Origin of the sequence: Paraburkholderia hiiakae (assembly GCF_904848665.1) — a bacterium.
GTDB classification, from domain to species: Bacteria; Pseudomonadota; Gammaproteobacteria; order Burkholderiales; family Burkholderiaceae; genus Paraburkholderia; species Paraburkholderia hiiakae.
This window is the reverse complement of sequence record NZ_CAJHCQ010000009.1, coordinates 56,410-113,148: the sequence shown is the minus strand read 5'-3', so window position 1 is coordinate 113,148 and position 56,739 is coordinate 56,410. Positions and strand designations below refer to the sequence as shown.

Annotated in this window: 51 protein-coding genes (2 of these 51 cut by a window edge); 21 read left to right on the top strand and 30 right to left on the bottom strand. The window is 65.2% G+C overall.

Annotation, left to right across the window (positions count from 1 at the left end; genetic code table 11):
- A protein-coding gene (locus JMY28_RS18625; protein WP_201697381.1) for an EamA family transporter crosses the window boundary here: on the top strand, nucleotides 1-127 show its 3' end. It extends 710 nt beyond the left edge of the window; only the last 127 of its 837 coding nucleotides appear in the window; the start codon falls outside the window, past its left edge; its stop codon occupies nucleotides 125-127.
- Between the two features lie 228 nt (nucleotides 128-355).
- Here the strand turns inward: JMY28_RS18625 and JMY28_RS18620 are convergent, their stop codons facing one another.
- Nucleotides 356-2,746 carry a YadA family autotransporter adhesin gene (locus JMY28_RS18620; protein WP_201697380.1) on the bottom strand — a complete coding sequence of 797 codons (2,391 nt, stop codon included), beginning with the start codon at nucleotides 2,744-2,746 and terminating at the stop codon, nucleotides 356-358.
- Between the two features lie 788 nt (nucleotides 2,747-3,534).
- Entirely contained in the window at nucleotides 3,535-5,178 is a 1,644-nt protein-coding gene (gene pdxR, locus JMY28_RS18615; RefSeq protein WP_201697379.1) for a MocR-like pyridoxine biosynthesis transcription factor PdxR, read from the bottom strand.
- 127 nt (nucleotides 5,179-5,305) lie between these two features.
- On the opposite strand from pdxR, the gene gabT reads away from it, so the two are divergent.
- Nucleotides 5,306-6,598, top strand: a complete 1,293-nt coding sequence (gabT, locus tag JMY28_RS18610; protein WP_201697378.1) for a 4-aminobutyrate--2-oxoglutarate transaminase — start codon at nucleotides 5,306-5,308, stop codon at nucleotides 6,596-6,598.
- A gap of 115 nt (nucleotides 6,599-6,713) precedes the next feature.
- Nucleotides 6,714-8,165, top strand: coding sequence for an NADP-dependent succinate-semialdehyde dehydrogenase (gene gabD, locus JMY28_RS18605; RefSeq protein ID WP_201697377.1), 1,452 nt, complete (start codon nucleotides 6,714-6,716; stop codon nucleotides 8,163-8,165).
- Between the two features lie 89 nt (nucleotides 8,166-8,254).
- Here gabD and JMY28_RS18600 read toward each other — a convergent pair whose 3' ends face one another.
- The 6 genes from JMY28_RS18600 to cyoA form a co-directional block, all read right to left on the bottom strand.
- Nucleotides 8,255-8,872, bottom strand: coding sequence for a hypothetical protein (locus tag JMY28_RS18600; RefSeq protein WP_236596921.1), 618 nt, complete (start codon nucleotides 8,870-8,872; stop codon nucleotides 8,255-8,257).
- 334 nt (nucleotides 8,873-9,206) lie between these two features.
- Nucleotides 9,207-10,409, bottom strand: a complete 1,203-nt coding sequence (pcaF, locus tag JMY28_RS18595) for a 3-oxoadipyl-CoA thiolase (RefSeq protein WP_201697376.1) — start codon at nucleotides 10,407-10,409, stop codon at nucleotides 9,207-9,209.
- A gap of 293 nt (nucleotides 10,410-10,702) precedes the next feature.
- Nucleotides 10,703-11,023 (bottom strand): cytochrome o ubiquinol oxidase subunit IV, encoded by a 321-nt coding sequence (gene cyoD, locus JMY28_RS18590; protein ID WP_201697375.1) that lies wholly within the window; start codon nucleotides 11,021-11,023, stop codon nucleotides 10,703-10,705.
- On the bottom strand, nucleotides 11,024-11,635 hold the full coding sequence (gene cyoC / locus JMY28_RS18585) for a cytochrome o ubiquinol oxidase subunit III (protein WP_201697374.1): 612 nt from the start codon (nucleotides 11,633-11,635) through the stop codon (nucleotides 11,024-11,026).
- Nucleotides 11,635-13,644, bottom strand: coding sequence for a cytochrome o ubiquinol oxidase subunit I (gene cyoB, locus JMY28_RS18580; RefSeq protein ID WP_201697373.1), 2,010 nt, complete (start codon nucleotides 13,642-13,644; stop codon nucleotides 11,635-11,637). Before cyoB ends, cyoC begins: the two co-directional genes overlap by 1 nt.
- A gap of 5 nt (nucleotides 13,645-13,649) precedes the next feature.
- Entirely contained in the window at nucleotides 13,650-14,543 is an 894-nt protein-coding gene (cyoA, locus tag JMY28_RS18575) for a ubiquinol oxidase subunit II (RefSeq protein WP_201697372.1), read from the bottom strand.
- Nucleotides 14,544-15,187: 644 nt separating this feature from the next.
- On the opposite strand from cyoA, the gene JMY28_RS18570 reads away from it, so the two are divergent.
- Nucleotides 15,188-16,012, top strand: a complete 825-nt coding sequence (locus JMY28_RS18570) for an IclR family transcriptional regulator (RefSeq protein ID WP_201697371.1) — start codon at nucleotides 15,188-15,190, stop codon at nucleotides 16,010-16,012.
- A 57-nt stretch (nucleotides 16,013-16,069) separates the two neighbouring features.
- Here JMY28_RS18570 and JMY28_RS18565 read toward each other — a convergent pair whose 3' ends face one another.
- The 4 genes from JMY28_RS18565 to phnF form a co-directional block, all read right to left on the bottom strand.
- Nucleotides 16,070-16,990 (bottom strand): LysR family transcriptional regulator, encoded by a 921-nt coding sequence (locus JMY28_RS18565; RefSeq protein ID WP_201697370.1) that lies wholly within the window; start codon nucleotides 16,988-16,990, stop codon nucleotides 16,070-16,072.
- Between the two features lie 112 nt (nucleotides 16,991-17,102).
- Nucleotides 17,103-17,654 (bottom strand): phosphonate metabolism protein/1,5-bisphosphokinase (PRPP-forming) PhnN, encoded by a 552-nt coding sequence (phnN, locus tag JMY28_RS18560; RefSeq protein WP_201697369.1) that lies wholly within the window; start codon nucleotides 17,652-17,654, stop codon nucleotides 17,103-17,105.
- Nucleotides 17,651-18,379, bottom strand: a complete 729-nt coding sequence (locus tag JMY28_RS18555) for a DUF1045 domain-containing protein (protein WP_201697368.1) — start codon at nucleotides 18,377-18,379, stop codon at nucleotides 17,651-17,653. Before JMY28_RS18555 ends, phnN begins: the two co-directional genes overlap by 4 nt.
- Nucleotides 18,376-19,131 (bottom strand): phosphonate metabolism transcriptional regulator PhnF, encoded by a 756-nt coding sequence (gene phnF / locus JMY28_RS18550; protein ID WP_201697367.1) that lies wholly within the window; start codon nucleotides 19,129-19,131, stop codon nucleotides 18,376-18,378. The genes JMY28_RS18555 and phnF overlap by 4 nt, the downstream gene beginning before the upstream one ends.
- Before the next feature lie 220 nt (nucleotides 19,132-19,351).
- Between phnF and phnG the strand changes: the two genes are divergently transcribed.
- The 10 genes from phnG (at nucleotide 19,352) to JMY28_RS18500 (ending at nucleotide 29,621) form a co-directional block, all read left to right on the top strand.
- Nucleotides 19,352-19,870 carry a phosphonate C-P lyase system protein PhnG gene (gene phnG, locus JMY28_RS18545; RefSeq protein ID WP_201697366.1) on the top strand — a complete coding sequence of 173 codons (519 nt, stop codon included), beginning with the start codon at nucleotides 19,352-19,354 and terminating at the stop codon, nucleotides 19,868-19,870.
- Nucleotides 19,867-20,508, top strand: coding sequence for a phosphonate C-P lyase system protein PhnH (gene phnH, locus JMY28_RS18540; protein ID WP_236596920.1), 642 nt, complete (start codon nucleotides 19,867-19,869; stop codon nucleotides 20,506-20,508). Before phnG ends, phnH begins: the two co-directional genes overlap by 4 nt.
- On the top strand, nucleotides 20,508-21,638 hold the full coding sequence (locus JMY28_RS18535) for a carbon-phosphorus lyase complex subunit PhnI (protein ID WP_201697365.1): 1,131 nt from the start codon (nucleotides 20,508-20,510) through the stop codon (nucleotides 21,636-21,638). The genes phnH and JMY28_RS18535 overlap by 1 nt, the downstream gene beginning before the upstream one ends.
- The gene (locus JMY28_RS18530) at nucleotides 21,635-22,564 is read left to right on the top strand and encodes an alpha-D-ribose 1-methylphosphonate 5-phosphate C-P-lyase PhnJ (RefSeq protein WP_201697364.1); all 930 of its coding nucleotides are present in this window, start codon (nucleotides 21,635-21,637) and stop codon (nucleotides 22,562-22,564) included. The genes JMY28_RS18535 and JMY28_RS18530 overlap by 4 nt, the downstream gene beginning before the upstream one ends.
- Nucleotides 22,561-23,331, top strand: a complete 771-nt coding sequence (gene phnK, locus JMY28_RS18525) for a phosphonate C-P lyase system protein PhnK (protein WP_201697363.1) — start codon at nucleotides 22,561-22,563, stop codon at nucleotides 23,329-23,331. Before JMY28_RS18530 ends, phnK begins: the two co-directional genes overlap by 4 nt.
- Nucleotides 23,332-23,341: 10 nt before the next feature.
- Nucleotides 23,342-24,151, top strand: a complete 810-nt coding sequence (gene phnL / locus JMY28_RS18520; RefSeq protein WP_201697362.1) for a phosphonate C-P lyase system protein PhnL — start codon at nucleotides 23,342-23,344, stop codon at nucleotides 24,149-24,151.
- A 46-nt stretch (nucleotides 24,152-24,197) separates the two neighbouring features.
- Entirely contained in the window at nucleotides 24,198-25,331 is a 1,134-nt protein-coding gene (locus JMY28_RS18515; protein ID WP_201697361.1) for an alpha-D-ribose 1-methylphosphonate 5-triphosphate diphosphatase, read from the top strand.
- A 477-nt stretch (nucleotides 25,332-25,808) separates the two neighbouring features.
- The gene (locus JMY28_RS18510) at nucleotides 25,809-26,576 is read left to right on the top strand and encodes an ABC transporter substrate-binding protein (RefSeq protein ID WP_201697360.1); all 768 of its coding nucleotides are present in this window, start codon (nucleotides 25,809-25,811) and stop codon (nucleotides 26,574-26,576) included.
- A gap of 243 nt (nucleotides 26,577-26,819) precedes the next feature.
- Nucleotides 26,820-27,938: a succinylglutamate desuccinylase/aspartoacylase family protein gene (locus tag JMY28_RS18505; protein WP_201697359.1), complete on the top strand. Its 1,119-nt coding sequence runs from the start codon at nucleotides 26,820-26,822 to the stop codon at nucleotides 27,936-27,938.
- A gap of 501 nt (nucleotides 27,939-28,439) precedes the next feature.
- The gene (locus tag JMY28_RS18500) at nucleotides 28,440-29,621 is read left to right on the top strand and encodes a porin (RefSeq protein WP_201697358.1); all 1,182 of its coding nucleotides are present in this window, start codon (nucleotides 28,440-28,442) and stop codon (nucleotides 29,619-29,621) included.
- 222 nt (nucleotides 29,622-29,843) lie between these two features.
- Here the strand turns inward: JMY28_RS18500 and JMY28_RS18495 are convergent, their stop codons facing one another.
- Nucleotides 29,844-30,185, bottom strand: coding sequence for a zinc ribbon domain-containing protein YjdM (locus tag JMY28_RS18495; RefSeq protein WP_201697357.1), 342 nt, complete (start codon nucleotides 30,183-30,185; stop codon nucleotides 29,844-29,846).
- Nucleotides 30,186-30,352: 167 nt separating this feature from the next.
- Between JMY28_RS18495 and JMY28_RS18490 the strand changes: the two genes are divergently transcribed.
- A complete protein-coding gene (locus tag JMY28_RS18490; RefSeq protein ID WP_201697356.1) occupies nucleotides 30,353-30,769 on the top strand; it encodes a DUF6232 family protein in 417 nt (138 codons plus the stop codon).
- Nucleotides 30,770-30,812: 43 nt separating this feature from the next.
- Here the strand turns inward: JMY28_RS18490 and JMY28_RS18485 are convergent, their stop codons facing one another.
- On the bottom strand, nucleotides 30,813-33,266 hold the full coding sequence (locus JMY28_RS18485) for a glycogen/starch/alpha-glucan phosphorylase (RefSeq protein ID WP_201697355.1): 2,454 nt from the start codon (nucleotides 33,264-33,266) through the stop codon (nucleotides 30,813-30,815).
- Between the two features lie 604 nt (nucleotides 33,267-33,870).
- Here JMY28_RS18485 and JMY28_RS18480 point away from each other — a divergent pair.
- Nucleotides 33,871-35,223: an MFS transporter gene (locus JMY28_RS18480; protein ID WP_201697536.1), complete on the top strand. Its 1,353-nt coding sequence runs from the start codon at nucleotides 33,871-33,873 to the stop codon at nucleotides 35,221-35,223.
- A gap of 84 nt (nucleotides 35,224-35,307) precedes the next feature.
- On the opposite strand, the gene ltaE is transcribed toward JMY28_RS18480, so the two are convergent.
- On the bottom strand, nucleotides 35,308-36,312 hold the full coding sequence (ltaE, locus tag JMY28_RS18475) for a low-specificity L-threonine aldolase (protein WP_201697354.1): 1,005 nt from the start codon (nucleotides 36,310-36,312) through the stop codon (nucleotides 35,308-35,310).
- A gap of 153 nt (nucleotides 36,313-36,465) precedes the next feature.
- Complete coding sequence (locus JMY28_RS18470; protein ID WP_201697353.1) at nucleotides 36,466-37,194, bottom strand: peptidoglycan DD-metalloendopeptidase family protein; 729 nt, start codon at nucleotides 37,192-37,194, stop codon at nucleotides 36,466-36,468.
- A gap of 289 nt (nucleotides 37,195-37,483) precedes the next feature.
- On the opposite strand from JMY28_RS18470, the gene JMY28_RS18465 reads away from it, so the two are divergent.
- Nucleotides 37,484-37,804 (top strand): hypothetical protein, encoded by a 321-nt coding sequence (locus tag JMY28_RS18465; protein WP_028202694.1) that lies wholly within the window; start codon nucleotides 37,484-37,486, stop codon nucleotides 37,802-37,804.
- 129 nt (nucleotides 37,805-37,933) lie between these two features.
- Nucleotides 37,934-38,755, top strand: coding sequence for a DUF2968 domain-containing protein (locus JMY28_RS18460; RefSeq protein ID WP_201697352.1), 822 nt, complete (start codon nucleotides 37,934-37,936; stop codon nucleotides 38,753-38,755).
- Here the strand turns inward: JMY28_RS18460 and JMY28_RS18455 are convergent, their stop codons facing one another.
- The 12 genes from JMY28_RS18455 to JMY28_RS18400 all read right to left on the bottom strand — a co-directional run bounded on the left by JMY28_RS18455 (nucleotide 38,756) and on the right by JMY28_RS18400 (nucleotide 50,886).
- Nucleotides 38,756-39,679, bottom strand: coding sequence for a dihydrodipicolinate synthase family protein (locus JMY28_RS18455; protein WP_236596919.1), 924 nt, complete (start codon nucleotides 39,677-39,679; stop codon nucleotides 38,756-38,758).
- Nucleotides 39,680-39,696: 17 nt separating this feature from the next.
- Nucleotides 39,697-41,424 (bottom strand): IlvD/Edd family dehydratase, encoded by a 1,728-nt coding sequence (locus JMY28_RS18450; protein WP_201697351.1) that lies wholly within the window; start codon nucleotides 41,422-41,424, stop codon nucleotides 39,697-39,699.
- A 480-nt stretch (nucleotides 41,425-41,904) separates the two neighbouring features.
- Complete coding sequence (locus JMY28_RS18445; protein WP_201697350.1) at nucleotides 41,905-42,231, bottom strand: DUF4148 domain-containing protein; 327 nt, start codon at nucleotides 42,229-42,231, stop codon at nucleotides 41,905-41,907.
- A gap of 209 nt (nucleotides 42,232-42,440) precedes the next feature.
- Nucleotides 42,441-43,850: an NADP-dependent phosphogluconate dehydrogenase gene (gndA, locus tag JMY28_RS18440; RefSeq protein WP_201697349.1), complete on the bottom strand. Its 1,410-nt coding sequence runs from the start codon at nucleotides 43,848-43,850 to the stop codon at nucleotides 42,441-42,443.
- A gap of 119 nt (nucleotides 43,851-43,969) precedes the next feature.
- Nucleotides 43,970-44,584, bottom strand: a complete 615-nt coding sequence (locus JMY28_RS18435; protein WP_201697348.1) for a DUF938 domain-containing protein — start codon at nucleotides 44,582-44,584, stop codon at nucleotides 43,970-43,972.
- 37 nt (nucleotides 44,585-44,621) lie between these two features.
- A complete protein-coding gene (locus JMY28_RS18430) occupies nucleotides 44,622-45,239 on the bottom strand; it encodes a pyridoxamine 5'-phosphate oxidase family protein (protein ID WP_201697347.1) in 618 nt (205 codons plus the stop codon).
- Between the two features lie 28 nt (nucleotides 45,240-45,267).
- On the bottom strand, nucleotides 45,268-46,134 hold the full coding sequence (locus tag JMY28_RS18425) for an NAD-dependent protein deacetylase (protein WP_201697346.1): 867 nt from the start codon (nucleotides 46,132-46,134) through the stop codon (nucleotides 45,268-45,270).
- 21 nt (nucleotides 46,135-46,155) lie between these two features.
- Nucleotides 46,156-46,413, bottom strand: coding sequence for an oxidoreductase-like domain-containing protein (locus JMY28_RS18420; RefSeq protein WP_201697345.1), 258 nt, complete (start codon nucleotides 46,411-46,413; stop codon nucleotides 46,156-46,158).
- Between the two features lie 89 nt (nucleotides 46,414-46,502).
- A complete protein-coding gene (locus JMY28_RS18415) occupies nucleotides 46,503-47,267 on the bottom strand; it encodes an SDR family oxidoreductase (protein WP_201697344.1) in 765 nt (254 codons plus the stop codon).
- 27 nt (nucleotides 47,268-47,294) lie between these two features.
- A complete protein-coding gene (locus JMY28_RS18410) occupies nucleotides 47,295-48,236 on the bottom strand; it encodes a transporter substrate-binding domain-containing protein (protein WP_201697534.1) in 942 nt (313 codons plus the stop codon).
- 235 nt (nucleotides 48,237-48,471) lie between these two features.
- Nucleotides 48,472-49,365 (bottom strand): LysR family transcriptional regulator, encoded by an 894-nt coding sequence (locus JMY28_RS18405; protein WP_201697343.1) that lies wholly within the window; start codon nucleotides 49,363-49,365, stop codon nucleotides 48,472-48,474.
- 111 nt (nucleotides 49,366-49,476) lie between these two features.
- Nucleotides 49,477-50,886, bottom strand: coding sequence for a DUF2252 domain-containing protein (locus JMY28_RS18400; RefSeq protein ID WP_201697342.1), 1,410 nt, complete (start codon nucleotides 50,884-50,886; stop codon nucleotides 49,477-49,479).
- 292 nt (nucleotides 50,887-51,178) lie between these two features.
- On the opposite strand from JMY28_RS18400, the gene gltS reads away from it, so the two are divergent.
- The 3 genes from gltS to JMY28_RS18385 all read left to right on the top strand — a co-directional run bounded on the left by gltS (nucleotide 51,179) and on the right by JMY28_RS18385 (nucleotide 54,280).
- Nucleotides 51,179-52,393: a sodium/glutamate symporter gene (gltS, locus tag JMY28_RS18395; protein ID WP_201697341.1), complete on the top strand. Its 1,215-nt coding sequence runs from the start codon at nucleotides 51,179-51,181 to the stop codon at nucleotides 52,391-52,393.
- An 83-nt stretch (nucleotides 52,394-52,476) separates the two neighbouring features.
- A complete protein-coding gene (locus JMY28_RS18390) occupies nucleotides 52,477-53,097 on the top strand; it encodes a LysE family translocator (protein ID WP_201697340.1) in 621 nt (206 codons plus the stop codon).
- A 205-nt stretch (nucleotides 53,098-53,302) separates the two neighbouring features.
- Complete coding sequence (locus JMY28_RS18385) at nucleotides 53,303-54,280, top strand: 2-dehydropantoate 2-reductase (protein WP_201697339.1); 978 nt, start codon at nucleotides 53,303-53,305, stop codon at nucleotides 54,278-54,280.
- Between the two features lie 110 nt (nucleotides 54,281-54,390).
- Here JMY28_RS18385 and JMY28_RS18380 read toward each other — a convergent pair whose 3' ends face one another.
- A complete protein-coding gene (locus JMY28_RS18380) occupies nucleotides 54,391-55,512 on the bottom strand; it encodes a LysR family transcriptional regulator (RefSeq protein WP_201697533.1) in 1,122 nt (373 codons plus the stop codon).
- Nucleotides 55,513-55,534: 22 nt separating this feature from the next.
- A protein-coding gene (oxlT, locus tag JMY28_RS18375; protein ID WP_201697338.1) for an oxalate/formate MFS antiporter crosses the window boundary here: on the bottom strand, nucleotides 55,535-56,739 show its 3' portion. Its footprint extends 151 nt past the window's final position; the window shows 1,205 of its 1,356 coding nt (coding positions 152-1,356); its start codon lies beyond the right edge, outside the window; the stop codon is at nucleotides 55,535-55,537.

Here is a 56,739-nt window from a genome sequence, read left to right as displayed (position 1 = left end):
GCTGCGGGAACTCTCGTCGATCTTCGCCGTGCTGATCGGCTGGCTCTTCATGAACGAGAAGCTCACGGCGCGCCGCATGGTGGCGTGCGCACTGGTGACGTGTGGGGCGGTGCTGATCCGGCTGTGAGCCGTCCGCGAACGGCGCGCAACGCAGCTCACGCAAAGGCGGCCAAGGTCGCGTCGATGGCTTCGGCGATCGTCCGCGGCTCGAGGTCTGAGCGCACGCCGCGCCAGCACTTGGCTGGACTACTGGAATATGACGACCCCCGCATAGGCGCCGTTCTGGCGCAGAAACAAAAAAGCCTGGCAGTCTTTCGACTGCCAGGCTTTCTGCGCGTAGCACTACTTCATTGAGTTACCACTGATAGCCAGCGGCGGCTGTCACGCCCGTGCTGCCCTGGCTGCTCGAGCTCACCGCCACCTTGCCGATCCAGTGGTTGTTCCGCGTGGCGTACGAGACACCGAGTGCCATGCCCGTCTGACCACCCATGCGTGACGTACCCGCGGCCACCATCGTCTTGCCCGGCTGGTTCGGCTGCGGCAGACCCGCGACAGCCATCGCAGCCGCTGCGGCTCCGAAGGCGTCACGACGCACGTCGGAAATCTGGTTCTTCACGCCAGCAATCTGCTGGTTGGTGTAGCTCTGCGATTGCCCCGCCGCAGCATTCAGCTGGTTGACGTTCACGGCATCCGTGCCTTCGGTGCCAGCAGCGACGTTGGTGATCTGGCGTTCGCTGCCCGCCGAGCCCACCGACACCGTGTCGTCACGATCGGCCACCGAGCCTGCGCCCAGCGCAACCGCGTTCGACGCCGATGCGATCGAGTTCGCACCAACCGCCGTCGAATGAGCCCCACTCGCAGTCGAGCTGGCGCCCATCGCCGTCGCCTGCGTGCCGCTCGCCACCGCAAGCGCGCCAGCGGCGGTGGAATGCGTGCCGCTCGAAATCGCCACCTCGGTATTACGGTCGCCGGCAGCCGAGAACATCGGGTCGGTTGCGTTTTCCGCCATGTTCTGCACGTTGTTGATGGCCTGGCTCAGTGCATAGACTTGCGAGCCGTTCACCGCGTCCGTGCTAGTGGCCGAGATGTCACCAGCCGCCACGTTATGCAGTGCCACCGCCGTCGTCGCATCGGTGCCGCCCAGCGTGATCGAGTCGTGAGCCGACGAGTCGTACGAAACCGAATTCGCCACCTGACCACTGACCGTGGGGACATTGTTCCGCAGGTTCGCGATGTCGGCGCTGTTCTGTGCGATAGCGCTCGTGTTCTGAGCCACCTGCTGGTTCGTCGCATAAAGCTGCGAGCCGTTCACCGCGTCGTAGCTCGATGCGTTCAACGCACCGGCCGCCACGTTGTGCAACGCCACCGGCACCGTCGCGCCCACTCCGCCCAGCGTCACCGAATTGTGCGCCGGCGAGTCATACGCCACCGCATCGCCCATCGTGCCGACCATGTTGGTGATGTCGTTCTGCAGATTCGAGATATCTGTCGAGTTCTGCGTCACGCGGCCGTCCAGGTTCGTCACCGCACCCGCAATGCTGGTGTACGTGTTGCCACCAATGGTGTACGTCGGGTTCGTGATCGAGCCATCGCTGTTCACCGTCGAACCGCCGCCCAGCGCGCTGGCCGTCGAGCTCGCCACGTTGTACAGCTGCGAGCCATTCACCGCGTCGTAGCTCGATGCGTTCACCGCGCCGGCTGCCACGTTGTGCAACGCTACCGGCGTGGTCGAGCCCACACCGCCGAGTGTCACCGAATTGTGCGCCGACGAGTCATACACAACCGCATCGGCCAACTGGCCAGCCATGTTCGTGACTTGACTGTTGAGGTTGGTGACACTGCTCTGCAGCGTGGAGATGCCGTTCGTATTAGCCGTCACCTGCGTGTTGGTCGCATTCAATTGCGAACCGTTCACCGCGTCCGTGCTCGCGGCCGTCACGCGGCCAGCCGCCACGTTAGTGATGGTGCGCTCCGCGCCCGCCGAACCCACGCTCAAAGTGCCCACCGGCGAAGTGCCCGCGTACGTATAGGTCGTGCCGCCAACCACGCCGCTCGACGTGCCCACCGCGGAGCCCGCCTGGGCGTTGTTACCCAACGCCACGGAATTGGCCGCGGTCACCGTCGCCATCGCTCCGATGGCCACGCCGCCAACTGCAGCGCTTGTGGAAAGAGCACTGTTACCGAGGGCGACGCTCGAGGTAGCGCCAGCAGACGCGTGTCGGCCCACAGCGGTCGAATAATCTCCAGACGCATTGGCTGAGGTCGCTGCTGCGAAGGACGACAGCCCGCTGGCCGTTGCAGCGTATCCTAGTCCCGTGGCATAGTTCGCGGACGCCAGCGAGGTCTCACCGAGCGCAACGGATGCTTGACCGGTTGCCGACGCAAATGCGCCGACGCCAACGGATCCTATGGAAGCTGCCATCGCATTGAAGCCGATCGCGACGGTGCCCTGACCCGCGGCGCTCGCACTGTAGCCAAATGCAGTCGCGCCGTAGTCCCAATTGTAATATTGGCTATCATTCCGGTTCGCATAAGCCCCGTCGCCCACGGCGGTATCCCAGACAGTCCCTGTGTAAGCGTTCGTCCCCGCCTCGTAGGCAAACGCTTGCGAGGCAGCGCAGAGTGCCGCGAGAGCGACGATAATCGCCTTGCTATTTTTGCCCTTGGATCTAGCCTTCGCGGTCTCAGCCACTGCAACCCACGTTCCACTCAGGCTATTCCAAATCGATCGATAAACCTTGTTCATTTCGTAATCCTTAGTAAATATAATTGGAGCCAGGAAGTTTTCGGTCATTCCACGTGGAGCTACCTCGGGCTTTGCCTGATCGCCTGGAACTTCGTCTCGCGGTCTTGCCTCTGGATGTCGATGGTTGCTTGACTTGCAAGAAGCATCTCAATTCCACTTCCAGAAGTATTGCGGACGCGAATCAGCCGAACCATAGAAGTTATTCGAATCCGTACCGAACGCAGGTTTTCCGAGATTAAGGTCCATATCGATCCGACATGCGCCACAGGACCTTGCGCGTCAAGTGCTCAAGCGCCCGGTGCGATTGACCGCGTTGCGTCGGGATAACGAAATGAATAAATGGGTTGCGATAAAGGACGAGCCGTCCTCGGAACTGGACTGCGCGATGACGCCCTGCTGGGCACCGTTCCGGCCTTGAAGCTCGAACGAACGACGCTCCGTCGTATTGCGACCGTCGCGGTGAGCGGTCCGCGACCAGAAGGGCCGAATTGTGGTTTCGCGAAACCAGCGCTACAGCGATTGGGGAGGCGCCCCCGCACGGATCTCGCACATCGCGCGCGAGAGCGAGAGCGCCTCCGGTGCCACGCAAACGCCGAGGACGGCGATCATCCCCAACACCTACTGCAGCGGCTCGTGCGCGATGATGCGATGGACGCCCGCGCGTACAGAAAACGCGCCGCCCTCAATACTGCGCCTTGGGGCGCATGGCACATAACAGATCGGCGGCGTCACGTGCCTGTCGCGCAAACATTCGTTCGCATGACTACAGGTTTCGGGCGGCACGCCGCTCAGGCAAGCAGCGGCAGCGTCGTGTCGATTGCCTCACCTAGCGTTTCGAACGCCGGCGCGATCTCCTCATCGGGCACACAGGCATAGCCGATCAACAAGCCCGGGTTCGCGCGCTCGCGCGACGAGTAGTACCCAGAAAGCGGCCGCACCACGATATTGCGCGCGAGCGCGGCTTCGGCCACGGCGCGGTCGTCGCTGCCCTCGGGTAGTTGCATCACGACATGCAGGCCCGCGTCGCCGCCCATGGCGGGCAGCGCGTCGCCGTAGCGGCGCGAAACGGCGTCGAGCAGCACCTGGCGGCGCTGGCCGTAGAGCGCGCGCATCTTGCGGATATGCGAGGTGAAATGCCCTTCGGCGATGAATTCCGCGAGCACGGCCTGCTGCAGCAATTGCCCCTCGCGGTAGAGTTCCGCACTCGCGGTCGCGAAGCTTTCCGCGAGCGCTTGCGGCGCGACGAGATAGCCCACGCGCAAGCCCGGAAACAGCGTCTTGCCGAAGCTCCCCACGTAAATCACCTGGCCCGCCGTATCGAGCCCCTGCAAAGAGGCGAGCGGGCGGCTGCCGTAGCGGAACTCGCTGTCGTAGTCGTCCTCGATGATCCAGCACTGGTGCTGGCGCGCGTACTCGAGCAACATGCGGCGGCGCGCGAGGCTCATCACCATGCCTAGCGGATACTGGTGCGAAGGCGTGACGAGCATGAGCCGGGGCGGCGGCGCGGCGAAGTCGGCAGGCGACGGGTTGAGGCCTTCGCTGTCCACGGCGATGGGCCGCGTGTTGAGGCCCGAGACGTGCAGCACGCTGCGCACGCCCCAGTAGCACGGGTCTTCGGTCCAGATGGTGTCGCCGGGGTCGGAAAGCAGACGCACAGCGAGGTCGATGGACTGATGAATGCCGGTCGTGATGATGATCTGCTCCGGCGAGCAGCGCACCGAGCGCGACGTGCGCAGATAGTCGGCCAGCACGTGGCGCAGCAGCGCGAGGCCGCCGCCGGGCGCGTACGTCAGCAGGTCCGGGCGCAGGCTGCGCCAGTACTTGTTGTGCAGACGCGTCCAGACGCGCGCGGGGAAGCGGGAGACATCGGGCACGCCGGGCATGAACGCGCCGCCCTGGCGCTTCGATACGCCCGCGCTTCCGATCAGGCGCGCGCCTCGCGCCGAGAGCGCGCGTGCCGTGGGGCGCTGCGGGTGGGCAGCGGCGACGGCTTCCGGGCCGCTGGCCGTTGAGACTCCTGGTGCCGCCACGGCAAGTGATTCCGCGACGCGCGCGATCTGGCTGTTAGTTGCAACCGCCCCCCCAGGCAGCACGGCTCCTGAAACATCGCTATTTTTCCGCACCTGCATAGAGCCAATTTCCGTCGCCCCCACGATCTCGTCGGGCGACGTGTCCGCCACGAACGTGCCGCGCCCCGTGGCCGAGGTGACATAGCCTTCGAGCACCAATTGTTCATAGACCTGCGTCACGGTATTGCGCGCAATCCCCAGCTCCGCCGCCAGCAGCCGCGACGACGGCACCCGCGCTCCGGCTGGCAACTCGCGCGAAAGGATCGCCTGCTGTAGCAGCTTGTGCAGTTGGCGGTACACGGGCTGGGCGCTGCCACGGTCGAGCCGTTGGGCCAGCCAATCGGACAGAACACTCGCACGCATCGAAATTGGCTCCTAAAGATTGCACTGAATGGCTCTGAAATTTAGAGCCAAACGTGAGTATAGTCGCGACATGGACTGCTTGCCGGTCCGCCAACCAACCTCAGAACTGACACCGATTCCACAGGAGATGAACGTGAGCAAGAACGCCGATCTGCAAAGCCGCAAGAACGCCATTACCCCGCGCGGCGTGGGCGTGATGTGTGACTTCTACGCCGAGCGCGCCGAAAACGCCGAGCTGTGGGACGTGGAAGGCCGCCGCTTCATCGACTTCGCCGCCGGCATCGCCGTGTGCAACACGGGCCACCGCCATCCGAAGATCGTCGCCGCCATCAAGGCGCAGCTCGACCAGTTCACGCACACGGCCTACCAGATCGTGCCGTACGAGTCGTACGTCTCGCTGGCCGAAAAGGTCGCCCAGCGCGCGCCGGGCAGCTTCGCCAAGAAAGCCGCCTTCTTCACGACCGGCGCCGAAGCCGTGGAAAACGCCGTGAAAATCGCCCGTGCCCATACCGGCCGTCCGGGCGTGATCGCATTCGCGGGCGGCTTCCACGGCCGTACGATGATGGGTATGGCGCTCACGGGCAAGGTCGCCCCGTACAAGCTCGCGTTCGGTCCGTTCCCGGCCGACGTGTACCACGCGCCGTACCCGAACTCGGTGCATGGCATCAGCACGGCTGACTCGCTCAAGCACATCGACATGCTGTTCAAGGCCGACATCGATCCGAAGCGCGTGGCCGCGATCATCTTCGAACCGGTTCAAGGCGAAGGCGGCTTCTACCAGGCGCCGGCGGACTTCGTGCGCGGCCTGCGCAAGATCTGCGACACACACGGCATCCTGCTGATCGCCGACGAAGTGCAAACGGGCTTCGCGCGCACCGGCAAGCTGTTCGCGATGGAGCACTACGACGTCACGCCTGACCTCATGACGATCGCCAAGAGCCTGGCGGGCGGCATGCCGCTGTCGGGCGTGGTGGGCCGCGCGGACGTCATGGACGCCGCAGCGCCTGGCGGCCTCGGCGGCACGTACGCGGGCAACCCGCTCGCCGTGGCGTCGGCGCACGCTGTGATCGAGATCATCGAAGAGGAAAAGCTCTGCGAGCGCGCCACGAAGCTCGGCGACAAGCTCAAGGCCAAACTCAACGCAATGAAGGCCGACGTGCCGCAAATCGTCGACGTGCGCGGTCCCGGCGCGATGAACGCGGTGGAATTCTGCAAGCCCGGCACGAACGAAGCCGACGCCGACTTCACCAAGCGCGTGCAAACGGCAGCGCTGAGCCGCGGCCTGCTGCTGCTCGTGTGCGGCGTGTACTCGAACGTCGTGCGCTTCCTGTTCCCGCTGACGATCCAGGACGCCGTGTTCGACGAAGCGCTCGCGATCCTCGAAGAGTCGATCAAGGAAGCCGTGGGCGTGCCGGCGTAAGCCTTCACAACACTCTGGCTCGCATGAAGCGGGCCATCCACGAAACGGCACACCGGCGTTTGCCGCTGTGCCGTTCGTCGTTCTAAACGAATCGAAGTCAATCCGGAGTTCAAGCATGAACCTGAAAGACGCATCGCTGCTGCAAACCAATGCCTATATCAACGGCGAATGGCAACGCGCCGAAGACGGCGCTACGTTCGAAGTGAAGAACCCCGCCACCGGCGCGCTGATCGGCACGGTGCCGCGCATGGGCGCGGCCGAAACGCGCCGCGCGATCGCCGCCGCGAACGCTGCCTGGCCCGCATGGCGCGCGAAGACCGCGAAGGAGCGGAGCAGCATCCTGCGCAAATGGCACGACCTGATGATGGAAAACGCCGACGACCTGGCGCTCATCCTCACCACGGAACAAGGCAAGCCGATTGCCGAAGCGAAGGGCGAGATCGGCTACGCCGCGTCGTTCCTCGAATGGTTCGCCGAAGAAGGCAAGCGCATTTACGGCGACACGATCCCCACGCCCGCCAACGACAAGCGCATCGTCGTGACTAAGGAACCCGTGGGCGTGTGCGCCGCGATCACACCGTGGAATTTCCCCGCCGCGATGATCACCCGCAAAGTCGGCCCCGCGCTCGCGGCAGGCTGCCCGATCGTGCTCAAGCCCGCCGAAGCCACGCCGTTCTCGGCCCTCGCACTGGCCGTGCTGGCCGAGCGCGCAGGTGTGCCGCGCGGCGTGTTCAGCGTCGTGACGGGCGACCCGAAGGCGATTGGCGGCGAACTCACGAGCAACCCGACGGTACGCAAGCTCTCGTTCACGGGCTCGACGCCGGTGGGCCGCCTGCTCATGAGCCAGTGCGCCTCGACGGTCAAGAAGGTCTCGCTGGAACTGGGCGGCAACGCCCCGTTCATCGTCTTCGAAGACGCCGATCTCGACGCGGCTGTCGCCGGCGCCATCGCATCGAAGTATCGCAACAGCGGCCAGACCTGCGTGTGCACGAACCGCTTCTACGTGCACGACGCCGTGTACGACGCGTTCGCGGCCAAACTGCGCGACGCCGTTGAAAAGCTCAAGGTCGGTCTCGGCACGGAGGCCGGCGTGACGCAAGGCCCGCTCATCAACGAAGCGGCCGTGCTGAAGGTGGAATCGCACATCGAGGACGCACTCGCGAAAGGCGCCCAGGTGACCACGGGCGGCAAGCGCCACGCGCTCGGCCACGGCTTTTTCGAGCCGACCATCCTCACCGGCGTCACGCCCGCGATGAAGGTTGCACGCGACGAAACCTTCGGCCCGCTCGCGCCGTTGTTCCGCTTTTCGTCGGACGAAGAAGTGATCAGGATGGCGAACGATACCGAATTCGGTCTCGCCGCTTACTTCTACAGCCGCGATATCGGCCGTGTGTGGCGCGTGGCCGAAGCGCTCGAATACGGCATGGTGGGCATCAACACCGGCCTGATCTCGAACGAAGTCGCGCCGTTTGGCGGCGTGAAGCAGTCGGGCCTCGGCCGCGAAGGCTCGCACTACGGTGTGGATGACTACGTGGTGATCAAGTACATGTGCATGGCGGGCATGTAAGCCCAAATGAACAACGGGCGCCTTCTCCGGCGCCCGTTCGGTTCTCAAAAAAAAGCCGGCGCCACCATGCGCCGGCTTTTTTCTTATGCTTACTGCTTCGCGCCAACCGGCGTCACCTGCGTCGCATATGCGGAAACAAACACGGCGTGGATCGTGTCGCCGACCTTCAAGGTCTTGAGGTCGACATCGGGCGTAGCTTCGACCGTGACGGTGTGATACGCGCCGCGCAGCGTCACTTCGCGCTTCTTCGCGTTGATATGCTGCACCGTGGCCTGAACTTCGACCTGACGCGCGGCGTCGTAGCCCGACGACGCGGGCAAATAGACATTGGTATCCACACGCTTGCGAATACCCTTGTCCTTACCCGTCACCTTTTCGGCCGTCACGAGCAGCGCGTTTTTGTAGAGCACGTCGACGGTGTCGCCCACATTGAGTTGGTCGAAATTGCTGACCTGCTGGCTCAGCGCGATATCGACATCATTGCCGCGCGGGCCGCGCAGCGTGACAACGCGCGCTGCGCGATCGATACCGACGATCTTCGCCTGAATATGCACCGGCTCCGCGTTGGCGATCACTTCCTGCGCCGCGCTGGCAAGCGCACTTTGCCCCTGTGGCGCCGACGCGGGCGCGTTGTTTTGCGCTAACGCCGCCTGCGAAATACCAACGCCCATCACCCATGCCGCCGCCAGAATCGCTGCCTTCGTCATTCGCATTCTCCTCATCAAACCGGTTCGAATTGGTTGCCGTATTTGCATCGGCGTGTGGCGCCGAAGTGCGAGCGATTCTACGCGCGGCTCTTAAAACGGGGACGCTATCTGGCCGGGAGCGGATCAAGTTATCGCCAACAAATGCGTCTAATTTCCGAAGCGTTTGCGGGTACTCAAATTCCTGTGTGATTGGGCGTTGAAACGAACGGAGAAATTATTGCGTAGCGCGAAATACTTCCTTTCAGCGCGGCGTTGCGTTGCAAGCTAATCCGCGAAATAAAAAAGCCGCGAATCAAATCGACCCGCGGCTTCCACCAATCAGAGCGACCAAGAATCAGACACGCTCGATAGCAATAGCGATCCCTTGTCCCACGCCGATACACATCGTGCAAAGCGCGAAGCGCCCTTGCGTGCGATGGAGCTGATACGTGGCGGTCGTCACGAGTCGCGCGCCGCTCATCCCAAGCGGATGCCCAAGTGCAATCGCCCCGCCGTTAGGATTGACACGAGGATCGTCATCGGCAACGCCGAGCATACGCAGCACAGCGAGCCCCTGCGAAGCAAAAGCTTCGTTCAACTCGATGACATCGAACTGGTCGATGGTCATGTTCAGACGCGCGAGCAGCTTTTGCGTAGCGGGCGCGGGACCGATGCCCATCACGCGCGGCGCGACGCCAGCCGTTGCGATACCCAGCACGCGCGCACGCGGCACGAGCCCAAAACGCTTCGCGTTTTCTTCATTGGCGAGGAGCAGCGCACAAGCGCCGTCATTCACACCCGAAGCATTGCCGGCCGTCACCGAGCCATCCGGGCGCACGACGCCCTTGAGTTTCGCAAGCGCTTCGAGGCTCGTCTCACGCGGATGCTCGTCACGCGAGAAAACAATCGGATCGCCCTTCTTCTGCGCAATCGTCACCGCGACGATCTCCTGCGCAAGCGTGCCATCCGCCTGAGCACGAGCCGCCTTCTGCTGGCTGCGAACCGCAAACGCGTCTTGATCCGCACGGCTCACGTTGTAGTCAACCGCGACGTTCTCGCCCGTTTCCGGCATCGAGTCCACACCGTATTGCTGCTTCATCAGCGGATTGACGAAGCGCCAGCCAATCGTCGTGTCATAGATCGCGGCGTCGCGAGCGAAGGCGCTCGCGGCCTTGCCCATGACGAACGGCGCGCGGCTCATGCTTTCCACGCCACCCGCAATCATCAGCCCCGTTTCGCCGGACTTGAGCGCGCGCGCGGCAATGCCCACGGCGTCCATGCCGGAGCCGCACAGGCGGTTCACCGTCGAGCCCGGCACGGCCTGCGGCAAGCTCGCCAGCAGCGACGACATGCGCGCGACGTTACGGTTGTCCTCGCCCGCCTGATTCGCGCAGCCGTAGATGACGTCGTCGATCGCCGTCCAGTCCACGTCCTTGTTGCGCTCCATGAGCGCCTTCAGCGGAACCGCGCCGAGGTCGTCGGCACGAACCTGGGCCAGGGCGCCCGCGTAGCGGCCGATAGGCGTGCGAATCGCGTCGCAGATGAATGCTTCCGTCATGTAAGTCTCCTTTCGATCGCCGGCACTTGATGCGATCCCATGCAAAGATGATTGAGATTGACGGACTGCGCGGGCGAAAATGGGAGATCGAACGCGCACGTCCTCGTGCGATTTGTTCGACTGTCGAACTGATGATCGTTAATCGAACAATTTGACGGCCATAATAGGCGTGTCCTGGGACGGGTGTCAAGCACGCGGACGTGGCGCCAAAAGCGAAAAAGCCGCACAGGACAGGGCCCGTGCGGCTTCGCGAGTTCAAACGGGCGCGAGGCGCCCGCCAGTGCGGCAAACGCTTAACGCGACATCATGAGCATGCCGACGTTGTGCATGACCCAGATCGTGCCGAAGATCAGGAACGCGGCGGCCAGCACCGTGTACGCGAGCGACAGCACGTTCCAGCCCTGCCCCGGCGACGTGTTCAGATGCAGGAAGAACACGAGGTGCACGACCACCTGCACGAAGGCGAGCACTGCGATCACGATGATGGCCGTGGTGGCGTCGAGCGTGCCGTGCAAAACAACGCCGAATGCGCCTGCGGTAAGCAGCACCGAAAGAATGAAGCCCGCCACATAGCTGCCGAGGCTGCCGTGCGACTCTGCATGAGATTGAGCCATTTAGAGCACGCTCCCCAGATAGACAAAAGAAAACACGCAGATCCACACCACATCGAGAAAGTGCCAGAAGAGGCTCAGACACGTGAGGCGGCGGATTTCCTGCTCGCCAAGCTGCCGCGCGCGAACCACCTGGATCATCATCACGAGCATCCACAGGAGGCCGAAGGACACGTGCAGGCCGTGCGTGGCGACAAGCGTGAAGAATGACGAAAGGAATGCGCTGCGCTGCGGACCGGCGCCGTCTGCGATCAGGTGCGAGAACTCGCGCAGTTCGAGCACGAGGAACGACGCCCCCAGCATGAAGGTGACCGCGAGCCAGCCGAGCACCATGCCATTCTTGCGCTGGTGCGCGCCAAGCATCGCGAAGCCGTATGTGATGCTCGAAAGCAGCAGCACGGCCGTTTCGAGCGCCACGCCCGGAATGTCGAACAGGTCCTTACCCGTGGGGCCGCCCGCGAACTGGTGGCCCAACACGCCGAACGTGGCGAACAACGCCGCGAACAGCAGGCAGTCGGTCATCAGGTAGACCCAGAAGCCGAACACCGAGTGCGACTGCGGGTGATCATGGTGATCGAGTTCGGCAAGGGTTGCCGCATTGGTTTTCTGTAACATCAGACTGCCTCCTCGGCGACCAGGTCACGCTCGGCCACGGCGGCGCCGGTGCCAAAGCGCCGTTCTTCGATCTCGCGGACCTTCGCGGCCGGAATGTAATAACCGTCGTTGTTGCCGAAGCTCTTGAGGATGACCGTCAGCGCGACGCCAACGAACCCGAGCACCGCAAGCCACGTGATGTGCCACACGCCCGCGAAACCCAGCACAAGGCTGAACATGCCGACGAAGAAGCCCGCCGACGTGTTGGACGGCATGTGGATATCGCTATATTTCGCGGCGAGCCCCGGCGCGCGGCCCGCTTCCTTCATGTGCGCGAAAGCGTCGATGTCGTCCACGTGCGGAATGACCGCGAAGTTATAGACCGCCGGCGGCGACGACGTTGCCCATTCGAGCGTGCGGCCATCCCACGGATCGCCCGTCACGTCCCTGCATTCGGCCTTGTTGCGGTTCACGAAGGCCATCACCCACAACAGGACCTGGAGCACGATGCCGACCGCGATGATCGCAGCGCCAATTGCGGCGACGACGAAGTACGGATGCCATTCGGGCACGTCGTAGTGGTTGGTGCGACGCGTTGCGCCCATGAAACCGAGCACGTAGAGCGGCACGAAGGCCACGTAGAAGCCGACGAACCAGCACCAGAACGACGCCTTGCCGAGCTTTTCGCTGGGCTTCAGGCCAAACACCTTCGGGAACCAGTACTGCAGGCCCGCGAGGTAACCGAACACCACGCCGCCGATAATCGCGTTGTGGAAGTGAGCGATCAGGAAGAGCGAGTTGTGCAGCACGAAGTCCGCACCCGGGATCGCGAGCATCACGCCAGTCATGCCGGCGATCGAGAACGTCACCATGAAGCCGACGGTCCAGAGCACGGGCGCGGTGAAGTGCACACGGCCGCGATACATCGTGAACAGCCAGTTGAAAATCTTCACGCCGGTTGGAATGGCGATAACCATCGTCGCGATACCGAAGAACGCGTTGACGTCGGCGCCCGAGCCCATCGTGAAGAAGTGGTGCGCCCACACGAGGAACGCGAGCACCATGATCGCGCACGAGGCGTAGACCATCGTCTTGTAGCCGAACAGCGGCTTCTTGCAGAACGTGGCCATCACTTCCGAATAGATGCCGAACGCGGGCAGCACGAGGATGTACACCTCGGGGTGGCCCCAAGCCCAGATGAGGTTCAGATACAGCATGGCGTTGCCGCCAAGCTCGTTCGTGAAGAAGTGCGTGCCGACGTAGCGATCGAGGCCGAGCAGCGCCACGGCGATCGTGAGGATCGGGAACGTGGCCATGATGAGCACGTTCGAGCACAGCGCCGTCCACGTGAACACCGGCATCTTCATGAGCGTCATGCCGGGCGCGCGCATCTTGATGATCGTGACGAAGAAGTTCACGCCCGTGATCAAGGTGCCGACACCGGAGAGCTGGACCGCCCAGATGTAGTAGTCCACCCCCACGTCCGGACTGAACTGCAGTTCGGAAAGCGGCGGATACGCCAGCCAGCCCACCTTCGCGAACTCGCCGATCACGAGCGAGAGGTTGATGAGGATCGCGCTGATCGCCGTCATCCAGAACGAGAGCGAGTTCAGGAACGGGAACGCCACGTCGCGCGCGCCGATCTGCAGGGGCACGACGAGGTTGAAGAAACCGACCATGAGCGCCATCGCCATGAAGAAGATCATGATGACGCCGTGCGCCGTGAAGATCTGGTCGAAATGGTGTGGCGGCAGGTAGCCGGGAGAATTGAACGCGATGGCCTGCTGGATGCGCATCATGACCGCGTCGGCGAAGCCGCGCACGAGCATGAGCACCGCCACGATCATGTACATCACGCCGATGCGTTTATGGTCCACGCTCGTGATCCACTCGCTCCAGATGTACTTCCACTTGCCGGTCACGGTGACGAGACCGAGCACGCCGACGACGATCAGCGCCATGAACGCCGCCGCGCCCATGATGATGGGCTGATCGAACGGGATCGCCTCTAATGTGAGTTTTCCGAACATGCTGCTTACCCCTTGGTCACGCAGGACGGGTCGAAATTCGTGACGTGCCCGTTGTTGTACTTCGCGATGATGTTATTGAAGAGCTTCGGGTCGACGGTCGAGAAGTACCGCACCGGCGCCTTCTCCTGCGGCTTCGAAACCGTTGCGTACTCGTCCATCGAAAGCGGGGTGGACGACGTCTTCACCTTCTGCACCCACGCGTCGAAGTCCTGCCGGCTCGTGGCGAGCGTGCGGAACTTCATGTCCGAGAAGCCCTTGCCGCTGTAGTTGGACGAGAGGCCGTCGAAATCGCCCGCTTCGTCGGCGATCAGGTGCAAGCGCGTTTGCATGCCCGCCATGGCGTAGACCTGGGTGCCCAGCTGCGGGATGAAGAACGAGTTCATCACCGAGTCCGACGTGATACGGAAGTTGACCGGCGTGCCCACCGGCACGGCGAGCTGGTTCACCGACGCAATGCCGAGGTCCGGGTAGATGAAGAGCCACTTCCAGTCGAGCGCGACGACCTCGACATTGATGGGCTTCACGCTCGACTCCAGCGGCTTGTACGGGTCGAGTTCGTGCGAGGTGCGCCACGTGAGGATGGCGAGGAACAGAATGATCGCGGCCGGGATGGCCCAGACCACCACTTCGATCGCCGTGGAGTGGGCCCACTTCGGCGCATAGGTTGCGTTACGGTTCGAGGCGCGGTAGCGCCACGCGAACGCGAGCGTCAGGATGATGACGGGCACCACGACTAACAGCATGGCCCACGTGGCCGTCAGGATGAGCGACTTCTCGGCCGCGCCCACGCTGCCCTTGGGGTCCAGCACGGCAAAATTGCCGCTGCACCCCGCGAGAGAAACGAGCAGCCCGCTGCCGAGGGGAATTAACCACCTTTTAAAGGCTTTTCTGTCTTTCATGTTTGCCTGTTCTTCCGTTGTCCACCAAAACGCGTAACACCCAACACATTTGCATCGCAATTCGCCACGCAAAATGCACCCGTATCGTATTCAGCGCGATTCTACGGAAAGCACCAATCTCAAAATTTGATCTTTGCTAAGGATTCGCGAGCGCAACAAAGCTCGCTCAGGCAAGCGCGACGGAAAGCCGCAATTATCTTTCCAATAGCTTTCATCTCGCAAACGCCTACAGTGGGCCGGTTTTGGCGCGATGACCAACGCGCGCGCAAGCGAAGAAGGGAGCCGAAGATGTGCGCAGCGCGATCGAGGAATTGTCAGGTAATGTGCCAATTCCTTCGAATTTCGATATCGGCTTTATCTCACTTTTAATTGCAGATCACACTGATATTTAGATGTAAATAATCCGCTCTCGCTGCAACCCTTTTCGGCCACAATGAATTGATTGAAATCAAATTATTGAATACCAAGTGATCTAGCGTGCGCATTTGACGCACGGCATACCACGCCGCACGATTGACGTTCACCCGGGCGCCCTGCTCCGAAGGTTTGCGCCCCCTCCGCCCCGCCGCTTGTTGGCGAAACCGATCGCTTGCGTTATCTTGATAGGTTCTCCAAGCGCCGTAGCAAGATCGACCGCCAACCCCATGAATTCTGCTTCCAGTGCCTCGTCAGACCGCTCCGCCGACCAGCAGGAGATCCCCGAAAAACCGGGCGACTCGTATGTGCAGTCGTTCGCGCGCGGGCTTTCGGTGATCCGCGCGTTCAACGCCGAGCATCCCGAGCAGACCCTCACCGACGTCGCCGCCGCCACGGGCCTCACGCGCGCCGGGGCGCGCCGCATTCTGCTCACGCTGCAGACGCTCGGCTACGTCGAAGCCGAGGGGCGGCTCTTTCGCCTTACCCCGCGTATTCTCGACCTCGGCTTCGCGTACCTCACGTCGATGCCGTTCTGGAATCTCGCCGAGCCGGTGATGGAGGAGCTTTCGCAGGAGGTGCACGAGAGCTGCTCGGCGGCCGTGCTCGACCGCACCGAGATCGTCTACGTGTTGCGCGTGCCCACGCACAAGATCATGACGATCAACCTCTCGATCGGCAGCCGCCTGCCTGCGTACTGCACCTCGATGGGGCGTGTGCTGCTTGCCTCGCTCGACGACGCCACGCTCGACGAAACGCTCGGCGCCTCGCCGCTCTACGCGCATACGGCGCGCACGGTCACCGACGTCGGCGAACTCAAGAAGATCATCGGGCAGGTGCGCCAGCAGGGCTGGGCGATTGTCGATCAGGAACTGGAAGGCGGGCTCATCTCGATCTCCGCGCCCATTCGCAACCGGCAAGGCCGCGTGATCGCCGCGATGAACATCAGCGGCAACGCGCAGCGGACTTCGGCCAAACAGATGGTGAAGACCTTCCTCGATCCGCTTCAGCAAGCCGCGGCGCGCGTGTCCGGGATGGTCGCGCGGCGCACCTGAAAGCAACCGTGCGCAACTAAGGGCAACGGGCACGCCGCCCGGCGCGCCCACGCAATTTCAGGCGACTTCGGCAAACACCTGCACGAGCCAGTCGGCGAAAGCGCGCACGCGCAGCGACAACTGGCGGTTCTGCGGATACAGCACCGAAACCGGCAACGGCGGCGGCGGATGCGCCGGCAGCACCACGCAAAGCTCGCCATTGGCGAGCAGCTCGCGCACGCGGTAGCGCGGTACCTGCACGATGCCGAGCCCCGCCAGCGCGCCCGCCGTGTAGAGTTCCGCGCCGTTCACGGCCACCGGACCCGGCAGCGTCACGTGGACGATACCTTCGGGTGTCGTGAATTCGAGCGGGAGCGCGCGGCCCGTAGCCGGCGAAACATAGTTCACGGCTCGTTGGCCTGCGCGGCCTGGATGTTCCGTGTGTGTGCCGGCGAGCGCCTCGATCGACTCCGGGTCGCCGTGCCGTTCGAGATACGCTGGGCTCGCGCAGGTCACCTGCTCCAGCAGCGCCACGCGCCGCGCGATCATCGAGGAGTCGGCCAGCTCGCCCGCGCGCAGCACGCAGTCCACGCCCTCGCGCACGAGATCGACGAAGTGATCGCCCGAGCCGATAAAAAGCTCGATGCGCGGATAGCGCGCGAGGAAGTCGGGCAAGCGCGGCATCACGAAATACTGCGTGAGCGTGCCCTGCATGTTCACGCGCAAGCGTCCCTGCGGATCGGTGTCGCGAAACACCTCCTCGGTTTCCTCGAGGTCGGCGAGCAGGCGCATGCAGCGCTGGTAATAGGCGTCGCCATCGAGCGTCGGCTTCACCTGGCGCGTGGTGCGCTCCAGCAGGCGCACACCAAGCCGCGCTTCGAGGCGCTTGATCGAATTGGTGACCGTCGCGCGCGGCAGGTTCAGATCTTCGGCCGCCTGCGTGAAGCTGCGGCGGTCGACGATGCGCGTGAAAATCTGCATCTCCTGGAAACGGTCCAAGGGCATTCTCGTTGAGTTCTCGGGTCGCCTGCATCTTCTCACGGCAACCGCGCCCAACCAAAAATCCCCCAGCCCATTCGAGCCCTTAAGCAGCAGTTAAGGGCAGCGCTGGCTACCCAGCCGCCACCTGCCGCACGAGCTCGACGAACGCCTCGCCCGCCTCCTCCAGATGCCCGGAGTTGTCGATGCGCGCGAACGCCGCCCCCCCCGGCACCTCGAACGGCGCGCGCCGCGCGAGGCGCGCCGCGACCTGCTCGGGCGTTTCGCGCGCCCGGGAAGCGAGGCGCGCGGCCAGCACGTGCTGCGCGGCTTCGATGTGCACGAGCGTCATGCGCGGGTACCGCTCGAACGCCTCACCCGCGTAGGCGCGCGAGCCGTTCACCACGACGGTGCAGCCAAGCGCCATCCACTGGTCGATCTCCACGCCCACGCCATAGCGCAGCGCATGGCTGCGCCATTGCAGCGCGAAGAGGCCGCGCTGCGAGCGCGCCTCGAATTCGGCTTCGGTGAGCGCGATGTGGTTCTCGCCGCCGCTGTCTTCGCGCGTGATGTAGCGATGCGCGAACACGACGTCTTCGCCGGACAGGCGCTCGCGCGCGTATCGCAGCAGCGTGTCCTTACCCGCGCCCGATGGTCCCATTACGTAGATCAGACCGCCCTTCATGCGCGGTCCCCCGCGAACGGCAGGCGGCGCCACAGCGCGAACGGCGCGCCCGGCTCGGGCTCGACGAAGAGCGCCGCGCCTTCCACGGGCAGCGCGCTGGCATCGCGCATCTGCGTGTTCCAGGCATCGACGAGTTGTGCGCACGTTTGCGCGTCGTTCAGCGAATCGGATAGCGTCATGTGAAAGCGGAATTCTTCGAACACGTACGGGTAGCCCCACGCCTCGACGTAAGCGCGCTGGCGCGGCGTGAGCGGCGCGTCCAGGCGCTTCGCGAGCTCGGCGCCCGTTTGCGCGGCGCGCAGCGAACCGAGCGCGCGCAGTGCGTTGGCAGCGAGTTCGCGCAGCGCGGTTTCGCCGGCATCGTCGGCGGGGCGCAGCGCCACGAAGCGGCCGAGCAACGCCGCTTCGACGTTGGCTTCGAAGCGCGCCTGCCCCTGCGCCCACTGCTGCGCGGCGGCAAGGAGCGCCGTGGGCGTCACGCCTCGCGCAAGACGGAAGGGCGGCACGAGGGTGCCGTGCCAGCCATAGCGGCGTGGCGCGACCGTGAGCGTTTCCAGCGGCTGCGGCAGGCCGGTGAGCCACGTCGGCGGCGCGAGGCTGTCGCCGGTTTCCGGATCACGGCCAAGCCACGCGCAGCCCGCCTGCCACCACGCCGACTCGCGCGGCGGCGCATAGTAAAGCGCGAAGCGCGCGGCTTCGCTCCAGTCTTCGTGCAGCACGCTCATAAGTCGTGCTCCACCATCAGTTGCACGCGGTCGGCGGCGAAGTGCGTGACGCCGTACTTGATCGGCACGCCGTCGAGATCGACGTCGACGTTTTCCACCCACAGCACCGGCTGCTGCCGGTTGATGTTCAGGCGGCGCGCCACTTCCGCATCGGGCAGCACGCTGCCGATACGGCTCCACTTGCGCAGATAGTCGGTCACGCCGTATTCGGCGAGGGCCTTCGACGTACTGTCGACGCGCTCCATGACGACGGGCAGATCTGCGAAGCGCGCGGCGGGATACCAGCTGCGCGCGTAGGTGAGCGGCACGCCGTCCGACTCGTGCAGCGTTTCGAGCCGGTACACGAGCGCGCCCGCGCGCAGGCCGAGCGCCTTGGCGACCGTGGGGTCCGCCTTGCCGCGCGACGACGCGAGCAGCTTGCCCACCGCCGAATGCTGATGGCGCTTCAGGTTTTCCGTGAAGCGCGTGCGCTTGCCGATGCTGTAGTCGATCGCGCCGGGCTGCACGAAGGTGCCGCGTCCCTGCTCCACGCTCACGAGGCCCAGCGCCGCGAGGCCCAGCATCGCGCGCCGCACCGTGTGGCGGTTCACGTCGAAGCGGCGCGCGAGCTCGCCCTCGCTAGGCAGCCGGCCGTCTTCGCCGAAGCCCTTCGCAGCGATCTCCGCCGCGAGGATCTGCTCGATCTGCCGCCACACCGCCACCCCCGCGCCGCGCTCAAGCAGGCTGGATGGCGCCTCGTCGTTCGATGTCATGGTGCTGTCATTCCTCTCGGTTCCAATAGCGTTTTGTGCATTGTAGTGCGCAGGGCGTGATGGAAATATGAAAACCTCCGTTGCGCTCGCGTTAGACGACTGTACCATTAAACGTCTAGACGTTTAGATGAATAGATGGTTCAATCGAGGTCCAGACAAGGCTGTTCGAGAGGCGCAGTTGCCATGTCCGTTCTCACCCGTTCACGACACAGGAACTCCGATGAACGCTTCCTCCACCCCATCCTCCGCAACGGCCACCCGGCGCGCATGGATGGCCGTTCTCGCGCATACCCCGTGCGCCGAGCTTGAAGCGGCGCTCAGCGACGCGCTCGCCGGTGCGCCCGAGCCCGCATTCGACTGGCTGCGTCCGCCACAAACCGGACTTGCCATGGTGCGCGGGCGCATAGGCGGCACCGGCGATGCCTTCAACCTGGGCGAAGCCACCGTCACGCGCGCCACGCTGCGCCTGCGTGCCTCAAGCGCTGATCGCACCGAAGGCGCCGATGCGAACCAGCCCGGCCCGGTCGGTGTGGCCTGCCATTTGGGCCGCGACAAACGCCGCGCCGAGTTGGCCGCACTCGCCGACGCGCTGCTGCAGCTGCCCACACGCCACGACCAGTTGCACGACCGGTTGATCGAGCCGCTCGCCGCTCGGCTCGCCGCTCGCCGCGACGCGCGCCGCGCCGACGCCGCCAGCACGCGGGTCGAGTTCTTCACGATGGTTCGAGGTGACGCATGAGCAACGAACGCAACGTCATGACGCCCGATTTGCTCGCGGCGCTCGCGCCCGGCTTCGGCGATCCCGTTCACGACACGCAGACCGTGTTCCGCACGCTGCTCGACGCGCTCGCGCGACCCGGCACGATCGGCGTCATCGAGACGCCGCTGCCCGCGGCGACGTCAGCGAATGCTTCAACCGCACGCGCCGGCCTCGCCGCCTTCGCCTCGCTGCTCGCACTCGCGGACTACGCCACGCCCGTCTGGCTCGCCCAGCCGGACGCCGCGCTCGCGGCCGCGCTGCGCTTTCACGCAGGCGCGCCGCTGGCACAGGAAGCGCGCGAAGCCGCGTTCGCCTACGTGCACGCCGCCGCCGCACTGCCGCCGCTCGAAGCCTTCGCGATCGGCACGCCGGAATCGCCGGAGCAGTCGGCCACGGTGTTCGTGCGGGTCGATTCGCTCACGGGCGGCGCGCCGCTCACGCTGCGCGGCCCCGGCATCGAAACAAGTTGCAGCATCGCGCCCGCCGGCCTGCCGGAGCGCTTCTGGCGCGAACGCGCCGCCCTCGCGCCGCACTTCCCGTGCGGCATCGACTTCTATCTCGTGTGTGGTGACCGTCTGATGGGTCTGCCGCGCACCACTCTCGTGGAGATGCACTGATGTATGTCGCCGTCAAAGGAGGAGAGCGCGCGATCGAAGCGTCGTGGCGCCTGCTCGACGAAGCACGCCGCGGCGACACGCGCGTGCCCGAGCTGAGCGTTGCGCAGATCCGCGAACAGCTGCGCCTCGCCGTGGCGCGTGTGATGGCCGAAGGTTCGGTCTACGACGAAGAACTTGCCGCGCTCGCGATCAAGCAGGCAGCGGGCGATCTCGTCGAAGCGATCTTCTTGCTGCGCGCCTATCGCACCACCCTGCCGCGATTTGGCTATACGCAGCCGGTCGAAACGGAAAACATGGTGGTGGAGCGCCGCATTTCCGCCACCTTCAAGGACGTGCCCGGCGGCCAGGTGCTCGGCGCGACCTACGACTACACGCAGCGCCTGCTCGACTTCGCACTGCTGGCCGAAGGCGACGATGCAGCGAGCGCCACGCGCGAGACGCCGCGTGCAACGCCGCCCGAAGAAGCCATGCCCCGCGTGGTCTCGCTGCTCGACAAGGAAGGCCTGATCGAACAGGAAACACGCTCGTCGCAAGCGCGCGAACCCGGCGACCTGTCGCGCGAACCGCTTGCGTTCCCCGCCGATCGCACGGTGCGCCTGCAGAATCTCGCACGCGGCGATGAGGGCTTCCTGCTCGCGATGGGCTATGCCACGCAGCGCGGCTACGCGCATTCGCACCCGTTTGCGGGCGAGATCCGTTTTGGTTCGGTCTGCGTAGAAATGATGCTGGACGAACTCGACGAGCCCGTCGAAATTGGCGAGATCGATCTGACCGAATGCCAGATGATCAACCAGTTCGCGGGCGCGAAAGACGTGCCGCCGCAATTCACGCAAGGTTATGGCCTCGCGTTCGGGCACGCGGAGCGCAAAGCCATGGCGATGGCGCTCGTCGATCGCGCGCTGCGGGCCGAGGAGCTGGGCGAGACGATCGCCTCGCCTACTCAGGATATCGAATTCATGCTCTCGCACAGCGACAACGTGGAAGCCTCGGGCTTCGTTCAACACCTGAAGCTGCCGCACTACGTGGATTTCCAGGCGGAGCTGGAACTCGTGCGCAAGCTGCGCGCGCGGCACGAGAATGACACCGACGCCGACGCCGATGCCGACACGCAAAACAAGGAGGCCGCATGAACGCGCCCGATACCTTGCAAACCGCCGAAGCCGAAGTCGCGTCGCACGAAACGCAGGCCGTCTCGGGCTACAACTTCGCGTACCTCGACGAGCAGACCAAGCGCATGCTGCGTCGCGCGCTCCTCAAGGCCGTGGCCGTGCCGGGCTACCAGGTGCCGTTCGCCTCGCGCGAAATGCCGCTGCCGTATGGCTGGGGCACGGGCGGCATTCAGGTGACGGCGGCGATCATCGGCGCGAAAGACACGCTCAAGGTGATCGACCAGGGCTCGGACGACACCACGAACGCCGTGAACATCCGCCGCTTTTTCGCGCGTACCACGGGTGTGGCCACCACGCGCCGCACGAGCGAGGCGTCGATCGTGCAGACACGGCACCGCATTCCGGAAACGCCGCTCACGGACAAACAAATCCTCGTCTACCAGGTGCCGATGCCCGAGCCGCTATTCCGGCTGGAGCCGCGCGTGGCCGAATGCAAGAAGCTGCATGCGCTCGCCGACTATGGCCTCATCAGCGTGAAGCTTTATGAGGACATCGTGCAGCACGGCAGCATCGCCACGACTTACGACTACCCGGTGACGGTGAACGGCCGCTATCTCACGTCGCCCTCGCCGATTCCGAAGTTCGACAACCCCAAGCTCCATATGAACGCCGCGCTGCAGTTGTTCGGCGCGGGGCGCGAGCGCCGCATCTACGCAATTCCGCCGTACACGCCGGTGAAGAGCCTCGATTTCGACGACCATCCGTTCGAAGTGCAGCGCTGGGAGCACGCGTGCGCGTTGTGCGGCTCGCGCGAAAGCTTCCTCGACGAAATGATCGTCGACGACACGGGCAAGCGCATGTTCGTGTGCTCGGACAGCGACTACTGTCACGACCGGCGCGACGATATCGATGCGCACGCAACGAACGAAGCAGGAGAAAAAGCATGACGCCGCTGCTAAGCGCTAGATCGCTCACGAAGCAGTACGGCGGCCGCAACGGCTGCCGCGACGTGAGCTTCGACCTGTATCCCGGCGAGGTGCTGTGCATCGTCGGCGAATCGGGCTCGGGCAAGACTACGCTGCTCAACACGCTCGCGCTGCGCACCGAGTCCGACTCGGGCACGCTGCACTACACGAACGCGAACGGCGAAACGCTCGACCTGCGCACGCTTTCCGAGCCGCGCCGGCGCCTGCTTGCGCGCACCGAATGGGGCTTCGTGCAGCAGAATCCGCGCGACGGGTTGCGTGCTGGTGTTTCCGCGGGCGCCAATATCGGCGAGCCGTTGATGGCCGTGGGCGCGCGCCATTATGGGCAGATCCGCAACACGGCGCAGCAATGGATGCAGCGCGTGGAGCTGGACGCCCAACGCATCGACGAATTGCCCTCGGCGTTTTCGGGCGGCATGCAGCAGCGCCTGCAGATTGCGCGCAATCTCGTGACCGGGCCGCGCCTCGTCTTCATGGACGAACCCACGGCGGGTCTCGACGTGTCCGTGCAGGCGCGCCTGCTCGACCTGCTGCGCACGCTCACGGGCACGCTGCATCTTTCGGTGCTGATCGTCACGCACGACATTGGCGTGGCGCGCCTGCTCGCGCATCGCTTGATGGTGATGCAAGGCGGCACGGTGGTCGAATCGGGCCTGACCGACCAGGTGCTGGACGACCCGCAACATCCCTATACGCAGACGCTGGTGGCATCCGTGCTGCCGGTCTAGGATGATCGACATGAATTTCACTTCATTGACCGCTGAATCGTCGGCGGCGCGCGTTGCCCGTGGCACGCGCGCGTTCGTGGAACGGCCCGCGCTCATGCTGCGCGCCGAAGACGTGCGCAAGACCTTCACGCTGCACGGCCAGGGCGGCATCGGCATCGAAGCACTCGCGGGCGTTTCGCTCGACGTGGAGCGCGGCGAGTGCATCGTGCTGGTCGGGCCGTCGGGGGCGGGCAAAAGCACGTTTTTGCGCTGCCTGTATGGCAACTATCTCGCGAGCGGCGGGTCGATCGCGATCCGCGACGAAGGCGCGCCGCTCGAGCATCTGGAAATCACGGGCGCAGCGCCTCACGACATCCTGCGCCTGCGCCGCAACGTGGTGGGCTACGTGAGCCAGTTTTTGCGTGTGATTCCGCGCGTGAGCGCGCTCGACATCGTGGCCGCGCCGCTCGTTTCGCGCGGTGTGGATGAAGACGAAGCACGCGAGCGCGCGCAAACTCTGCTTGCACGCCTGAACGTGCCGCAACGCCTCTGGCCGCTCGCGCCCGCCACGTTCTCCGGCGGCGAGCAGCAGCGCGTGAACATTGCGCGGGGCCTGATCGCGCAGCACCGCGTGCTGCTGCTCGACGAACCCACGGCGTCGCTCGACGCTCAAAACCGCGAAGTCGTCGCGAGCCTGATTGGCGAGGCGCGCGAGCGCGGCGCCGCGATCGTCGGCGTGTTCCACGACGAGGACACGCGCGAGCGCGTCGCCACGCGCGTGCTCGAACTCACCGCGCCACGCGCCGGCGCACACGAAGCGCAGCTCACCGCTGCAGCCTGAATACCGCCTGAACGGCACAACCCGATATCTGATACGGAGCCTGACGATGTTGATCAAAAACGCTCGCATCGTGACGCGAGACGAAGTTTTTACCGGCACGCTAAGCGTGGAAGACGGCAAGATCCGCGACATCTCACGCGGCTCGACCGCCGCGCCGGAAGCCGAAGACTGGGAAGGCGACTTCCTGCTGCCCGGCCTCGTCGAACTGCACACCGACAACCTGGAAAAGCACCTCGCGCCGCGCCCCGGCGTGCACTGGAACACCGACGCCGCATTCGTCATTCACGACGCGCAGATCGCTGCCGCCGGCATCACCACGGTATTCGACGCGCTCGCCATCGGCACGCGCCTCGCCGTGGGCGTGCGTGGCCGCGACGTGCAGCTCGCGAGCGCCAACGCCCTCAAGCGCTTTTCCGAGCGCAACCTGCTGCGCGCCGAGCACTTCCTGCACCTGCGCTGCGAAATCGCCACCGAAGACGTGATCGAGCTGTTCGACACGCTGAGCGACCACCCGCTGCTGCGCCTCGCCTCGGTGATGGACCACACGCCGGGCCAGCGCCAGTGGCACGACCGCGCGCAGTGGCGACGCTTTCAGGAGCGCCACGGCAAGTGGACCGACGAGCAGACGAACACCATGCTCGCCGAAATGGCCACCGAGCAGGAGCGCTACGCCGACGCGCACCGCCTCGAAATCGTGCAGCGCTGCCGCGCGCGCGGCATCCCGCTCGCGAGCCACGACGACACGCTCGTGGAGCACGTCGAGCAGGCCGCCGCCGAAGGCATCGTGCTCGCCGAATTCCCGACCACCCGCGTTGCCGCCGAGGAAGCGAAAAAGCGCGGCATCGCGACGATCATGGGTGCGCCGAACGTGGTGCGCGGCGGCTCGCACTCGGGCAACGTCTCGGCGCTGGAGTTGGCGCAAGCCGACCTGCTCGACATCCTCTCCTCCGACTACGTGCCGTCGAGCCTCCTGACCGCCGCGTTCGACCTCGTGACCCAGGCCGACTGGACGCTGCCGCGCGCGCTCGCCACGGTCTCGTGGGAACCCGCCAGCAAGTCGGGCCTGCACGACCGCGGCGCGATCGAACCCGGCCTGCGCGCGGACTTCGTGCGCGTGACGATGCTCGACACGCTGCCCGTGCCGCGCGCGACGTGGCGCGCGGGCGTGCGCGTGGTCTGACGTGCTCCACGCGGTGCAGCCGCTGCATCTGCTGCACCGCGACAAAAACGGCACGCCGGATGGCCGCATTCGGGCCGAAAACTCACGGCGCGCCGTCGATTCGATTTCAATTTCCCTTCATATCGTTGACGACGCCACGCCTACGCGCCTTCGCATTCTTCCGACTGTTGCGGCCGAGCATCGCGCGGCCCATCTCAAGCCCCCCGCAACGGCCCACCGGCATTGGCCTGCACGCCTTATCCGACAAGGCTTCGCGTTAAATCGTACAAGCGCACGGGCGTACACTTAGCGGGTCCCTTTCCCGCTATCCGGTATTACACTAGCGACGCAGCAATTTTGACCTGGTAAGCTTGCCGCGCTTCGCTGGCCGCAGGCTGGCGGGTCCAACAATAATCCGGCGCGAGCCGCGCCGGAAAATGCGCCATGGCGGCACAACCGCACGCGGCGCGTCCTGAACCATCTCGAGGAGTACCCATAGTGAAGAAACTGCTTGCCACCCTCACGGTTGCCCTGCTCGCCGTCTCGGCCGGCGTCGCCCATGCGAAGGACTGGTCCACCGTGCGTTTCGGCGTTGACGCCAGCTACGCACCGTTCGAATCCAAAGCACCCGATGGCAAGCTGGTCGGCTTCGACATCGACCTCGGCAACGAAATCTGCAAGCGCCTGAACGCCAAGTGCGTGTGGGTCGAGCAAGACTTCGACGGCATGATCCCGGGCCTGAAGGCCAAGAAGTTCGACGGCGTGCTCTCGTCGATGACGATCACCCCGCAGCGCGAGCAGCAGATCGCCTTCTCGGCGAAGCTGTTCAACACGCCGACGCGCCTCGTCGCCAAGAAGGGCTCGAGCCTCACGCCGACGGCTGACGCGCTCAAGGGCAAGTCGGTTGGCGTCGAACAAGGCACGATCCAGGAAACCTACGCCAAGGAAAACTGGGCGCCGAAGGGCGTGAACGTCGTTCCTTACCAAAACCAGGACCAGGTCTACGCCGACCTGATCTCGGGCCGTCTGGACGCTGCGCTGCAGGATGAAGTGCAAGCGGATCTGGGCTTCCTGAAGACCCCGCGCGGCGCTGGCTTCCAGTTCGCCGGCAAGGAAATCCCGACGGGCGCTGCCGCTATCGGCCTGCGCAAGGAAGACGCCGACCTGAAGACGAAGATCGACAAGGCTATCGCCGACATGATCAAGGACGGCACCTACAAGAAGATCGAAGCCAAGTACTTCGACTTCGACGTGTACGGCGGCTAAGCACCGTATCGCGCCTGCGCTGCATCACGGCGCGCAAAGCCCGGACTTGTGTCCGGGCTTTTTCTTTTCCGGATTTTTATTTCGGATTCCGTATTTTTTGGCGATGCTGGAGGCGCGCGGGAGAGGCTTGGTTCCGGCGCCGCGTCGAATCGGCTAAGATCGGTCTACGGCCCCTGCGCGTTCCTGCGGGGCCACCATTCACTCCAACACCTTTTGCGGGCCGACGCGCCTCGCGCATCCATCATGCAAACCCGAAACCACCCGTTGATCGCGCCCGCCCTCGGTACCGCGCGGGAACTTGCCAGTTTCCACTACGGCAACGCCGGCGGTGACCAGAAGGTCTACATCCAGTCCTCACTGCACGCCGACGAGCTGCCTGGCATGCTCGTCTCGTGGGTGCTGCGCCGCAAGCTCGCGGAACTGGAAGCCGCGGGCCGCCTGCGCGGCGAGATCGTGATCGTGCCGGTGCCCAACCCCGTGGGCCTGAATCAGCACTGGCTCGGGCATATGATCGGCCGCTTCGAATCGAACACGGCGCAGAACTTCAACCGCAATTTCCATGAGCTCACCGCGCTCGTGCTGCCCGACATCGAGACGCGCCTCGGGCCCGACGAAGCGGCGAACCGCACGGCCATCCGCGCGGCCATGGGCGAAGCACTGGCCGCGAAGCAGCCGAGGACCGAACTCGAATCGATGCGGCTCGCGCTCCAGCGCCTTTCGTACGACGCCGACATCGTGCTGGACCTGCATTGCGACTGGGAAGCCGCCATGCACATCTACACGAACCCCGAGCTGTGGCCCGATGTCGAGCCGCTCGCGCGCTATCTCGACGCCAAGGCGTCGCTCCTCGCGCTCAACTCGATCGGCAATCCGTTCGACGAGATTCACAGCTTCTGCTGGTCGGAACTGCGCGAACACTTCGCCAAGCGGTATCCCATTCCGTACGGCTCGATTTCGGTGACGGTCGAGCTGCGCGGCCAGCGCGATGTCTCGCACGAGCTTGCCGAACACGACGCCCAGGCCATCGTCGACTATCTGATCGGGCGCGGCGTGATCGAAGGCACGGCCGCGCCGCTGCCGCCGCTTGCCCATGCGGCCACGCCGCTCGCAGGCACGGAGCCGATCGTCGCGCCCGCCAGCGGCGTGCTCGTGTTCCGCGTGGATTGCGGCACATGGGTGGAACGGGGCGCGGCAATAGCCGATGTCATCGACCCGCTCGCCGACACCGTGACGACACTGCACGCGGGCGTGAGCGGCGTGGTGTATGCACGCCATAGCGCGCGCTTCGCCACGGCCGGCATGGAAGTCGCACGCATTGCCGGCGAAAAGCCTATTCGCAGCGGCTCGCTCCTCTCGCTGTAACTGCAACGCCTTACCGTAAAAGGGCTCGCGCCACGGCTGCGAGCCCTTTTTTCATGGGCTTTTCCCGCCATTTCGATTATTTCGCATAACTAATTTCAAACTTTCACGAATCGATGGCAATCAGCCATGTATAAAGCGCATTGATAGTCCGTTAATGCGTTCTTGAGATTAATCAATTCCAACTTGAAGCCAGATTCAAAAGATCGATTAACCCAGCAAATAGAAGAAAGCTTAGAAAAAAATTTTATATGGCCGATCGTGACAATCCGGCCTTTCAAATCGACAGGAAAATCGTCCGCAAGTCCAATGACGGCGGCCTTCGCGCACCGTTCTCCGGGCGCGCAACCCGTGTGTCGCATTCTCACAACAGAAAGGCGACATTTTGCCTACAAAGCCTTACTGTCACATTCCTTTCGTTATCGACCCTTAAATTGCAGCCCGTCACATTGACCGGCCCATAAGAGGCCGGAGTAGTCATCTTTCCTTTACCCGGAGAAACAGTTGAAAAAGAAAATTCTGACCACCGCTATTCTTGCCTCGATCGCAGGCGTTGCCCACGCACAAAGCAGCGTGACGCTGTACGGCATTATCGATGCGGGCGTGAACTACATCAGCAACGTGAAGAACGCGACGAACGGCAGCTCGCATCAGTTCTCGTACGGTGACGGCGTGGCCCAAGGCAGCCGTTGGGGCCTGCGCGGGACGGAAGACCTGGGCGGCGGCCTGAAGGCGATCTTCGTGCTCGAAAACGGCTTCAACAGCGGCAACGGCACGGCAGGCCAGGGCGGCGCGATGTTCGGCCGTCAAGCGTTCGTCGGTCTGACGCAATCGAACATCGGTTCGCTGACGTTCGGCCGTCAATACTCGCTCAGCACGGACATTCTCGGCTCGCAGTACTCGACCGGTGGCAACACGGTTTCGGGTAACTGGGCCTACCACTTCAACGACGTCGACCAGCTGACCTCGAGCCGCATCAACAATGCGGTCAAGTTCCAGAGCGTGAACTTCTCGGGCTTCACGTTCGGCGGCCTGTATGGCTTCTCGAACTCGACCTCGTTCGCCGGCGCACCGCAAACGGGCACGACGGCCAACCCGATCGCTGGCTCGTCGCGTGCGTACAGCTTCGGCGCGAACTACGGCTACGGCCCGTTCAGCCTTGGCGCTGCCTACACGGACATCACGTACCCGGGCCAGACCACGCCATCGACGACGACCTCGATCGCCAACCTGCCGGCGACCCAGACCAGCGTCCCGCTGCGCGACCTGCGCTCGTTCGGCGTGGGTGGCCGCTACATCGTCGGCCCGGCAACGCTGTGGGCCCTGTGGACCAACACGCTGCTCTCGCCGATCAGCACGTCGTCGACGCTCTACAACGCGTATGAAGTGGGCGGCAAGTACGCCTTCACGCCGGCTCTCTCGGGCGCGCTCGGCTACACGTACTCGCGCGCTTCGGGCAGCCAGAGTGCCCACTGGAACCAGGTCAACGCATCGGTTGACTACGCGCTCAGCAAGCGCACCGACGTCTACGGCCTCGTGTCGTACCAGGACGCATCGGGCACGCTGCCCAACGGCCAGAAGGTTCAGGCACAGATCGGCGACTCGAGCTCGAGCATTTACCAGCCGTCGGGCACGGGCTCGCAGGATCAAGTCGCGATTCGCGTCGGTATCCGCCACAAGTTCTAAGCAGCCGCGTTACGCAACACCATTACGCAACAGCGGCGGCCGGCGACTCATAGCGCCGGCTCTGCTCGGCGCGCCGCAGCCCACGCTGCACACCGCGCCTTACCGGACGGGGCATCCCTTGGGATGCCCCGCTTTTTTTGGCTCATCGCAGTTCTGCTGCGGCGCAAGGGCAAAACCAACGGCCGCTGGCCAGCCGCCGCCATCGATCCACGACGCCCTGCGTCACGCCTTCTTGACGAATTCCGATTTGAGGCTCATGGCGCCAAAGCCGTCAATCTTGCAATCGATATCGTGATCGCTGTCCACCAGGCGGATATTTTTCACTTTGGTGCCCATCTTGACCACGCCACCCGAACCCTTGAGCTTCAAGTCCTTGATGACCGTGACGGTATCCCCGTCCTGAAGGACATTGCCGGCCGAATCGCGATACACCCTGCCCGCCGTTTCGGTCGGCGCGGTGGCTTGCCGCGACCATTCGTGCGCACACTCCGGGCAGATGTAGACCTCTCCATCTTCGTAGGTGAACTCGGAATTGCATTTCGGACAGCGTGGCAATGCGCTCATGGTGAATCCTTAGTGCTGACGGGGACAATAAAAGCGCGCAAGTATAGCGGCTCCGGCACCTTGCCCAACGTGCCATGCGTCCGGCCTGCGACGTTCTGCCCGCCCTAGCCCCGCCCTGGCCCCGCTTCTGGTACGCTGCGCTCTCTCACCTCGCAGCTATCGAACCGATGGAACTCCCTTTCAACGAGGCCGCCGTCTCGGTCACGCGCAACGCGCTCTCCGCGGCCGGCCAGGTCTTCCCCATGCGCGACATCGAGGACGTACGCATCGTCATCGGGCGACGCAGCCGCGTCGTGCCCATCGCGATCAGCCTGGTCGGCGCAGCAGGCGCTGTCGTGGGCGGCGTGCTCGGTTCGGCGTCCGGTCTCGCGTGCGGCGTGATGGTGATCGTGGTGGGCTGGCTCGCGTGGCTCTGGCAAGAGGCCATACATCGGCTCTATGTCGTGACGGGCGGAGAATCGCGCGAGGCGGTCACGAGCCTCGACCCTGCATTCCTCGAACGCGTGGTAGAGGCGGTGCGCACCGCCAAGGCCGCGCAAGCGGCCCCGGCCGAAGGCGGCACGTCGCGGCCCGCAGCACCCTGATTCAGCCGCAAGCGCAGTTGGAAGTACCGCGGGCGCCTCCCTCTCACTCCATCTCGATCGATTTCACGTGCCAGATATCGCGGGCGTATTCCGCGATCGCACGGTCCGAAGAGAATTTCCCCATTCCCGCCACGTTTTCGATCGCGCTTGCGGTCCACGCCGTCACGTCCATGAAGCGCTGGTCGGCGGCGTCCTGGGCCTCGATGAAAGCCGAGTAGTCGGCCAGCACGAGGTAGTGGTCGCCCCAGTCCACGAGCGTGTGGAAGATGTCCGTGTAGCGTGCCGTATCGTGCGGTGAAAAGAAGCCCGTGCGGATCTGGTCGAGCGCGCGGCGCAACTCGGCGTTTTCCTCGTAGACCTGGCGCGGCCGGTAGCCTGCGCAACGCAACTGGTCTACCTGGTCGGACGTGTGCCCGAAGATGAAGATGTTGTCCTGCCCCACAGCCTCGCCGATCTCGATGTTTGCACCGTCCAGCGTGCCCATGGTGAGCGCGCCGTTCAGCGCGAGCTTCATGTTGCCGGTGCCCGACGCTTCGGTGCCCGCCGTCGAGATCTGCTCGGAAAGGTCCGCCGCGGGAATCAGCACTTCGGCCACGCTCACACCATAGTTCGGCACAAACACCACCTTGAGGCGATCGCCCACCACGGGATCGTTGTTGATCTTCGCGGCCACGTCGTTGATGAGATGAATGATCATCTTCGCCATGCGGTAGGCCGAGGCGGCCTTGCCCGCGAACAGCACGACGCGCGGCACCCAGTCGCGCTCCGGCGTTTCGAGAATGCGGTTGTAGCGCGTGATCACGTGCAGCACGTTGAGCAACTGGCGCTTGTACTCGTGAATGCGTTTGACCTGCATGTCGAACAGCGCGTCGGGATTCAAGACAATGCCCGAGCGCTCCAGGGCGCGGTGTGCGAGGCGCACCTTGTTGCTGCGCTTGGCCGCGCGGAACGCGGCTTCGAACGAAGCATCGCCGCGCAGCTTGCGCAGCGCGCCCAGTTCAAAGAGATCGCTGCGCCAGCGCGGCCCGATCGCTTCGTCCACGAGGCGTGCGAGCGGCGGGCTCGCCTGCGCGAGCCAGCGGCGCGGCGTGATGCCGTTGGTCACGTTCGTGAACCGGTCGGGAAAGAGGCGCGCGAAGTCGGCGAAGATATCGCGCGTCATCAGTTGCGAGTGCAACTTCGAAACGCCGTTCACCTTGTGGCTCGCCACGATCGCGAGATAGGCCATGCGCACGCGCCGCTGGCCGTATTCGTCCACGAGCGAAATGCGGCGGATCAGGTCGAGATCGTGCGCGCCGCGGTCGCTCGCTTCGCGCAGAAACGCTGCGTTGATGTCGAAGATGATTTCGAGGTGGCGCGGCAGCAAACGCGCCAATAGTTCGACGTCCCAGGTTTCCAGCGCTTCTGGCATCAGCGTGTGGTTGGTGTACGAGAACACGCGGCGCACGTGGGCCATCGCGTCGTCCCACGGCAGATGATGCACGTCCACGAGCAGGCGGATCAATTCGGGGACAGCCAGCACCGGGTGCGTGTCGTTCAGGTGCACCGCGACCTTTTCGGAGAAGCGCCCGAACGTGCTGTGCGTGCGCAGGTAGCGGCGAATCAGGTCCTGCATCGTCGCGGAGACGAAGAAATACTCCTGGCGCAGGCGCAATTCGCGTCCGGCCATCGTCGAGTCGTCGGGATAGAGCAAGCGCGAGACGTTCTCGGAGATGTTGCGCGCTTCCACCGCGCGCTGATAGTCGCCCTGGTTGAACGCCGAAAGATCGAGCTCCTCATCCGCGCGCGCGGACCACAGCCGCAGCGTGTTGGTCGCGCTCGTGGCGTAGCCGGGAATCACCGTGTCGTAGGCCATGGCGTTCACATGCTGCGTGTCGACCCATTCCACATGGCCGTTGCGCTGCATGGTGCGGCCGCCGAAATGCACGGGGTACTGGACCTCGGGCCGTGGAAACTCCCACGGGTTGCCATAGTGCAACCAGTAGTCGGGCGCTTCGACCTGTTCGCCGTTGACGATCTGCTGGCGGAACATGCCGTAATCGTAGCGAATGCCATAGCCAAAGCCCGGAATGCCGAGCGTCGCCATCGAATCGAGAAAGCACGCCGCGAGCCGGCCGAGGCCGCCGTTACCGAGCGCGGCGTCGGGCTCGTAATCGAGCACGGTGTCCATGTCGACGCCCACGCTCGCGAGCGCCTCTTTCATCTGTTCGTGAATGCCGAGCGCGATCAGCGCGTTCGAAAATGTGCGGCCGATGAGAAACTCCATCGACAGGTAATAGACGCGTTTGACGTCCTGATCGTACTGGCGGCGCGTGGTGATCATCCAGCGCTCGACGAGGCGGTCGCGCACAGCGAGCGCCGCGGCGTGCAGCCAGTCTTGCGGACGGGCCGTCACGGCGTCCTTGCCGACACCGTACATCAGCCGATTGGAGAGGGAACGGCGCAGCGCTTCGACGCTGCTTTGCAACTGATCGAACTCGAGACCGATGGCTGTCATCGACGAACTCCTGTCGAGTGCACTTGGCGCTTCGGCGCTGAGTGCAATCCCACGCATAGCGCCGGAAGAAGCAGAGCGTCCCAAAATGGTGCAAGACGCGCGGTTGTTCTGGGCCTGCGCCGCGCGTGGCGGAACGGGACGATGACGCATCGGCGTCGCGGCGCGAAAGGCCGGCACCGCTCGCCAGCGAGCGCAGATCAATTTGCAGAGTAGTGCATTTTCAAATGGCGTGCGGCGGCGCGCCAACCGGGCGCGGAACACGGTCGCCCGGCATACGGAACCTGCTGGTCGCCTCGATCCCTTGCCATGCGGCCGGTTCCGCGCGCGCAGCGCGGCGGCACGTGTGCGCGTGACGGGCTCGGCGGTTAGTTGCGCTATAACGACATTCGATAGCGATTGCGCGCGACCCAAAGCCTTACAGTCACCCCACGGTTTGAAGCGTCCCCTGCAAAACCGGGCGGGCTCTGTAACAATCCCAAAATTCGTCCGTGCGGCCCGCGCCGCAGCCTTCATCGTCCATCCGCCCGAGACTGTCTTGTCCGAAACCTTTTCCGCGGCGCGCGAAACCCGCAATACCGGCCATACCGAGCCCCCCGACGCGCCCATGTCCGCGAAGAGCCGCCGCGCCATGGCCGCGGTGATGCTCGCCGTCGCGCTCGCGACGCTCGACACTGCCATCGCCAACACCGCGCTGCCCGCCATCGCGACCGACCTGCACGCGGCCCCCGCCGCCTCGGTGTGGATCATCAACGCTTACCAGCTCGCGATGGTCGCCACGTTGCTGCCGCTCGCGGCGCTCGGCGACATCATCGGCCACCGGCGTATCTATATCAGCGGCCTGGCGATCTTTACGGTCGCCTCACTCGCCTGCGCGCTCGCGCCCACGCTCACCGCGCTCGCCGGCGCGCGCGTGCTGCAGGGGCTGGGTGCGAGCGCCATCATGAGCGTGAACACCGCGCTGATCCGGTTTCTTTACCCGCCGCACCGGTTAGGGCGCGGGCTCGGCACGAATGCGCTGATCGTGGGCGTTTCATTCGCCGTGGGCCCGACCATGGCCTCGCTGATCCTCTCGGCGGGCACCTGGCCGTGGCTCTTCGCGATCAACGTGCCGCTCGGCGTGCTCGCGCTCGTGTTCGCGCTGCCCGCGCTGCCGGAGACGGCGCGCGGCAAGCACGCTTTCGATCCCGTCGCGGCGGTGCTCAACGTGATCACCTTCGCGGCGCTGATCTTCGCGCTCGGCGAGGCCGCGCAGCGCGCGAGCGGCCTGGAAGTCGGCATTGCGGCGGTCGTGGCGCTGGTATTCGGCGCGCTGCTGATCCGACGCGAAGCCGGACATCCCGCGCCCATGCTGCCAGTGGATCTGTTTCGCCGGCCGGTATTCGCGCTTTCGTCGGTCACCGCGATCTGCTCGTTCGCGGCCCAGGGCCTCGCGTTCGTTTCGCTGCCGTTCTATTTCGAAACCGTGCTGATGCGCAGCCAGGTGGAGACCGGCTTCCTGATGACGCCCTGGCCCGTGGTCGTGGCCGCCGCGGCGCCTATTGCAGGACGCCTCTCCGACCGTTATCCGCCAGGACTGCTCGGCGCGATCGGCCTCGCCATCCTCTCGGCGGGCATGGCATCGCTCGCGCTCCTGCCCGCGCACCCCGCGGTGACGGACATCGTCGTGCGCATGTCGATCTGCGGCGCGGGTTTTGGCTTTTTCCAGTCGCCCAACCTGCGGGCGATCATGGCGAGCGCGCCGCCCGAGCGCAGCGGCGGCGCGAGCGGCACCATCGCCGTCTCGCGTCTGCTCGGGCAAACCACGGGCGCGGCGTTGGTCGCGCTGTGCTTCGGGATCGTGGGCCGGCACGGCCCGACGCTCGCGTTGGGCCTTGGCTGCGCCTTTGCGGGCGCAGCGGCCATTGCGAGCGGGCTGCGGCTCTTCGCGCCGTCGCACCGGGCAGTGGAGCGCGGGTAATGCGGTAATGCGGTAATGCGAGCGTCTAAGGTCTGAGGCAAAGGCGCGCTGGAGAAGCGCGCCTTTGCCAGCCCATCTATCGGCTCAGCGCGCGAAGTAACCCTTCACCGCCGCCACGAACGTATCGATATCGGCCGCCGTCACGTCGAGGTGCGTAACGAAGCGCGACGCGTACAGCATCTGCGTGAGGATGCCGCGCTCCTTGAGATACGCCTCCAGCGGCGCGCAGTGTTCCTGCGGGAACTGCACGAACACCATGTTGGTGGCCTGCGACATCACCTTCACCTGATCGATCTGCGCGAGACCGGCGGCGAGACGCGCGGCGTTCGCATGGTCGTCGGCAAGACGCGCGACGTTGTGATCGAGCGCGTAAAGGCAGGCGGCCGCGAGCACCCCCGACTGGCGCATGCCGCCGCCCAGCACTTTGCGCCAGCGATGCGCGGCGTCGATGAGCGCGCGGCTGCCCGCCAGCACCGACCCCACCGGCGTGCCCAGGCCCTTCGAAAAGCAGATCGACACCGAATCGAAGCCCGCCGTGAGCGCCTCGAGCGGCTGGCCGGAGGCGACCGCCGCGTTGTACACGCGTGCGCCGTCGAGGTGCGTGGCGAGCCCGCGCTCATGCGCGAGCTGCGTGGCCTTCGCGACGTACTCCGCCGGCAGCACCTTGCCGCCGATGGTGTTTTCGAGCGCGAGCAGGCGCGTGCGCGCGAAGTGGTCGTCAAACGGCTTGATCGCGGCGGCGATACGCTCGAGCGGGATCGAACCGTCTTCGGCATTGTCGAGCGGCTGCGGCTGGATGCTGCCCAGCACGGCCGCGCCGCCGCCCTCGTACTTATAGGTGTGCGCCGCCTGGCCGACGATGTACTCGTCGCCGCGCGCGCAATGCGCCATCAGCGCGGCTAGATTGCTCTGCGTGCCGCTCGGGAAAAATAGCCCCGCCTCCTTGCCCGCCTCTTGCGCCACGCGCGCCTGCAGGCGCAGCACGGTCGGGTCGTCGCCCCACACGTCGTCGCCGGTTTCGGCGCGGGTCATGGCGGCGAGCATGGCTTCGCTCGGACGGGTGACGGTGTCGCTGCGCAGGTCGATCATTGCTATGAAATCCTCGTGGTTAAAGCACGCGCGGGACGGACGTGCGCGCGCCTTGTCGGGCACGCGCTGCGCGGCGTGAGAACCATCGAGTGTATTTTCAAACAGCGGCCGAGCGCAATGCCGGGGCGCTCGCCCCGCGCGCTCCCGCGGTGGCTAGTGCGCGAGCAGCGGCAGCGGATCGACGGGCTTGCCGTCGCTACGGACTTCGAACTGAACGCCGCCGGCGCCCATTTCCGCAATCGGCTGGCCTTGCGAGACAGCGTCGTCTTCCTTCACGAGCAGCTTGCCGTTGCGGCCATAGGCCGTCACGACCTGGTCGTTGTGCTTGATGATCACGAGCGGCCCGTAGGCCTCGATACCCGTGCCCGCGTAGACCACCCGGCCAGCAGCAGCGGCCTTGACCTCCTCGCCGGGCGTCCCGCCGATCACGATGCCGGTGGACTTGCCCGGCACGAAGCGCTGCAGGATCGGTCCGCGTGCGGGCCACGCGAGCGCGATGGTGGGCGCAACGGGCGCGGGTATGGCAACGCCGGCGGCGGCGGGCGCGCCCGGCATCTGCGCCTGCCCCGGTGGCGTGGCCGCTGGATAGTTGGGTGGGGGTGCGACGCGCAGCACCTGGCCTGGCAGGATCTGGGCGTTGGCCGAAGGCAGCTGGTTCCAGCTCGCGAGGTCCTGCGGACGCTGACCGAAGGCCCCGGCGACGCGCGAGAGCGTGTCGCCCGGATTGACGCGGTAGTAGCCCGCAGGCACGCCGCTCGTGGACATAGGGGGCGCGCTCGGGGACTCCGCCCAGGGTGTGAAGGTGCTGCTACAGGCGCTGCAGACGAGCGTGAGGGCGGCCAGCGCCGCATACGCGCCCGGGTTTCGCCGTTGTCGATTCATCTTGCTGTTCCTCGCTTGGTCCTCGCGTATGAAAAAAATACGCATAGGGAATGCGCGGCGGGCCGCAGGCGTTCGCTTGCGCGCCACTTTCCGCGCGAATTAAGTCGAAGCAAAGCCGGAAATGGCGAACGTCCCCCATTATATCGTTCATGCTCCGACCGCCTTTTTTGGCGGGCATGCTCGCCCGGCCAGCGTTCGCGCGGGTCAACGCCTATACTGGTTCACGCGTCACCCGATAATCAGATGAAAGGCCTCTCGCTGCAGTCCCATGGCCCTGAGGGATCCGAGAATGAACAAAGCCACCTTTCTTTCGCTGCAGCTCAACGTCGAAGATGTCACGTCGTCGCCGGGCCTCGTCGAATTGTTGAACAACCATCTCATCTTCGCAGCCGACGTGGCCGAAGCCGCCGACGAACTGGTGCAGCACGCCAGCATCGCACGGCTTTCCGGCGCCACCCAGGCGTCCGTGGAAATTCCCGCCGTAGTCATCGAGCGCCTGCGCGATGCGCTCGACACCCTGAGCGGCTATGACGAAACCTGGCTTTTCGCGCTTGAACCCGGCCGTGCGCTCTTCGACGATATTGCACGCCGGCCTCGCCTGCTTCACTAGTACGCGAACCCGGAGCGGACGGCGCCCTACCCGCATCGCCCGCCCCATTTGCCTGCGCGCTGGCGCCTGTGTGCCACGCTGCCGCGCGCGGAGCGCCTTTTTTTGGCGCGCCAAACTGGGGGAACCGCCGTGAAATCCATTCTGAACCGCCGTAACACCGCGCTCTCTGGCGCACCATCCCGAATCCTTGCCGTGGCCCATGATGCCGCCACGCAACGCGCCGTCGCAAGCGAAGCCGCTAGCCGCGCCCCGCAATCCGCAGCCGATTCCGCCGATTCCGCAGTTACGCCGCCTGAGACCAGTATCGAGATCGAGTCGCGCGGGGAGCCGGCCGCGGGCGCGGCCATGCCGCCCGAGGGCGCCGGCGGACCTCGACCGGTCTCCACGCTTCATCCGGTGCCGGTCATGCCCGCGCACCTGAACGGCCGCCCGGTGCAGATCGCCGACGGCGCCGCGTTCGAAGCGCTCCACGCCGCCGACGAGTTCATGACGTTCCGCGTCTATCGCTGCTTCGCCTATACGGTCAGCCTCTTCTTCCATCCGTCCACGCTCGGCTACTTCGTCGCGCTACATCAGGAAAGCGTACTGTGGCGCGCGCTGAAAGCCAACGACCTCGACGCTGCCGGCTCGGCGTTTCACCTCATGCAGGAGCAAGCCACGCGCCTCGCCGACGGCGAAACGCGCCGTGTGCAGCTCGTCGCGCAAAACGTGGAGCTCACGCGGCAGATCGAGGAGTCGGAAGCCCAGGCCGAACGCCTGCGCGTGGACTTGCAGCGCCACGCGGAACAGGAGCAGACGGCGACGGGCCGCCAGCATCAGGTGCGCAAGGAAGTCGCGCTGCTGGAGGCGCAGCGCATCGCCGCGCAGGCACAGTTGAACAAGGCGCACCGGGCGCTGCACCAGCTCAAGGTCGCGACGAGCGAGGGCGTGCCGCATCTGCATGCGCGGTGATCACGCAAGCGGACCCAGTTGCCGCGCGAATCGGCGGGCGGCTTCCAGGCCGAAGCGGCTCGCCGCCAGCTTGACGTCGCGCTCGTACTCGACGTCGATGCCCATGCGCCACGCCGCAATGCGCTTGCCGTAGCAAATCAGCGTATCGAGCGACTGCATGACGAAGACGACGGCAGGCAGCACCTGCTGGTACAGCGCTTGCGCGCGCTCGATATCGCCTGAGCAGAACGCCGCGTAAATCTGCTGCTGCCAGTCGAAACAATCGGGCGCGACGATCATACCCGCGCAGCCGGCGCGCAGGTTGTCGAGCAATTCCATGCCGCCGCGGCCGTTGAGCACGGGCATCCGGTCGCCGATCTGCGCGATCGTTTCGGCAATCATCACCGCAGGGCCTTCGCCCTTGAGCACACGAAAGTTCGGGCATTGCGCGGCAAGCGTGCGCAAACCGCCTGGCGAGAGTCCGACGCCCAGATACTCCGGCGCGTTCTGAATGCCGACCGTTACGTCCAGCCCCGCCATCACGCCAGCAAAGAAGTCGAAATAGAACGATTCGGGTTGCGCGGGCTCGCCCGGCGCGCGCGCGGGCGGCTGGAGGATCAGCCACGCCGCGCCGCGTTCAATGGCGTGTTGCGCGAATTCGCGCTGCGCCGCAATCGTGGGACCGCTCACCGTGACGGCAAGCGGCAGCACGCCGCCGCTGTCCTCCTGCGCCCAGTCGATCACCTGCTCGCGTTCGGCTCGCGAAAGCTTGTTGACCTCGGTCGCGAGCCCGAGCACCGCAATGCCCGGCGCGCCGCCGCGCACGGCCGCTTCGACCTGGCGGCGCATGGCAGCGCGGTCGAGGCGGTTATGGCGATCGAAGAACGCGTAGAGGATGGGGTAGATGCCGGCAATTGCGCCGGCGGCTTTGGCAGGCGCTGTCATCACGTCCTCCGATACGATCAGTGGGAGTCGCGAGGCACGGCCGCACCGCTCGCGCCGACAAGAAAGTCCAGGTCGGCGCCCTTGTCGGCCTGCAGCACGTGTTCGACGTAAAGCCGGTAATAGCCGCGCTCGGGCAGCTCGGGGGCCTTCCACTCAGCCTTGCGGCGCGCGAGTTCCTCGTCGGAGACTTCCAGATGCAGGCGCCGCGCCGCGACGTCCAGCTCGATCATGTCGCCCGTGCGCACGAGCGCGAGCGGTCCGCCCGCAGCCGCTTCGGGCGACACGTGCAGCACGACAGCGCCATACGCCGTGCCGCTCATGCGGCCATCCGAAATGCGCACCATGTCGGTAATGCCCTTTTGCAGCACCTTCTTCGGTAGCGGCATGTTGCCGACCTCGGCGAAACCCGGGTAGCCCTTGGGCCCGGCGCCCTTGAGCACCATGACGCAATGTTCGTCGATATCGAGCGATGCGTCGTCGACCTTCGCGTGCAGTTCCTCGACATTCTCGAACACCACCGCGCGGCCGCGATGACGCAACAGCGCCGGCGTGGCGGCGGAAGGCTTGATGACCGCGCCGTCGGGCGCGAGATTGCCCTTGAGCACGGCGATACCCGCTTTGGGCTTGAACGGCTGTGCAAACGAGGTAATGACTTCGGCGTTGTAGTTCGGCGCGTCGGCCACGTTTTCCCAGATGGTTTTACCGTTGACGGTCAACGCGTCCCGATGCAGCAACCCTTGCTCGCCGAGTTGCCGAAGCACCACTGGCAAACCGCCCGCGTAATAAAAATCTTCCATCAGATAGTGGCCTGAAGGCTGCAGATTCACGAGGCACGGTATGTCTGAGCCGAGTTCCCAGTCATCGAGCGTAAGCGGCACGCCAATGCGCCGCGCGAGCGCGATCAGATGCACGACGGCATTGGTCGAGCCGCCGATGGCCGCGTTGGTGCGGATCGCATTTTCGAATGCAGCGCGGGTGAGAATCTTCGACATCGTGAGATCTTCGCGCACCATCTCGACGATGCGCCGCCCGGCGAGTTGCGCGAGCACCTGGCGACGCGCATCGACAGCGGGTATGGCCGCGTTGTGCGGCAGCCCCATACCCAGCGATTCGACCATCGAGGCCATCGTGGACGCGGTGCCCATGGTCATGCAGTGGCCGCGCGAGCGGTTCATGCACGACTCCGCCTCGATGAATTCGGCCTGCGACATCGTCCCCGCGCGCACTTCCTCAGACATTTGCCACACACCCGTGCCCGAGCCGATTTCATGGCCCCGGAAACGTCCGTTGAGCATCGGGCCGCCCGAAACGGCGAGCGCGGGCAAGTTGCACGACGCTGCACCCATCAGCAAGGCAGGCGTGGTCTTGTCGCAGCCGACGAGCAAAATCGTGCCGTCGATCGGATTGCCGCGAATCGACTCCTCGACGTCCATCGAAGCGAGGTTGCGAAACAGCATCGCGGTGGGCCGCAGGTTCGATTCGCCTAGCGACATCACGGGAAATTCGAGCGGCAAGCCGCCAGCCTCGTACACCCCTTTCTTCACGTACTCCGCGAGTTCGCGAAAATGCGCGTTGCACGGCGTGAGTTCCGACCACGTATTGCAAATGCCGATGACGGGGCGGCCGTCGAACGCGTCGTGAGGGATGCCCTGATTCTTCATCCACGAGCGGTGGATAAAGCCGTCCTTGTCGGCTTTGCCGAACCAGGCCTGACTGCGCAAGGGCTTGCGGGTGGAGCGGGTCATGGCGGGGCGTCTCCTGTAGCTGGGCAACTGTCATGGAAACTGCCGCCCGATCATAGGAGTGACGTCCGGACCCGTCAATGTTTGATACGGCGTCCTTAGATATGGATAAAACGCGCCACAAAAAAGTACGGGCCGGTGGAGAACCGGCCCGCGCTGGACTGCCTGCTGCAACAACGTACTGCCTACTGCGTACTACTACTGCACGGCTGCACCTCTCACTGCGCCAGCCAACTTCTACTACCTTCTGCTCTCTCTGCGTACTGCAACTGCTTCACTGCAACAACTCACCTGCGTACTGCGTATTGCAACTGCACACTGCGACTACTCACTTCGTACTGCAACTTCTACTTCTAACGCGACAATTCACTGCCTACTGCGACTGCAATTACTCGCACTGCAACTTCTGACTACGTGGAGCGACAACTCACTACAGGGGGTAGCTTGCCGGAACCGCCTGCGGCGGTTCCGTTCGGTCAGAGCTTAGTGGCCGAAGTAAATGCGTTGGTTCGGTGCGACTTGCGCCGGTTGCACTGCCGCGCCCGACTGCGACGTGCCCACTGCCGGTGCGCCGTAGCCGCTGGTGTCGCCGGCGGCCAGCTTTTCCTGGGTCACGCGGGCTTGAGCGGCCTGGAGGTTTTCCGGGTAGTTCACATGGTCGGCCGACGGGTTGTAGCCGGCGTGCTCCAGTTGAACCAGTTCCGCGCGCACCTGGGCGCGGGTCAGGCCCTGTTCGCTCGACTGGGCGAACGAGATGGCCGGGATGGCAAGAGCGGCGGCAACGACAACTGCGGGGATGAGCTTGTTCATGATCGGACCTCCATCTGTTTTATGTCAGCTTCGGAACACCGTGTTCGTCAGCCATTGATTACAGTGTAGGCGTCCGGCCCCTCTAGGGAAAACCCTAATTCATCAAAACACCATTGCAATTCCAGCAATAAAAAAAGGTGAGTCCCAAGGACTCACCTTACGATTCCGACAAAGACCGCAACGACAATGCGGCTTTTTGCCTTGCGAGCTTACGACCAGTCGGCGTGGAAGCTGCCCGGCTTGTCGATGCGCTCGAACGTGTGCGCGCCGAAGAAGTCGCGCTGCGCCTGCACGAGGTTGGCGGGCACGCGCTCCGAGCGGTAGCCGTCGAAGTACGCAACAGCCGACGAGAACGCCGGCACCGGCACGCCCGCGCTCACCGCCTGGACCACCACGTCGCGCAGCGCCGACTGATAGTTGGCCGCGATGTCGCGGAAATAGGGATCGAGCAGCAGGTTGTCGAGCTGCGGGCTCTTCGCGTAAGCGTCCATGATCTTCTGCAGGAAGCGCGCGCGGATAATGCAGCCCGCGCGGAAGATCTTGGCGATCGTGCCGTACTGAAGGTCCCACTTGTACTCATCGGAGGCGGCGCGCAGTTGCGCGAAGCCTTGCGCGTACGAAATGACCTTCGAGAAGTACAGCGCGCGGCGCACCGACTCGATGAACGCCTTGCGGTCGCCCGAGAAAGGCTTCGCGTCCGGACCCGAGAGCACCTTGCTCGCCGCCACGCGCTGCGTCTTGAGCGACGAGAGCACACGCGCGAACACAGCTTCGGTGATGAGCGGCAACGGCGCGCCGAGATCCAGCGCGTTCTGGCTGGTCCACTTGCCGGTGCCCTTTTGTGCGGCGCGGTCGAGAATCACGTCGACGAGATCCTTGCCCGTTTCCTCGTCTTTCCTGGCGAAGATCTTCGAGGTGATCTCGATCAGGTAGCTGTCGAGCTCGCCCTCGTTCCATTCGGTGTAGACCTTGCCCAGCTCCTCGTTCGAGAGGCCGAGCACCTGCTTGAGCACCGCGTAGCTTTCGGCGATCAGCTGCATGTCGCCGTATTCGATGCCGTTGTGCACCATCTTCACGAAATGGCCCGCGCCGTCCGGACCCATGTAAGCCACGCACGGCTCGCCATCCGGCGCCTTCGCGGCGATTTCAGTCAGGATCGGCGCAACCAGATCGTAAGCGTCGCGCTGGCCGCCCGGCATGATCGACGGGCCTTTGAGCGCGCCTTCCTCGCCGCCCGAGACGCCCGTGCCGATGAAGTGCAGACCCGACTTCGCGAGTTCCTGGTTGCGGCGAATGGTATCCGTGAAGTGCGTATTGCCGCCGTCGATCAGGATGTCGCCCTTCTCCAGCAGCGGCTTGAGCGCGGCGATGGTGTCGTCGGTGGGCGCACCGGCCTTCACCATCATCAGAATGCGGCGCGGCTTTTCCAGCGAATCCACGAACTCTTCGAGCGTGTACGCCGGCACGAGCTTGCGATCCGGATACTCAGCGATCAGCTCGTCGGTGCGGGCGCGGCTGCGATTGAACACCGAAACCGCATGGCCGCGGCTTTCGATGTTGAGCGCCAGATTGCTACCCATCACGGCCAGACCCACAACGCCGATTGGCTGTTTGCTCATGTTGTTTCTCCACTTCATTCATAGACGGCGCCGCAACGGGGCGCCAACCGTGCAAGCATAAGGGAAACGCCCTGGAGCCGCGCGCACGCGCGCATTACGACGAATGTTTCCCTACCTGCTTAGCGTTTTCGGAACACCAGAGTGAAATTGTTCGCCGGCATCGCCACGCGCGCCTCGCAGTCGAAGCCTTGCGCCTGCGCCAGTGCCTCCACTGCCTCCATGTCGCGCACGCCCCAGGACGGATCGCGCGCGCGCAAGTCGGCGTCGAAGGCCTCGTTGCTCGGCGCCGTGTGCGCGCCTTCGCGCCGGTACGGCCCGTAAAGCACGAGCGCGCCGCCTGAAGCAACGCGCGCGCCCGCACCTTTCATAAGCGCCTGCGCCGCTTCCCACGGCGCAATGTGAATCATGTTGATGCAAACGATGGCATCCACCGCGTCGATTGGCCAGGGCTCGCGGCGCACGTCGAGATCGAGCGGCGCGCGCAGATTGGCGAGTCCCGTGTGCTCGCGCCAGGCGTCGATCGAGGCGCGGGCGCGCGCGTCGGCGTCGCTCGGCTGCCACGCGAGGTCAGGAAACGCGGCTGCGAAATGGACGGCATGCTGGCCGGTGCCGCTCGCGATTTCGAGCACCGTGCCCCGCGCGGGCAGCGCATCGCGCAGCACCTCCAGGATCGGCGCGGCGTTGCGCTCGGCGGCGGGAGCAGAAAGGCGTTGGGCGGCTTGCGGGTCGTTCATCGTGTTGCGTTCTCTTCGGTGTTGACTCAGCGCTCACTCAGTACAGCGTGGTCTTGATGCGTTCGGCGAGGCCCGCTTCGTAAGTCTCGGCGTCGAACGTCTCGCCGTATTGCTCCGCGTTCACGCGGCGCAGCATTTCACCCGCGCTCGGCAGATGCGAGCGTTCGACGTGGTGCGACGGGTCCCACAGCTTCGAGCGCACGATGGCCTTGGAACAATGGAAGTACACACTTTGCACGTCGATCACGAGCACCGAGCGCGGCGGCTTGCCGTCCACAGCGAAGCTCGCGACGAGCGCGGAGTCGGTGCTCACCCGGCCGCGTCCGTTGACCCGCAGCATCTCGCCCACGCCCGGCACCATGAACAGCAGCCCCACCTGGGACGAAGCGACTACGTTGCGCAGGCTGTCCACGCGATTGTTGCCGGGGCGGTCGGGCAACGCGAGCGTGTGCTCGTCGAGAATGCGCACGAAACCCGGTGCGTCGCCGCGCGGCGAGCAGTCGAGGCCTTCCGGGCCGCCCGTGGCGAGCACGACGAACGGCGAGCTTTCGATGAAGCGCCGGTAGTCCGCGTTGACGTGATCGATTTCCTTGCGCAACGCGCGTTCGTGCGGCGTGCCGTAGTGCGCTTCGAGGTCGGCTAGCGTGGTCAGCATGTCGTCGGTTCCGTGGAGTCGTGGAGTGTCAGGGGACGAAGCGCGCGCCCAGCGCGTCGAGCACAGCGGCGCAGGGGGCTTCGAGCTTGAGTGCGAGGAGCGGGTCGGCGCGCGTCTTGCCCATGTTGATCGCGGCCACGGGCTTGCCGCGCTGCTGCGCCCAGGCGCAGAAGCGGTAGCCGGAATACACCATGAGCGAGGAGCCGACCACGAGCACGGCATCGGCCTCGTCGAGCGCGTTCGAGGCGCTGGCCACGCGCTCGCGCGGCACGTTCTCGCCGAAGAACACCACCGAAGGCTTGAGCATGCCGCCGCACGCGGCGCATGCGGGCACGTGGAAGGCGTTGGCGCCATCGAAGTCGAGATGGGCGTCGCCGTCGGCGGCGGGTTCCGCGCTCGCGCCCGCAATGGCCGGATTGCGCGCCTCGAGTTCCGGCTGGATCGCGGCGCGCGAATACTGCGCGCCGCAGTCGAGGCAATGCACGTGCGCGATGCTGCCGTGAAGTTCGATCACGTCGCGGCTGCCCGCGCGCTGATGCAGGCCATCCACGTTCTGCGTGACGAGCGTGCGCGCGTAGCCCGCCGCGCCCAGGCGCGCGAGCGCGCGGTGGGCGCCGTTGGGCTGCGCGAGCCCCACCGTGGGCCAGCCGATCAAGCTGCGTGCCCAGTAACGCCGACGCATGCCCTCGGAGCCGAGGAATTCCTGCAGCGTGATGGGCGGCGAGCGCTTCCAGGCGCCGTTCTCGTCGCGATAGCCCGGAATGCCGGAATCCGTGCTGATCCCCGCGCCGGTCAGCACGAACAGCCGCGGATGACGCTCGACGAACGCCTGCAGCGCATCGAGCGCGGCGACGTCGAGGATGGGGGCGCTGGGAACGAGGATGGATTCGGTCATGGCGGCAGGGAGCAATGCAGTTCAGCGCGAAGGTTTGCCGCGCGAGTCGGCGGAATGTGAGGCCGATTTTGCGGCTTGCTTTCGTGGGGCTTTCGCGTGCGCCTGGCGCTCGGTTTCGCGCGCTTCCCACGCAGCCAGCGCGACGCGATACCGGCCGAACTCCTCATCGTATAGATCGAAGATGCAGGGGTCGCAGCCGCTATGGCAGCAATCGTCGTTATTGGGACATTCGGGCGGCTGGGGACGCGGATCGTCGTCCGGACGCGGGGGCAAAGACATGGGCGCTCAGGCGTCGTGGTGGTTCAGCGGCCAGTATACGGGACTGTGCGCGAGCGCGTGCGGCCGCGCCCGGCGCTCGCCTGTTGCGCTCAGCCGCGCCCCACGAACGGCATCTTCGTCGCCATGATCGTCATGAACTGCACGTTCGCCTCGAGCGGCAGTTGCGCCATGTGCAGCAGCGCATCCGCCACGAGTTCGACGTCCATCAGCGGCTCGACGGCGATTTCGCCGTTCGCCTGCGGCACGCCGCGCGCCATGCGCTCGGCCATCTCCGTCGCCGCATTGCCGATGTCGATTTGTCCGCACGCGATGTCGTAGCGCCGGCCATCGAGCGAAACGGTTTTCGTCAGGCCAGTGATCGCGTGCTTGGTAGCCGTGTAGGCAATGCTGTACGGCCTCGGCGCGTGCGCCGAAATCGAGCCGTTGTTGATGATGCGCCCGCCGCGCGGCGTCTGCCGCTTCATCAGCCCGAAGGCCGCGCGCGTGCACAGGAACACGCCGGTGAGGTTCGTATCGACCACGGCGCGCCAGTCGTCGACGGAAAGCTCGTCGATGTCCACGGCCGGCGCGTTGCGGCCCGCGTTGTTGAAGAGCAGATCGAGCCGGCCGTAGCGCGTGCGGATCGTCTCGAAGAGCGCCTCGACGGCCGCCGCGTCGGTCACGTCGCAGGGCGCCGCCAGCGCCTCTTCGCCGCGCGCGTGTGCCTCGTTAGCGAGCGCTTCGAGCGGCGCGGCCCGTCTGCCCGCCAGCACGACGGCGAAGCCGTTGGCCAGCAGCCTGCGTGCGCACGCGCGGCCGATGCCGCTGCCCGCGCCCGTCACCAGTGCGATTTTGCGTTGTTCCGTATCACTCATCGTTGCCTCTTTCTTTCGGTTGAGCCTTCAATCGAGCGGCTGGTCATTGGGATTCGCGAAAAGGGCCTTCATCTGCTCCGACATCGGATAGTCGAGGTTCACGCCCGCAGGCGCAATGGGCGACTCGAACCAGCGCCGGTAAAGCGCGAGCGCTTCGCCCGAGCGCTCCATCTTCGCGATGGTGTCGTCGGCAATGCGCTTGAAGGCAGTGTCGCCGCGCCGGAACATGCAGCCGTAGACCTCCGACCTGGCCGGGCTGCCAACTATTGCGTACGCGTGCGCTTCGCTCATGGTATGCGCGCTTTGCGCCACGGGCGCACCCGGCGTTTCGCTCGCCATGTAACCGGTCGCGAGCGCGGCGTGCAGCAGCGGCTCGTCCATCACGAAGGCAACGGCGCGTCCCGAGCGCACGGCCTCGACGGACTCGCCGTGAGTCTTCGCGACGACGATGTGCATATTCATCCCGCGCTCCATGTTCCAGCGGCGCAAGAGGCGCTCTTCCGAAGTGCCCGCGGTCGTGACCACGGTGCGGCCCGCGAGATCGCCGAAGTCCAGGACCGGCGAGCCGCGCTTCACCAGCATGCGCACGCCGTACTCGAAGATGCTGTTCGAGAATGCCACGTCGTTCTCGCGCTCGCGCGTATGCGTCGTCGTGCTGCACTCGAGATCGATCGTGCCGTTCTGCACGAGCGTGATGCGGTTTTGCGGCGTGACGACGAGTTCACGCACGCGCAGCGCGGGGAGCTTGAGCGTTGCGCGCACGTTTTCCACAATGCGCTGGGTGATCTCGTACGAGTAGCCCGTTGCGTGGCCGCCGCCGGCCATATAGGAGAACGGCACGGTCGCTTCGCGCACGCCGATGACGATGGTGCCGGTGTCGCGAATCTTGCGCAGCGTGGGGCTGTCCAGTTCATCGGCATGCGACGCAACCGCAAACGTACAGGCGCACGCGAACGCGACGTAGCACATGACCAAAAGCGCGCGGGCCACGCTACTGCGCCGCATGCGGCCACGCGGCTTTCTGGCGATGCCCAACGGCTTTGACTCGCGCTTCAACCGTCTCTCCTGTGGATCTCTCACTCGTTCGCTTGAAGCGCGCACCCCGCGCCGCTTCCCCCTGCGCGCGATTGTACCGGGGGCCCGCGGCGGCTCGCGCATGCCGCAATTGCCCCACCAATATCCGGGATGCAGGCTGCTCGCGCCTTCACGCCGCGCAAGAAGCGGCGAGGCAGCCGCGCAGCACTTCCACGAACGCGCTGCCTGCCTGCGAGTCCATGCCGCCTTCGCGCCACATGGCGAACACGCCGACCGTGAGCGCCGGTTCGACGCGCCGGATCGCCACCGGCTCGCCCGCCCCGCGCGCGCTGAGTTCGTCGAGCAGCACACGGCCGATGCCGCGCGCCGCGAGTGCGCGCGCGACGTGCCACGTTTGCGCCTCGACTGCCGCGAGCCGGTCGTCCACGCCTTCGGCTTCGAGCAGGTTGCCGATCGCCTCGCCAAGCGGGTCGACGTTGCCGATGCTGATCCACTCACCGTCGACCAGATCGCGCAACGCGAGCGGCGCATGTTCTGGCGTCGGGTCGTCGGGCGGTGCGACGCAGACCACGGCCGTGCGCGCGAGCTCGACTGCGGCAATGCCCGGCCGCGCGGGCGGATTGAGCGCGACGGCCAGATCGAGTTCGCGCGTGAGCAGCGCGTTGAGCAGTTCGGCGGTGTGGCGCGTCTGGATCTTGAGCGACACATCGGGATAGCCGGTGCGAAACGTCTGCACGGCAGCCGGAATCAGGCTCATGCCGAGGCTGGGCAGACAGCCGATGCGCAACAGCCCTTGCGGGCGCAGCGCGAGATTTCGCGCGAGATCGCGAATGCTGTCGAGGTTCGATTGCAGCTTCTGCGTCTCGGCGAACAGCAATTCGGCCTCGCGCGTGGGCTGCAAACGGCCGTGCGCGCGGCTGAAGAGCTTGAGGCCCGCGCTGCGCTCCGCATGCGCGAGCACCTTGCTGACAGCGGGCTGGGAAACGCACAGCAACTCGGCCGCTTTGGAAAGCGAGCCGGTGCGCATGATCGCGTGAAAGACTTCGATATGACGTAGACGCATGGGACGCGTGCCGGGCATGCGGACGTGGATCATGCGCGGCGGGACGAAAGAAAAGCGCAAGGATAGCGCGTTCGGCTCCGCGCCTCGCGTGCGGCCTGAAGATAAACGCCCTCAAACGCGAAAATCAGCCGCCATATCCTCTTCGCTGCGCGCGACGATCGCGCCGCTGCGCACGGCCTTGATGAACACGTCGTAATCGCGCTCAACCTGGTCGGCATAGCTGAACGCGTAGCTCGTGAGCGCCTCCGCGAACTGATCGCTGCGTCCAATGTACGAACCAATTTCGATGGCCGCGCTGCCCGACTTCGCGTGCGCGCGCGCAAGCGCCCAGCCGCATAGTCGCGCATAGCCGCAGAGCAGCGTACTGTCGAGCAGCTGGAGATCGACCGAGAGCTTCATGTCGCGCAACTGGCGCACATAAAAATGGCGCCCCGCGGGCCCCGTGGTCCAACCGAGGAAGATGTCGCTCGCCGCCTGCAGGAGCCGCTGGCCGTGCACGACACGCGCGCCTTCGTGCTTGATCGAAGGCGACTTGAAGTACTGCGAAACGACCGAGCGCCGTGCCTCTTTCACCTGCAGGAAGAGCGGCTTCTCGTGGTGATCGACGAGCAGCATCACGAGGCAGCGCGTGCCCACGCTGCCCACGCCCACCACCTTGAATACCAGATCCTGAATGACGAAGTGATCGAGCAGTTCGCGCCGGTCGGGCGCGAGCGTCTTCGCGTAATCCTCGTACATCGGCTCGATCAGCGCGCGCCAGTCGCCGAGCGTGAACCAGTCGTCTTCCGGCTCGAACAGCGTGTTCGCGCCGTGCACGTGAAAGAGCGCGGGCGGGGCGTCGTGAATCGTCCACTGATCGCCGTCGCGTTCCGCGAGCTTTTCGAGCAGGTTCTCGTGCGTGCGATTCGCGGCCTTCTCCATGCCGCGCCGGATCAGGCGTCGGCCTTCGGGCGTGAGCGCGGTTTCGACCATGCGATCGAAGGTGATTTTGTCGTACCAGAGATCGAGCGCGCCGTACTCTGCATATTGGCGCAGGCGGTCGCGATAGCTGGCCACGGCCGTCATCACCAGTTCCTCGGCCACGCCGCGCGAATAGCGCATGTGCCGCGCCGCCACGACGAAGCTAGCCACGAGGCGCTTCACATCCCACTCCCACGGGCCGGGCGCGACCTCGTCGAAGTCGTTGAGATCGAACACGAGCTGGCGCTCGGGCGTGGCGAAGGCGCCGAAGTTCAGCAGATGCGCGTCGCCGCAAATCTCCATCGCCATGCCGGTGTTGGGCACACCGGCGAGATCGTGCGCCTGGAGGATCGCGCTGCCGCGAAAGAACGTGAACGGCGAGACCATCATGCGCCCGTAGCGCAGTTGCACGAGGTTCGGCACGCGGCCTTCGCTGCTTGCGCGCAGCAGTGCGAGCGGATCGCGCTTGATGGTGCCGGTTTCCTTGTGGCTCGAGCGTTTCGAGCGCTCGCGCACGGCACGCCCGGCCGCCTCGCGTTCAGCAACGGTGCTCCCATTCATGACCTTCTCCGGTTCTTGTACGGTCTCGCGCCGTCCTCGCAAATGGGGAAACGCGGGGGATATTCGTCCTGCATGAGCGGCGGTCTCGCGCGCGGCGGCCACGGCGGCCGCGCTGGCGTTCCGCTTGCCTATTTAAGCGTGGGACCCTGTTTCGTGCAAGCAACGTGGCCGGAACCGGCGCCCGGTTGCGCATCGCTGCGCACCATGCGCGCAACGCACGAGCGCGTGGTGTACCGTGCGCGAAAGATGCGCCGCCCGCCTTGTGCCCTCACCGCCCCGCCGGACACCCGCTATGAACGTCAACGTCTACGGAACGCTCGTCGTCGCATCACTCGTGCTGCTGGGCGGCCAGTGGCTCGTCGCCGCCGTGCCGGTCTTGCGCAAATGGACGATACCCGAACCCGTGGCGGGCGGTATCGTCGCTGCGCTGATCGTGTTCGGCCTGCACAGCTTCGCGCACATGGACGTGGTCTTCGACACCTCGCTGCAAGCGCCCCTCATGCTAGCGTTCTTCGCCACCATCGGCCTCAATGCGAACCTCGCGAGCCTGAAACACGGCGGCCCTGTGCTCGTGCGCTTTCTCGCTGTCGTGGTCGCCCTTCTCGTGCTGCAAAACGTGCTGGGTATCGCGCTCGCCATGGCGTTCGGCGTCGATCCGCTATACGGGCTGCTGGGCGGTTCGGTGTCGCTCGCGGGCGGGCATGGCACGGGCGCCGCGTGGGGGGCGGTGTTCACCGAGCATCACGGACTGCAGTCCGCCACCGAAGCGGCCATTGCGTGCGCCACGTTCGGCCTGATCATGGGCGGCATTCTTGGCGGCCCCGTAGCGCAGTACCTCATGAAGCGTATCGGCGCGCAGGCCGGCGACGCGGCCCCCGGCGCAACCGGCACGGCAACGCCCGAGCCCTACGCATTCGAAGAGCCGAAAGCCGAGCAGCCCACCACGCCGGGCGCGTTCATCAACACGCTCACGCTCATCGCCATCAGCCTCGCGGTGGGCGACGCGCTCTCCGGGCTGATCGCGGGCACCGTGTTCGAACTGCCCACCTTCGTGTGCGTGCTGTTCGTCGCCGTACTGCTCGCCAATGGGCTCGCGCTCCTCGGGCGCCCCGTGGCCGAGCATGCGGTCGCGCTGATCGGCAATGTGAGCCTCGCGCTCTTTCTCGCCATGGCGCTCATGACGCTGCGCCTGTGGGACCTCGCCTCGCTCGCGCTGCCCGTTTTCACGATCCTCGCCGCGCAAACGCTGCTCATGGTGGTCTACGCGATCTTCGTGACCTTCCGCGTGATGGGCGCGAACTACGACGCCGTCGTGCTTACGGCGGGCCACTGCGGCTTCGGCCTTGGCGCAACGCCCACGGCGATTGCGAACATGCAGGCGGTCACGGCCCGCTTTGGCCATTCCCATCTCGCGTTTCTCGTGGTGCCGATGGTGGCCGCATTCTTTATCGACATTGCCAACGCCATCGCCATCAAGCTCTTTCTCATGCTGCCGATTTTCCATTGAGCGGCAAGGCGCAGCACGCCGGTCGCGCTAAAATGGCGCGATTCACAGCGCGCCGCGCACGGCGCCTACCTTCGAGCGTCATCATGTCCCTCACCGCCTGGCTCTTCTTTCTGCCCGCCTGCTTCGCGCTGAACATGGCGCCGGGGCCGAACAATCTCCTCTCCATCAACGTGGCCGCGCGGCACGGCTTCCTGTGCGCGTTCCTTGGCGGCACGGGGCGGCTCGTTTCGTTCGCCGCCATGATCGCGCTCGCGGCCATGGGTCTCGCCGTCGTGCTGCGCGCTTCCGAGGCGGTCTTCTTCGTCATCAAGCTGGCGGGCGCCGCCTACCTCGTGTGGCTCGCCGTGCAGCTCTGGCGCAGCGACGCCAACCCCATCGGCGAAAGCATGGATAGCGACGCTTCGCTCGCGCGCCTCGCGTGGCGCGAGTGCCTCGTGGCGGCGGGCAACCCCAAGGCGATTCTCGTTTTCACGGCCTTCCTGCCGCAATTCGTCGATGTCGCGAAGCCCATCGCGCCGCAGTTCGGCGTGCTCGGCGCGAGCTTTCTCGCGCTCGAATGTGTCGCCATCGCGCTCTATTCGCTGGCCGGCATGTACCTCGGCCGCTGGCTCACGCGCACCACCGTGCGCCGCTGGTTCAATCGCACCTGCGGCGCATTTCTCGGTCTGATTGGCGTGAGTTTTCTGCTCGTGCGGCGCGCCTGAAGGCCTCGTTTCGCGCCTTTTCATCCATAAGCTTCTCTTGATGATTTTCGCGAGAAACTTTAACTGTCGTTAATCGACAGCACCCCCTATGCTCAAACCATCGTCCGGGGTCGCGGCGAGCGGGTAGCTTTTCCCCAATGCTCGGCGAAGCCTTGAAATAGCGCACCTGCGGACAAGCGGTTTTCAACGTCATTGGGGTTTCAACATGAAGATCTGCATCTTTGGAGCGGGCGCCATTGGAGGCATGATGGGCGTGCAACTCGCACGCGCAGGCGCCGACGTGAGCTTCGTTGCTCGCGGCCCGCATCTGGCCGCCATGCGCGAGAACGGCGCTCGACTTCTGATGGATGGTGAGGAGTACGTGGCGAAGGTGCGTTGCACGTCCGATCCGCACGAACTGGGTGTGCAGGACGTCGTCATCATCACGCTCAAGGCGCATTCGGTGGCGGGCGTGATCGACACAATGCAGCCGCTCCTCGGCAAGCACACGGCCATCGTCACGGGTACCAACGGCATTCCCTACTGGTACTTCTACCAGCATGGCGGCAAGTTCGCGGGCACGCGGCTCGAAAGTATCGACCCGGACGGCTCGCAATGGAACCGCCTCACACCCGAGCGCGCGATTGGCTGCGTACTCTATCCAGCCGCCGAAATCGACGCGCCCGGCGTGATCCGCCATGTGTACGGCAAGAAATTTCCGATTGGCGAGCCTTCGGGCGAGCGCACGCCGCGCATCGTCCAGTTGCACGAAGCCATGCAGGCCGCCGGGTTCGAGGCGCCCATCCGCGAGAACATCCGCGACGAAATCTGGCTCAAGCTGTGGGGCAATCTCTGCTTCAACCCGATCAGCGCGCTCACGCACGGCACGCTCGACGTCATCACGAGCGACCCGGCCACGCGCGCCGTGGCCCGCACGATGATGCTCGAAGGCAAGCGTATTGCCGAGCAGTTCGGCGTGAACTTCCGCGTGGATGTTGAGCGTCGCATCGACGGCGCGGGCGCGGTGGGCGCGCACAAGACCTCGATGCTCGTCGACCTCGAAACCGGCCGGCCGATGGAGATCGATCCGCTGATCACCGTCGTGCAGGAAATGGGCAAGCTGGTTGGCGAGCCGACGCCGGCCATCGATACCGTGCTCGCGTTGGTCAAGCAGCGTGAGCGGATGGCGCTGCAGGCGGCATAGGTCTCGGCGCAGGGGCGGCCGCCCCTTTTCTACGCTGTTGCTGTTGCAGGAAAGAAAAAACGGATCGCATCGAGCGATCCGTTTTGTTTTGCAGAAGAAGGAAACGCGCGCTATTCGATACGGGCGTGTGTGCGGGTCACCTGAAGTGGCGGCGGCGCATCGGCGCCACGCAACGCGACGCGCGTCGGCGCGCCGTTCGAGCCACGCATCGGCGAGCCGTCGATGGATGTTTCCGGCAGTGCTTCGTTATCCTGAGATGAAGCCTGCGCGTCCGAACCATCTAGCGCAGAACTATCCGCCATAAACTGCGACCACGCCGCCTGAGCGCAAGGCCGCAGCGAACGATGGCGGCGCCGCACGAGCATCGTCGTCACGTTGACGACGGGATGCAGCAAGCGCGTAACCAGCGGCCCCGCGGGCGCGGGCCAGTGACACGTTGCGTGCGCAACCTCTCCCGAGCGATGCGCGTGCCCGCCGCGCGCGCCGTCCACGCACACCGGCAGCACGCCGATGCCCATGCCGAGCTGCGCCATGCGCGCCACGCCCGCCACGTGCGCGAACTCCTGCAGTGGCCTCCCCTCTGGCCGCAGACCGTCCAGCGCGCGCATCACCGCGCCCCGGCAGCCCGCGTCGCGATTGAGCGTGACGAGCGGCTCGCGCGCGAGATCGTCCCAGCGCAGCGCCCCCTGTAGCGCAAGCGGATGGTGCGCGGGCAAGAGCGCGCAAAGCGGCGTGGCGGAAAGCGGCTGCACGTCGAGATTGCCGCTCGCGAACGGCACGCTTTCGGCGATCACGCCGAAATCGGCCTCGCCCTGTTCGACCGCTTGCAGCACGGCCGCCTGCGGCAAGTCCTGCAATTGCAGCGAGAGCGAGGGAAAAGCCGCGGCGCAGCGCGCGAGCGCGGCGGGCACCCAGGTCGACGAGAGCACCGGGTTGCTCGCCACGAGCACCACGCCGCTATGTGCCTGGTGCGCGTCGCGGCCCTCGTTGAGCGCCATCTCGATCTCGTCGAGCAAGCGGCCGATACGCCGCTCGAAGCCACTGCCCGCAAGCGTGAGCTCGACCTGGCGCGTGGTGCGGTCGAAGAGCTTGAGCTCGACCGCTTCTTCCAGTTCGCGCACGCAGCGGCTCACCGCCGACTGCGTGAGCCCGAACTCGCGCGCGGCGCGCGTGAAGCTGCGCGCCCGCGCCACCGCGACGAATACCTTGAGTTGCTGGAGCGATACGTTCATCGACATGGCGGGCCCGCGCGCCTCATTCGCCGCTTTGGTTGGACCAGTGCGGCAACCCTGCGCCCGCATTCGTGGCCAGCGTGACATTGGGCTCGTTGCTCACTTCACTATTCGCTTCGCTGCTCTGCTCGATCAGGCGCTTGCGCATCGGCGCGAGGAGGAACTTGGCGCTCACGGCCGCCGCGATCGTGATGACCGCAGCCGCGATGAACACGGCGCTCCAGCCGCCCGTAGCGGACAGTACCGAGGCTACCGGCACGAGCAACGCGGCGGTGCCCTTGGCGGTGTACAGCGTGCCGGCATTGGACGCGGCGTACTTGCTGCCGAAGGTGTCCGCGCAGATGGCCGGGAAGATCGAGAAGATCTCACCCCAGAACAGGAAGATCAGCGCGGCGAAAATCATGAACGCATATGGGTTCGTGCCGAACTGCATCATGCCGAGCAACGCGAGCCCTTCGCCCACGAAGATCAGGAACATCGCGTTCTCACGGCCGATCTTGTCGGAGATGAAGCCGCACAGGGGACGCGTAAAGCCGTTGCAGATGTTGTCGATCGAGAGCGTGAGCGTGAGGAGCGGCAGCGTCATACCGAACACCGTCATCGGAATGCGGGCGAGGCCCCAGTCCTTGGCGATCGGTCCGATCTGCGCCGTTGCCATCAGGCCGCCAGCGGCCACCGCGACGAAGCAGATGTAGATCACCCAGAACACCGGCTGCTTGACCATCTGCCCCGGCGTGTAGTCGATGCGCGAGACGAGACGGCGGCCAGCCGCGGTTACGGGGCGCGTCACGGGCTTCACGAGCAGGAATGAGAGCGCGAGAATCGACACACCCTGGAGCACGCCGAAGACGAAGAACGTGTGCTCGTAGCCTGAGCGCGTGATCATGTTCGCAATCGGAATCACCGTCACGGCGGCGCCGGCGCCGAAGCCCGCGGCCGTGAGGCCCGCGGCGAGGCCGCGGCGGTCCGGGAACCACTTGAGCGCGTTGCCTACGCAGGTGCCGTACACGCCGCCCGCGCCGATGCCGGCGATCACGGCCGAAACGTAGAGCATCGGCAGCGTCGTGACGTAGGAGTTGATGACCCAGGCGAGGCCTGCGCAAACCGCGCCGCCCGCCACGACGGGGCGCGGGCCGAACTTGTCGACCAGCCAGCCTTCCACCGGCACGAGCCAGGTCTCGGTCAGAATGAAGATCGAGAAGGCCAGTTGAATCTCCGCCTGGCCCC

Excerpts from the sequence above, each read along its gene's own strand:
- JMY28_RS18435 (WP_201697348.1), bottom strand. The coding sequence starts at position 44,584 with ATGAACGACCCGCAAGCCGCCCAACGCCTTTCTGCTCCCGCCGCCGAG.
- gabD (WP_201697377.1), top strand. The coding sequence starts at position 6,714 with ATGAACCTGAAAGACGCATCGCTGCTGCAAACCAATGCCTATATCAAC.
- gltS (WP_201697341.1), top strand. The coding sequence starts at position 51,179 with ATGAACGTCAACGTCTACGGAACGCTCGTCGTCGCATCACTCGTGCTG.
- cyoA (WP_201697372.1), bottom strand. The coding sequence starts at position 14,543 with ATGAAAGACAGAAAAGCCTTTAAAAGGTGGTTAATTCCCCTCGGCAGC.
- JMY28_RS18570 (WP_201697371.1), top strand. The coding sequence starts at position 15,188 with ATGAATTCTGCTTCCAGTGCCTCGTCAGACCGCTCCGCCGACCAGCAG.
- cyoB (WP_201697373.1), bottom strand. The coding sequence starts at position 13,644 with ATGTTCGGAAAACTCACATTAGAGGCGATCCCGTTCGATCAGCCCATC.
- JMY28_RS18400 (WP_201697342.1), bottom strand. The coding sequence starts at position 50,886 with ATGAATGGGAGCACCGTTGCTGAACGCGAGGCGGCCGGGCGTGCCGTG.
- JMY28_RS18420 (WP_201697345.1), bottom strand. The coding sequence starts at position 46,413 with ATGTCTTTGCCCCCGCGTCCGGACGACGATCCGCGTCCCCAGCCGCCC.
- JMY28_RS18485 (WP_201697355.1), bottom strand. The coding sequence starts at position 33,266 with ATGACAGCCATCGGTCTCGAGTTCGATCAGTTGCAAAGCAGCGTCGAA.
- JMY28_RS18415 (WP_201697344.1), bottom strand. The coding sequence starts at position 47,267 with ATGAGTGATACGGAACAACGCAAAATCGCACTGGTGACGGGCGCGGGC.
- pcaF (WP_201697376.1), bottom strand. The coding sequence starts at position 10,409 with ATGACGGAAGCATTCATCTGCGACGCGATTCGCACGCCTATCGGCCGC.
- ltaE (WP_201697354.1), bottom strand. The coding sequence starts at position 36,312 with ATGATCGACCTGCGCAGCGACACCGTCACCCGTCCGAGCGAAGCCATG.
- cyoC (WP_201697374.1), bottom strand. The coding sequence starts at position 11,635 with ATGTTACAGAAAACCAATGCGGCAACCCTTGCCGAACTCGATCACCAT.
- phnF (WP_201697367.1), bottom strand. The coding sequence starts at position 19,131 with ATGACATCGAACGACGAGGCGCCATCCAGCCTGCTTGAGCGCGGCGCG.
- JMY28_RS18405 (WP_201697343.1), bottom strand. The coding sequence starts at position 49,365 with ATGCGTCTACGTCATATCGAAGTCTTTCACGCGATCATGCGCACCGGC.
- phnH (WP_236596920.1), top strand. The coding sequence starts at position 19,867 with ATGAGCAACGAACGCAACGTCATGACGCCCGATTTGCTCGCGGCGCTC.
- JMY28_RS18410 (WP_201697534.1), bottom strand. The coding sequence starts at position 48,236 with ATGTGCTACGTCGCGTTCGCGTGCGCCTGTACGTTTGCGGTTGCGTCG.
- JMY28_RS18555 (WP_201697368.1), bottom strand. The coding sequence starts at position 18,379 with ATGAGCGTGCTGCACGAAGACTGGAGCGAAGCCGCGCGCTTCGCGCTT.
- phnN (WP_201697369.1), bottom strand. The coding sequence starts at position 17,654 with ATGAAGGGCGGTCTGATCTACGTAATGGGACCATCGGGCGCGGGTAAG.
- phnG (WP_201697366.1), top strand. The coding sequence starts at position 19,352 with ATGAACGCTTCCTCCACCCCATCCTCCGCAACGGCCACCCGGCGCGCA.
- JMY28_RS18465 (WP_028202694.1), top strand. The coding sequence starts at position 37,484 with ATGAACAAAGCCACCTTTCTTTCGCTGCAGCTCAACGTCGAAGATGTC.
- gabT (WP_201697378.1), top strand. The coding sequence starts at position 5,306 with ATGAACGTGAGCAAGAACGCCGATCTGCAAAGCCGCAAGAACGCCATT.
- JMY28_RS18470 (WP_201697353.1), bottom strand. The coding sequence starts at position 37,194 with ATGAATCGACAACGGCGAAACCCGGGCGCGTATGCGGCGCTGGCCGCC.
- JMY28_RS18390 (WP_201697340.1), top strand. The coding sequence starts at position 52,477 with ATGTCCCTCACCGCCTGGCTCTTCTTTCTGCCCGCCTGCTTCGCGCTG.
- JMY28_RS18530 (WP_201697364.1), top strand. The coding sequence starts at position 21,635 with ATGAACGCGCCCGATACCTTGCAAACCGCCGAAGCCGAAGTCGCGTCG.
- JMY28_RS18385 (WP_201697339.1), top strand. The coding sequence starts at position 53,303 with ATGAAGATCTGCATCTTTGGAGCGGGCGCCATTGGAGGCATGATGGGC.
- JMY28_RS18600 (WP_236596921.1), bottom strand. The coding sequence starts at position 8,872 with ATGACGAAGGCAGCGATTCTGGCGGCGGCATGGGTGATGGGCGTTGGT.
- JMY28_RS18455 (WP_236596919.1), bottom strand. The coding sequence starts at position 39,679 with ATGACAGCGCCTGCCAAAGCCGCCGGCGCAATTGCCGGCATCTACCCC.
- JMY28_RS18450 (WP_201697351.1), bottom strand. The coding sequence starts at position 41,424 with ATGACCCGCTCCACCCGCAAGCCCTTGCGCAGTCAGGCCTGGTTCGGC.
- JMY28_RS18490 (WP_201697356.1), top strand. The coding sequence starts at position 30,353 with ATGGAACTCCCTTTCAACGAGGCCGCCGTCTCGGTCACGCGCAACGCG.
- JMY28_RS18505 (WP_201697359.1), top strand. The coding sequence starts at position 26,820 with ATGCAAACCCGAAACCACCCGTTGATCGCGCCCGCCCTCGGTACCGCG.
- JMY28_RS18535 (WP_201697365.1), top strand. The coding sequence starts at position 20,508 with ATGTATGTCGCCGTCAAAGGAGGAGAGCGCGCGATCGAAGCGTCGTGG.
- phnK (WP_201697363.1), top strand. The coding sequence starts at position 22,561 with ATGACGCCGCTGCTAAGCGCTAGATCGCTCACGAAGCAGTACGGCGGC.
- JMY28_RS18425 (WP_201697346.1), bottom strand. The coding sequence starts at position 46,134 with ATGACCGAATCCATCCTCGTTCCCAGCGCCCCCATCCTCGACGTCGCC.
- pdxR (WP_201697379.1), bottom strand. The coding sequence starts at position 5,178 with ATGCGTGCGAGTGTTCTGTCCGATTGGCTGGCCCAACGGCTCGACCGT.
- phnL (WP_201697362.1), top strand. The coding sequence starts at position 23,342 with ATGAATTTCACTTCATTGACCGCTGAATCGTCGGCGGCGCGCGTTGCC.
- JMY28_RS18515 (WP_201697361.1), top strand. The coding sequence starts at position 24,198 with ATGTTGATCAAAAACGCTCGCATCGTGACGCGAGACGAAGTTTTTACC.
- gndA (WP_201697349.1), bottom strand. The coding sequence starts at position 43,850 with ATGAGCAAACAGCCAATCGGCGTTGTGGGTCTGGCCGTGATGGGTAGC.
- JMY28_RS18430 (WP_201697347.1), bottom strand. The coding sequence starts at position 45,239 with ATGCTGACCACGCTAGCCGACCTCGAAGCGCACTACGGCACGCCGCAC.
- JMY28_RS18495 (WP_201697357.1), bottom strand. The coding sequence starts at position 30,185 with ATGAGCGCATTGCCACGCTGTCCGAAATGCAATTCCGAGTTCACCTAC.
- JMY28_RS18480 (WP_201697536.1), top strand. The coding sequence starts at position 33,871 with ATGTCCGCGAAGAGCCGCCGCGCCATGGCCGCGGTGATGCTCGCCGTC.
- cyoD (WP_201697375.1), bottom strand. The coding sequence starts at position 11,023 with ATGGCTCAATCTCATGCAGAGTCGCACGGCAGCCTCGGCAGCTATGTG.
- JMY28_RS18620 (WP_201697380.1), bottom strand. The coding sequence starts at position 2,746 with ATGAACAAGGTTTATCGATCGATTTGGAATAGCCTGAGTGGAACGTGG.
- JMY28_RS18445 (WP_201697350.1), bottom strand. The coding sequence starts at position 42,231 with ATGAACAAGCTCATCCCCGCAGTTGTCGTTGCCGCCGCTCTTGCCATC.
- JMY28_RS18380 (WP_201697533.1), bottom strand. The coding sequence starts at position 55,512 with ATGAACGTATCGCTCCAGCAACTCAAGGTATTCGTCGCGGTGGCGCGG.